A 56,370-nucleotide genomic window follows, 5' to 3' on the forward strand; every position below is an offset into this window, starting at 1 on the left:
TGCCGTATTATCGCTGTCAATCTGCCATTAGCTCCCAGACTGCGCGGTCGATTCTTTAAAGGACGGAAAAATAATTTGTCGTTTGCGTCTCCCTCAATTCGCTGTCCAACATCCAAAGTTTGAGGACAACATTATTCTGACAAGAACGGAACGGCTGATGATGTCCAACCGACCGAAGAATCCTGCCAATGCCAGAAACAAAAATGTTTTGATTATCGGAGGTTCAGGTTCAGGAAAAACAAGGTTCTGGCTGAAACCGAATCTGCTCCAGATGCACTCCAGCTATGTTGTCACAGACCCGAAAGGCAGCATTGTCATCGAGTGCGGCCATGCTTTGTTGAAGCATGGCTATAACATTAAGATTTTCAACACCATCAACTTTAAGAAGTCGATGCACTACAATCCGTTCGCCTATATCCATTCAGAAAAAGACATTCTGAAGCTGGTGACGACATTGATTGCCAATACCAAAGGCGACGGGAAAGCCGGTGACGAGTTCTGGACGAAAGCAGAAACCCTTCTGTACTGTGCCCTGATTGGCTATATCCACTATGAAGCACCGGTAGAGGAACAGAACTTCTCCACTCTGATTGAGTTCTTAAACGCAATGGAGGTGCGTGAGGACGATGAGGAGTTCCAGAATCCGGTTGATCTGATGTTTGAAGCTCTGGAAAAGAAAAAGCCAAATCATTTTGCAGTTCGCCAATATAAGAAGTACAAGCTGGCTGCCGGCAAGACAGCTAAGAGTATCTTGATTAGCTGTGGTGCGAGACTTGCTCCCTTCGATATTCAGGAAGTCCGGGACATTACAGCCTATGACGAATTGCAGTTAGATACCCTCGGAGACAAGAAAACGGCACTGTTCCTGATTATGTCGGACACGGATGCGACTTTTAATTTCCTGATCTCCATGATTTATACCCAGCTGTTCAATCTGCTTTGTGAGAAAGCAGATGATGTGTACGGCGGCAGACTGCCGGTTCATGTGCGCTGTCTGATTGATGAAGCGGCAAATATCGGTCAGATTCCCAATCTGGAAAAGTTGGTTGCGACCATCCGAAGCCGTGAAATCTCTGCCTGCCTTGTCCTTCAGGCACAGTCTCAGCTGAAAGCCATTTATAAGGACAACTCAGACACCATCATTGGCAACATGGATTCCCGTATTTTCCTCGGCGGTTCTGAACCGACCACGTTGAAAGAACTGAATCAGGCACTTGGGAAAGAGACCATCGACACCTACAACACATCAAACACCAGAGGTAACAGCCCGTCCTACGGCATGAATTATCAGAAGCTGGGAAAAGACCTTGCTACTGTGGATGAGCTGGCAGTTCTGGATGGTGGTAAGTGCATCTTGCAGCTGCGTGGTGTGAGACCGTTTCTGTCTGACAAGTACGATCTGACACAGCATCCGAACTATAAGTACACATCAGACTTCGACAAAAAGAATGAGTTCAACATCGAACAGTTTCTGAGTCGTAGATTGAAATTAAAGGCAGGTGACGAATTTGTAGTAGTCGATGCCGATTAAAGGAGGGTCTTAATGGAAAAAACTCCCCAATTCAATATTGAGGAAACATTCTGTGAATACCTGTCCAAGTATTACAGAGGTTCCAACAATCCGGTTTCAAGTAAAACGCTTGAAGCCGTTTTTCATGTAAAAGGGTCAGAAATCAGAAGAATCGTCAATTCCCTGCGGAGCAAAGGGGAACCCATTTGCAGCGATTATGATGGCTACTTCTATGCGGACAATCAGCATGAAATCAATACAACGATTGCTCAGCTGACAAGCCGCATCCAGAAGATTGCAAAAGCAAGGGATGGTCTGGTGAATCGCACCGGCAAAGATGATTGACCCTATTTCCCTTGAAAGGTGGTGGTGATAGATATGATTGCAGTTGAATAGTCTCGTTGTCTCTGCCCTCCGACCGGTTCTCCGGTATCGTGGAGGGCTTTTTTCATTTCAAAATCCAATTCAAATATCAGGAGGAAGAGTATATGGCATTTTTCAACAGCGCAGTAACCGTTCTTCAGACCCTTGTTATCGCTCTCGGCGCAGGTCTCGGCATCTGGGGTGCAATCAACCTGCTTGAAGGCTACGGTAACGACAACCGTGCGACACGTTCGTAAGTGAAAAGCTTGCGCACAAAGTCGAAGGGCAATTGTAGCCCGAAACTTTGGAGAACTGATATTCCGATGGGTGAAATGAGGGGGTAACGTCCCGAAGCGCCACCCTGATACTCCGAATGGCGGGGAGCATGCAACGGCTCTCTCCAAAAGTTTATAGAGCTCGGTGAAGTCGGCAGAGAGCAACCGTAAGACTGGTTTTCAGACCAGACACGAAAGCTGTCCAGAGGTGGATGGTGTTGCCTATATGCCGGGGGTCGGATATCCATGGTGAGAATGTATGAAAATACTGACGAAATTCCGAATGTACGAGTCTAAACGTTGATGCTGTCGAAAGGCGGTACACCTTTCATGGTGGTATCTGTGGGCGAGTAAAATTGGTTGTTATGAAAGTCCATGCATCGTTACAGGCGGTGCGGTTATGCATGACCAGATACAGGCTTAGAGGAAGAACCTAAAGATGTCCAATGATAGGAATATCGGAACGTGGAAAGCTGGGGATACGGAGGCGGTTGCAAGCCAATGATGTGGTGGATGGGAATACCTTCGCGAGAGGGCAATAACCATTCTTTATTCCAGTGAGAGTAGTGGCACAGTACCTGTGAAGCCGTGAATAAGTAAGCGGTGGAGGGATAGCCACAAGTCGAATTCAGCAAAGAAAATGAAAACACAACAAACACAGCTTCGAGTATGACAAAGAAAATCCAAACCGAAGGGAGAGGATGCCTGTGTTGACTTCGGGGCAGCAAGAAAGGAAAAGTAAACAGAGAAAAATCCGCAACTCAGAGTATTACGACATGGAAGGTACTTTTGACAGGCTGTATGCAGAAAGTAAGAAAGATAAAACCTTCAACCATCTGATGGAAATCATCGAGAGTGAAGAAAATATCAAGCTTGCATACAGAACGATAAAGAAGAATACAGGAAGTGATACTTCGGGAGTGGATAAAAGGACGATAGCCGACCTTGCAAAGTTAAGCGAGGAAGAATACGTCCGTCTCATACGGAAACAATTCAGTAATTATCATCCACGACCCGTAAGGCGAGTGGAGATACCAAAGCCCAATGGAAAGACCAGACCTCTGGGAATTCCAACTATCGTAGATCGGATCGTACAGCAATGTATTTTGCAGGTCATGGAGCCGATATGTGAAGCAAAATTCAGTGAGAACTCCAACGGGTTCCGCCCGAACCGTTCCGCTGAGACTGCTATTGCGCAATGCATGAGGCTGATACAGGTACAGCATCTGTACCATGTGGTTGACCTCGATATTAAAGGCTTCTTTGATAATATCAGCCATACAAAGCTGATTCGTCAGATATGGGCATTGGGAATCCGGGACAAAAAGCTGTTATGCATTATAAAAGAGATGCTGAAAGCACCTGTTGTTCTGCCAAATGGGGAGAAAACATATCCCACACGGGGTACCCCGCAAGGCGGTATTTTGTCGCCATTGCTGGCAAACATCGTATTGAATGAACTGGATTGGTGGATTGCTTCCCAGTGGGAGCAGATGCCAACAAAAACAAAATTCAAAACAAGGAGCAATGCGCAGGGAACAGAGATTAAGAGCCACGCCTACAGGGCTCTGCGCCGGAGCAGACTAAAAGAGATGCATGCAGTTCGGTACGCAGATGATTTTAAAATTTTCTGCGCAACACATGAGGATGCTGTAAGAGCATACAAGGCAACAGAGTTATGGCTAAAGGACAGGCTGGGGCTGGAAATCAGCCCTGACAAATCCAAAGTAGTTAATCTCAAAAGACAGTATTCTGATTTTCTCGGGTTCAAACTGAAAGTCCGTAAAAAGGGTAAGAAATATGTAGTTCGGTCTCATATGAGCGATAAAGCATACAAAAAGGCTCATGAAAAAGTCTCGGAAGAAGTAAAGAAACTGGCTCATTCGTCAGATGATAATGCTCAGTTCATGCAGCTTCAGAAATACAACTCTGTAGTTGCCGGACTTCATGAATACTATTGTATTTCTACAGAAGTATCTCATGACTTCAGCAGACTTGCCTTCAGTATCAACAAACAGCTCAGAAACAGACTGAAAGGTGACTTATCCAAAAAGGGACAACTCAGAAATGGGTTCATCAAAGAAAAATATGGAGCAAGCAGACAGATGAGGTTCCTTCATGGACGTCCGGTGGTTCCACTGGGATATGTCCAGTCAAAGAATGCCCAGCATAAAAGGAAATCCATCAATAAATATACGGTCAAAGGTCGGGAACAGATTCATAAGAATCTTGCAATCGACACAGCGACAATGTTATGGCTGATGAGAAATCCTGTAAAAGGCAGAACCATTGAATATGCGGATAACCGTATTTCTTTGTATGCGGCACAGTATGGTAAATGTGCAGTGACAGGAATTCCGATGGATTCTCACGATATTCACTGCCACCATAAAGTGCCGGTTAGCAATGGCGGTTCGGATGAATACGCAAATCTTATTCTTGTCAGCAAAGCGGTTCATATCCTTATCCATGCTTCTTCAGAACCTACGATTGAGAAGTATCTGAAATCCTTAAATCTTGACAATAAACAAATAGAAAAGCTTAACAAACTTCGTTCTATGGCAGAAATGCCACCTATTATTCTTTGAATTTAATGCTGTAACGAAGTGTGTAAGTTGTGTTTAAAAGCCCTGGACGGCTGAATTCGATGGAGCGCCGTGTGCGGTGAAAGTCGCATGCACGGTGTGGAGCGGGGGAAAATCCGGAGATAACTTCAAAGGATTACCTATCGCTATCCGGTGCAAAGTCCCAGGGCATGAAGCAGCTCATGGCAGGCGGCGGTGTCGCTCTCATCGGTACTACCCTTGTACCTCTGCTCTCCGGTCTCTTTGGCTAATCAGCCGCTGGAAACTTACGAACCAATCAATCACGGGTTGGGATAGAAGCTCCCAACCCTATTTTCTATCAAGGAGGAAACGTATATGGCATTTTTCAACAGCGCAGTAACCGTTCTTCAGACCCTCGTTATCGCCCTCGGTGCAGGTCTCGGCATCTGGGGAGCCATCAACCTTCTGGAAGGCTACGGCAACGACAACCCCGGCGCAAATGCTCATGTGCCATAAAGTAACACACAAGAATTTGATAGACAGCAGCCTACCATTCCGTACCCCAAAAGCGCCATTCTGGATTTGTATTCTATTGCATTGGCGATAAGAATTGAAGTTTTGAAAAAAATTTCTCCAATCTTAAATCCTTTTGCATAATCAGTTGTTATTATATAGTGTAAGACGTTTTATACAGGGAAGGCGGTGACACAACATCGAAGATTTTGTACTGATTAAAAAAATCCAAGCGGGCGATACGGAAGCATTTGACGTATTAGTCCGTAAATATTACGGACTAATCTATCAGTTTTGTTACCGCAGATTAAATGGAGATACAGACACCGCAGCAGATATTACACAAGACGTATTTTTGAAATTGTTAGAAAATATTCATGCTGTCCGTATGTTGGGAAAGTTTCAAAATTACTTACTAACTATCGCCGCAAATACCTGTAATAACTATTTCAAAAAGGCGAAGCCCATATACACAGACTTAAACACTTTGGATATTACAGATGATACAAGAAGTGCTTTAGAAAGAATGATAGAAAATGAAAACACAGCAGAAGTCCGTAAAGCACTCCTTTCATTGCCAGATTATCAGAAAGAAGTTATCATTTTGCGCTTTTACCACAACTTGAAAATACGGGAGATTGCAAAAATCACAAAGTCAAATATTCCCACCGTAAAATCAAGGCTAAGACAGGGATTGCAAAAAATAGAGCGATACCTTAATGATTTCAAAGGAGGCGATAATGTATGAAAAAAAATAATGATATTCAAGAATGGCTACAGCTTTATGATACACCTGCTATACCTGAAAACAAAATGAATGAATTGATTTCGGCCGGGAAAAAGTACATGGACTGTGCTGAATTTAACAATGATTCTTTGCAGAGTGTTTTACTAAGTCAATTACAGTATCTTCCTCTCTCTTTTTGGCTTGTTCAAATAGCATTGTTTGCCATAGCTATTCTACTGGTTTGTCTTTTCGGGCATTGGAATGTTTCCTTTCAATATCCTTTGATAGCACTTGTGGTCATTATTCCGTTAATCGTGTTAGTGGGAGTTCGGGAGGTTTCTAAAAGTAACATATACGATATGTGGGAAATAGAACAATCCAGCCGCTGCCAGTTGGTGAAGATTACTGCTTGTCGTATGTTAATCATTGGTTTAGCCGATTTGTTTTTGATAACATTTGTTTTAGTAATAACAAGTTTGTATTACCAACAATCCATAATCGAAGTAATTTTGTATGGTATGGTTCCATTTAATGTTTCCTGTACCTGCTATCTCTTGACAATTATGAAAAATGAAAAGGGGCAAATTTCCTACCATTTATTTGTATGTATGATTTGTATAGCAGTCATATTTTCAATTATTTTGAAACAGGATGTTCTTTTTGAAACATCAATGCTATGGGGCTGGGCTGCCTTTTATTTCTTTTCACTTGCCCTATTAGGGAAAACGGTACGGAACTATTTGAAGCATGAAAAAATGATAGGAGAATCAGCATGGAACTTACAATAAAGAATCTTTCTAAAGAGTATGGAAAAAAGAAAGCGGTACGGTGTTTCAACGCAACTTTGACGAATGGAGTGTATGGCTTATTAGGTGCGAATGGTGCAGGAAAAACCACTCTTATGCGCATGATATGTGATGTTCAAACAGAAACCAAAGGGGCTATTATGCTCAATGGAAAAAACATTCACGATTTAGGAGAACAGTATCGCAATATTTTAGGATATTTACCACAGCATTTTGGGTACTATCCAAACTTTACGGCGTATAAATTTTTGATGTATATTGCAGCAATTAAAGGACTTCCGCACCAAAAAGCTCATAAACGTTCTTTGGAGCTATTGGAAAAAGTTGGATTATCGGAACAAAAGAATGTAAAAATCAAAACTTTTTCCGGCGGGATGAAACAACGGCTGGGGATTGCGCAAGCACTTTTGAACAATCCTAAAATCTTAATTTTAGACGAGCCAACAGCAGGACTTGACCCAAAGGAACGTGTCAGATTTCGTAATCTGATTAGTACGTTGGCCGAAAACCGTATTGTAATTTTATCAACGCATATTGTCTCCGATGTTGAGTACATTGCAAAAGAAATATTGATTATGAAAAATGGAGAATTGTTGCATCAAGGTTCAGCGGAAACAATTTTGCAGCCAATTCAATCGTTTGTATGGGAATGTGACGTAACCCGGCAGGAAGTCGATAGCTTAGAAAAAAACTATGTTGTGGCAAATCTAAAACATAGTGCAGGAGCAGAGCGTTTAAGAATTATATCAGAAGTGGCACCTTGCAAAACTGCGCGGAATGTAGAGCCGACACTAGAGGATTTATATTTATACTACTTTGCGGAGGTGTCTGATAATGAATGATATGATTAAAGCAGAGCGGGGCAAGATAATTTCAAAAAAACCGACTAAAATTTTTTTTGTTATGGGAATTATCCTTATCGTAGCTTATTTTTTCCTATTCCAGTTTGGTTATACCTCTGTATTCTATAACTACGATACCGGGAAAATGGACACTGTAAGTGGATTTGCTGCGATTGAACAAAGAAAAGAAACCGCAAATATGTTTGCAGGCAAATTAACCCCGGATTTATTGACACTTATGGAGCAAAGAATAACAGAAGCACAAACAGCTACCGCTACAAAGGATGAAAATTCGGCTTTTTCTGCGCTTCATGTTTATAGGGATCAGGCAGCTATTTTGGAATACATGACAGAGCCAGACGGAGAAATGAAATCTATTGAAGAAGCCTATCCTAATCATGAATCTATTATTTTAGGATATTGTGACGGGTGGGATAAAATGCTGTCCAGTATGGGGAATGTTTTAGCTATACTTTTATGTCTGCTTGTTGTAATTACTTTATCTCCGGTTTTTTCAGAAGAATATTCCTGCCATACAGATAGCGTGATTTATGCGGCACGCTACGGAAAAACAAAACTAGTGACAGCAAAAATCATAGCTTCTTTAGAAACTGTCATAGGTATGTACATTGTTTTTATGCTGCTTAATGCTGCTCTATATATGGGAATATACGGAGTACAAGGGTGGAATGTAAATATTCAATCCTCATTACATTATGCGTCCTCTACCTATGATTTGACTTTTTTGCAAATGTTCTTAATTTCAGTAGCATTAAATATATTAGGACTTATTGCAATGACAATCATTACGCTATTTATTAGTGCAAAATTGAATGCTCCGGTTACGGCTCTCATTGCTTCATGTGTGGTATGTTTTTTGCCGGTTCTATTCGATTTTTCCGAGAGTGTACCGTTACTGCAAAAGTTACAAGAAGTTTGTCCGATTTTTATGCTTCACATGAATGGCGTATTTACTTCTGTAAAAACATATATGGGTATTCAGCAACCAGTTATTATGTTTTTGTTTAACCTATGTCTTATATGCTTGTTCTATTTTTTGATAAGGAATACGACAAAGAAACATCAAGTTATGGGATAAGTATATACTGAGAGCAAAGCCAGCCGAGCCAGTCAACGGTCAAGATGAACGGCGCGCCGCCGTTGACAGCCCCGCCCGCCTTTGCTGGTAGGCAATCAAGGGGCGACAGCAAGGAGTGCTGCCGCCCCGCACTATTATCAGAGAGGGGGAATTTCCATGACCGAAGATGAAGCCTACAAGGTGCATATCCAGTACACCTTTAACGCCTTTTGCAAGATTGTTATTCGCCATGCAGCCATAGATAAAATCTTGAAGCTGCGCCGGAGGTGGGAACGGGAAGTTTCCCTTGACTACCTGATGAATGAGAAGTTTGTCCAGTTTGCCGAGCCGGAGCAGTTTGAAGAATATCTTTTTACTGCCTGCGGCCAGACCGCCGTTCTGTACCATGCGGAACTTGCCGCCGCCCTTGCCCTTTTGCCGGAGCAGACACAGGAAGAAATCTTCCGTTACTATTTCCTGCGCCAGCCGCAGCGAGTGATCGGCGTACATATCGGCCGGACACGCAGCACAGCGGGGCGGCATATCCAGCTTGCCTTGCAGCGGCTACGGCGGCTTATGGAGGGAAAAGACTATGAGTAAACTTCTCTCCTATGAAACAATCGTCAAAGCCCATGAGGGCGACCCGGACGCAATCGACACCGTTCTTTCCCACTATGCCGGATATATCCGCTACTTTTCCAAAGTACACGGGCAGGTCAACGCCGAGGTTGAGGAATATGTGAAGCAGAAGCTAATTGCCGCGCTATTCAAGTTTCGCTTTGACCGATAAGCCCTAAAACAGAATATCAGCCGCCCACCGGCGCGGCCAGTGAAAGCAGTAAGTCTGAAAAAGATTTGCTGCTTTTTTTGTTGTCCGGCTGCATTCCCGGCCATTTTGCCCTGTTCGGATTGTAGTAGTAAGTGAAGGGGAAATTTTTCTGCCCCGGCGTTTGGCATTTTTGATTTTTGTCCGTAGTAAGAAGCAAAGAGAAAATAAGCCGTTTTGTTTGGCAAATTTCAAAACGCGGTGGTGTAGGGAGTGAAAGGGAAAATTCTCTGCCCCGCCAGTTGCCAAAACCCTGTTGCCCGGATTACAGAAGCAAAAGAAATTTTGAAAAATCCACGACCAGCGGGTAGCTGGCGGCCTTTGAAATGTATCTTTAGCGGAAAGGAAAAAAGACCGCCCACAGCGGGCCGCAAGCCCTGTTCTGTCCGTTCTATGTACGGAAAAACCCGACAGGGGCAGTCTGCGGCAGTCTTAGAGCAAGTTTCTACCACGGTGCCAAAATCCGCAATTCTGCGGTTTTGCCCCTCGCGGGAAACTTGTTGGGGAGTGCCTTCCCCAAACCCTGCTATGGCGGCTTGCGCCGCAAAAATATTTCCGTCCGGCAGGCCGTTTTTTTGCGAGAACTGCCCCGGAAATACCTAACAGACCAGCCTATTTTTTGTGATAAGTGAAAGGAGGTTTACAGCCCATGCCGAAGCGATACAACACACCTCACCGCAGCCGCGTTGTGAAAACCCGGCTGTCCGAAGATGAATACGCCGACTTCACAGCGCGGCTTGCGCCCTATGGTATCAGCCAGTCCGAATTTCTCCGGCAGGCGATACGGCGCACCGCCATACGCCCTATTATCCATGTGTCAGCGGTCAATGACGAACTGCTTTCCGCTGTCGGGAAACTCACAGCCGAGTACGGCAGGATTGGCGGCAACCTCAACCAGATTGCCCGGTATCTGAACGAGTACGGCGCACCCTATAACGCGCTGTCCGGCGAGGTACGCGCCGCCATAGCCGACCTTGCCGCCCTCAAGTATGAAGTCCTCAGGAAAGTAGGTGACGCAGTTGGCAACACTCAAGCATATCAACTCTAAAAACGCCGACTACGGAGCCGCCGAACAATACCTGCTGTTTGAGCATGACGAGTTTACCATGAAGCCCGTCCTTGATGAAACCGGCAGGCTTATCCCCCGCGAGGACTACCGGCTGTCCACGCTGAACTGCGGCGGGGAGGATTTTGCCGTTGCCTGTATGCGGGCAAATCTCCGCTATGAGAAAAACCAGCGGCGGGAAGATGTGAAAAGCCACCACTATATCATCAGCTTTGACCCACGGGACGGCCCGGACAACGGCCTGACCGTAGACCGGGCGCAGGCGTTAGGAGAGCAATTCTGTAAAGAGCATTTCCCCGGCCATCAAGCCCTTGTATGTACCCACCCGGACGGCCATAACCACAGCGGCAATATTCATGTGCATATCGTTATCAATTCGCTGCGGATAGAGGAAGTCCCGTTCCTGCCCTACATGGACAGGCCAGCCGACACGAAAGCCGGTTGCAAGCACCGCTGTACTGACGCGGCCTTGCGCTACTTCAAATCCGAAGTCATGGAGATGTGCCACCGGGAGGGGCTTTACCAAATCGACCTCTTGAACGGCAGCAAGAACCGCGTCACAGACCGGGAGTATTGGGCGCAGAAAAAGGGACAGGCCGCGCTGGACAAGCAGAACGCCCCCATGATTGCAGGCGGTATCACGCCCCGGCAGACCAAGTTTGAAACGAACAAGGAGAAGCTGCGGCAGACCATACGCGCCGCGCTGTCTGCGGCGACCTCATTCGAGGACTTTTCCTCTCTGCTGCTGCGGGAGGGCGTGGCCGTCAAGGAGAGCCGGGGGCGGCTATCCTATCTCACGCCGGACAGGACAAAGCCCATTACTGCCCGCAAGCTGGGTGACGATTTTGACCGCACCGCTGTCCTTGCCGTTTTGGAGCAGAACGCCCAGAGGGGCGTAACAGTTCATTCCGTCCCCCAGCCGCAGACCCATGCCGCCGGAGCCGCAGAAAAGACCGAAGCCCTGTCTATCAAAGACCAACTACGGGCAGACAGAGCCGCCAAGACCGCCCCGAAAGAGGACGGTGTGCAGCGGCTTGTGGACATTGAGCAGAAAATGGCCGAGGGCAAAGGCCGGGGCTATGAACGCTGGGCGGCCATGCACAACCTCAAACAGATGGCCGCGACGCTGAATGTGTATCAGGAATACGGCTTCACTTCCCCGGAGCAGTTAGAAGCTGCCGTTGATACCGCCTATCAGGAAATGCGCCAGACCAGCGGCGAACTGAAAACGCTGGAAACGAAGCTGCAAGGGAAAAAGGAGTTGCAGCAACAGGTACTTGCCTACGCCAAGACCAAGCCTGCCCGCGACGGGCTGAAAGCGCAGAAATCCCCCAAAGCCCGCGAAGCATACCGGCAGGCGCATGAGAGCGACTTTATCATAGCCGACGCAGCCGCCCGGTATTTCAAGGCGCATGGCATTACCAAGCTGCCCGCCCGGAAAGCGTTGCAGGACGAGATCGAGCAGCTTGTCTCCAAGAAATCCGGCCTTTATAACACCTACCACGAACAGAAGCAGCGGTATGCGGAGTTGCAGACGGTCAAGCGGAACATCGACCAGATTTTGCGCCGGGAGGAACCCCGCCGCAGAAAGGAGCAGAGCCATGAGCGATAAGCTGCCGAGAATGGACTACCGCCAGCACCGGCGGGCGCGGCGGCTGGTGCATGAGTGCTGTAACTACGACGAGGGAAACTGCCTGCTGTTGGACGACGGGGAGCCTTGCGTGTGCGCCCAGAGCATTTCCCTTTCCCTCATGTGCCGCTGGTTCCGTGTGGCTGTCCTGCCACTTGACGGGGAACTGGCCGCAGCCCTCTTGTACCGGGGGAGCCGGAAACGGTGTGCCGTCTGCGGGGCAGCATTTGTCCCCAAATCCAACCGGGGGAAATACTGCCCCGACTGCGCCGCCAGAGTACGCCGCCGCAAAGAAGCCGAGCGACAGCGCAAACGCTACCACCTTTCTACGCATTTAGGGGCTGTCAAACCCTTGTAAATCAAGGCTTTTTTGCCCGCCCTCAACGGGGGCTTGATACATTTATCCTTTTCCCCCGGAAACGGCGTTCTAAATGCGTACAAACGCCCTAAATCCACCCAAAGGAGGAACCATGTCAGACAACCGAAAATACTACTACCTCAAGCTGAAAGAGAATTACTTTGACGAGGATGCTATCGTGCTGCTGGAAAGTATGCAGGACGGTATCCTCTATTCCAACATTCTCTTGAAACTGTACCTGAAATCGCTGAAAAACGGCGGGAAGTTGCAGCTTGATGAAAATATTCCCTACACCGCGCAGATGATTGCCACCATTACCCGCCAGCAAGTTGGCACCGTAGAGCGAGCCTTGCAGATTTTTATGAAGCTGGGGCTTGTGGAGCCGTTACAGAACGGCGCGTTGTATATGAGCAACATTGAACTGCTTATCGGCCAATCCTCTACCGAGGGGGAGCGGAAACGGCGGGCAAGGCTGGCTTTGCAGGAGCAGAAAGCCTTGCCAAAGGCCGGGGCGGACAAATGTCCACCATATCAAGCGGACATTTGTCCACCAGAGATAGAGATAGAGAAAGAGATAGAGATAGAAAAAGAGAGAGAGCGAGAGTTAGATACGGGACAGCCTGCCCGCGCCGCCTATGGCCGATATGAAAATGTCTTTCTTTCGCAATCAGAACTGGACGGGCTGAAAGCAGACCTGCCCGACAAATGGAACTATTACATTGACCGGCTATCCTGCCATATCGCGTCCAGCGGCAAGCGATACCGCAGCCATGCCGCCACAATCTACAAATGGGCGCAGGAGGACGCAGCCAGGAAATCCCCGAAAAAGGGCATACCAGACTACTCATGCAAGGAGGGCGAGAGTTTATGAAGAACGAAATCAACGCTGTTTTGGAGAATATGACGGCTGCCACCCCGGAGCCGGAGGACTACACCGGCGAGGATGGTTTACTGTACTGCGGCAAGTGCCATAAGCCGAAAGAAGCCTATTTTGCGCCGGATAAGGCCGCTATCTTTGGCCGTGACCGCCACCCGGCAGAGTGCGACTGCCAGAGAGCCGCCCGCGAGGAACGGGAGGCCGCCGAGAAGCGGCGCAGGCACCTTGACACCGTGGAAGAACTGAAACGCCGGGGCTTTACCGACCCCACCATGCGGGACTGGACTTTTGAGAACGACAACGGCAGGAACCCGCAGGCCGGGATTGCCCGCCGGTATGTGGAACACTGGGAGGATATGCGAACCGACAATATCGGCTGCCTGTTCTGGGGCGGCGTGGGAACCGGGAAAAGCTACCTTGCGGGCTGTATCGCAAACGCCCTAATGGAGAAAGAAATCCCCGTCCACATGACAAACTTTGCCCTTATCCTCAACGACCTTGCCGCCAGCTTTGAGAACCGCAACGAGTACATTTCCCACCTTTGCCGCTATCCGCTGCTTATCCTTGACGACTTCGGCATGGAGCGCGGGACAGAATACGGGCTGGAACAGGTTTTCAATGTGATTGACAGCCGTTACCGCAGCGGCAAGCCGCTGATCGTCACGACCAACCTCACGCTGGACGACCTGCGAAACCCGGAGGACACCGCCCATTCCCGGATTTATGACCGGCTGCTTTCCATGTGCGTCCCGGTACGCTTTACCGGCGACAACTTCCGGCAGGAAGCTGCGCAGCGGAAAATGGAGAGCATGAAGAAACTGATTACCGACTGAAAGGAGTATTGCCTATGGCAGATAACAAGCAGCACGACCACCGCACCACCCGCCGCCCCGACTGCGTGACGGAAATTCGCATGGGCAACTCCGTCCTTGTCGTGTCCGGCTATTTCAAGAAAGACACCACAACCACCGCCGCCGATAAAATGGCGCGGGTACTGGAAGCGGAAGCCGCTACCATACACAAATCCCCCTTTACCGCCTAAGCGGAGCATGGAAAAGCGGTCACGCCGGGGAGCATGACCGCTGGAACGATAGCCGGATTTGAGATTATTTCTGCTTTCTTTTTCTGCTTCCAATTATTGATACTGCAAACACAAGACAGGCAATGAGCAGATAGAAAATCCAATCCTTTGTAAATATCGCCGCTATCAGTAAAACGATTGCGATAACAATAGAAATAGCTAATAAAACACTTCTTTTCATAAGTGCTACTCCTTCAAACAAGCCGAGATTTTGTAATAAAACAAGTATAGCATACGAATTTGAATTTTTCTACCACCATATTTACAACGAGAAGCCGTGAAATAAAAATCGTCATTTTTTATAGGCTATAAAGAAGCAGTTTTGACGCTTTTACCGCTATACAGCCCCCGCTGTTCCGTGGTACAATAAAGCTACGGAATAGTGGGGCTGGCTGTCGGAAACGGAGGATTTTATGTTAAGACAAGCCACCCAAAACCTAATTACCGCCCTTTATCCGAGATTGTCCCATGAGGACGAATTGCAAGGCGAGAGCAATTCCATATCGAACCAGAAAAGGATACTCGAAGCCTACGCAAAACAGAACGGCTTTACCAATCTGCGCTGGTACACCGACGACGGTTATTCCGGGGCAAATTTCCAAAGGCCGGGCTTTCAGTCTATGCTTGCAGACATTGAAGCCGGGAAAGTGGGAACCGTTATCGTCAAGGATATGTCGAGGTTGGGGCGAAATTACCTGCAAGTGGGGTTTTACACGGAAATGCTGTTCCCTCAAAAGGGTGTGCGGTTTATCGCTGTCAACGACAATGTGGACAGCGCAAACGGCGGCATGGACAACGATTTTACCCCGCTGCGAAATCTGTTCAACGAATGGCTGGTGAGAGATACGAGCAAGAAAATCAAGGCAGTTAAAAAATCAAAAGGCATGAGCGGCAAGCCTGTTACCAGCAAGCCGGTTTATGGCTATCTCATGGACGAGGACGAAAACTTCATCATTGACGAGGAAGCCGCCCCGGTGGTACAGCAGATTTACAAGCTTTGCCTTGCCGGGAACGGCCCGACCAAGATTGCCCGTATGCTGACCGAGCAGCAAATCCCCACGCCGGGGACGCTGGAATATCAGCGGACAGGAAGCACCCGCCGTTATCACCCCGGCTATGAGTGCAAATGGGCGACCAACACCGTGGTGCATATCCTTGAAAACCGGGAATACACCGGCTGTCTGGTGAACTTCAAGACGGAAAAGCCCTCTTACAAGACCAAGCACAGCGTAGAGAACCCCATTGAGAAACAGGCGATTTTCGAGAACCACCATGAGCCGATTATTGACCGTGAAACATGGGAACGGGTGCAGGAACTCCGCAAGCAGCGCAAGCGCCCCAACCGCTACGATGAAGTGGGGCTGTTCTCCGGGATTTTGTTCTGCGCAGACTGCGGCCATGTGCTGTATCAGCAGCGGTATCAGAACAAAGACCGCAAGCAGGACTGTTACATTTGCGGCAGCTACAAGAAACGCACCCGGAACTGTACGGCGCACTTTATCCGCACCGACCTGTTGACCGCTGGTGTCCTGGCAAATCTCCGGCAAGTGACCGAATACGCAGCCAAGCATGAGAGCCGGTTTGTGAAGCTGCTTATCCAGCAGAACGAGATCGGCGGCAAGAGAAAGACCGCCGCAGCCACGAAGCAGCTTGAACAGGCGCAGGAGCGCATTGCCGAAGTGAGCCGCATTATCAAGCGGCTGTATGAGGACAATGTGAACGGCAAAATCAGCGACGAGCGTTTCATGGAACTGTCGGCAGACTATGAGCAGGAACAGCGGGAACTGAAAGACCGCGCCGCCGCTTTGCAGGAGGAACTGGACAAATCGCAGGCCGCCACCGTCAACGCGGAAAAGTTTATGGGTATCGTCCGAAAGTACCTTGCCTTTGAGGAACTTACCCCCACCCTCTTGCGAGAGATGATTGAGAAAATCGTCGTGCATGAGTGCAGCTATGACGAGAACGGCACCCGCAGACAGGACATTGAGATTTATTACAGCTTTGTCGGCAAGATTGACTTGCCGGAATAACCGCCCGACCTATCCGACACAATGCGCAAGTGCCGGATAGGAACGGCAAAATTTTTTACACTTCTATTACTTCTTTATCGCACATCAGTAAAGTCCCAGGGCATGAAGCAGTTCATGGCTAATTAAAGGGAACAAAAAGAAAGGAAAAGCCAATCCAGACGGTATCAGCGGCAGGCTACAAGAATAAATTGTGATTTCACAAGATTGGTGCTATAATAAGAGAAAAGTTCCTGCCGGGGCAGCCGCTCCGGTGGTATGGATAGAAAGGCAGGAAAACAATATGCACATCAGCTATAAACCACTCTGGCACACACTGTTAGAGCGTGATATGAGAAAAGAGGATTTAAGGCTTGCCGCTGGTATGACAACAAATATGATTGCCAACATGAGCAAAGAGGGAAAGCACATCAGCATGGATACATTAGCCCGTATCTGCGAAACGCTGAATTGTGAGATTACCGATGTGATTGAGTTAGTACCAGACGAGCCTGCTTCCACAGGAGGTAAGGAACATGAGCGAATTGAAACCAAGAATAAAAGAAAACGGAATTGATTATATCCTTGTTGGAGATTACTACATCCCGGACTTGAAGTTGCCGGAGGAACACCGCCCCATCGGAAAGTACGGACGGATGCACCGGGAATATTTAAGAGAAGTCTGCCCAGCCAGATTACACACATTGACCCTGACCGGGGAATTGTGGACATATCTTGCAGACCTGAACGAACAGGCACAGAAACGGTTAGACACCATCATGGAGCAGATGAAAGCTGCCGAGGGCGTGACCGAGGAATTGAAGCGTACCCGTCAAATGGAATGGGTGCAGCGTTGCAATAACATTCACAACCGGGCAGAAGAAATTGTTTTACATGAGATGATTTATTCATAACGGTATGGTAGAATGATTATTACAAATTAGAAGTTGTAAAGGAGACTTTGTATGGGTAGAAAAGAAATAACAACAAAAGAAGATTTAATGAAAGTAATAGAATTATTCGAAAATACTGGAATTACATACTGGTTGGATGGCGGATGGGGTGTAGATATTTTAGCTGGTAAACAAACAAGAATTCATAGAGATATAGATATAAATTTTGATGCTCAACATACGGAAAAATTGTTAAATGTGCTTTTGAATCTGGGCTATAAAATTGATACAGACTGGAAACCGGTTAGAATAGAGTTATATAGTGATGAACTTGGTTACTTAGACATTCACCCGTTCGTTTTAAGTGAGGACGGAACTTCAAAACAAGCTGATTTAGAGGGTGGCTGGTATGAGTTTGAAAAAGATTACTTTGGTAGTGCTTTTTTTGAAGGAAAAACAATTCCTTGTATATCCTTAAAAGGCCAAAGAGTTTTCCATTCAGGTTATGAATTAAGAGATAAAGATAAGCATGATATTTCAATTCTTGAAAGTTTATCAAAATAACATTGCTGTAATTTCTAAGATAAATTCCACTTTATCGCTTTGAAATTTTAACTGAATAAGTATAGCACCAACCGCTGCTACATGGAAGCAAACACAACCATGCAACAGCGGTTTTTCTTTACCGTTTTTTCCTTTGACTGATAGGAGTTCCTGTTTTCTTTGATTTTTGTAGAATCCGAATGAGCCAGCGAAATTCTTCGTCTGACAGATTTTTATAGTTGATGCCGAGCTGCTTGCAGTAAAGGACAACCAGCTTTTCATCCCGACTGCCCTTGAAATTTTCAACCGCTTCCAAATTTTCTTTCAATTCATCGGCAACGGTGGTCTGGGGCGCACTCTCGCTGTCCTTTTTGTGGGCTTCCCGAATATCCCGGATAATGAGATTGAGGTCATCAAGAACCATGTGGCTGAAATATTCATCATCGCTGATATGGGCGGCTTGCAGCACTTTCAAATGCGGGTCGTCTTCGCCGGGGCGATACCGTTCAATGATTTCATGCCGGACAGTATCGACAAGGGCGTTGAGGTTTTGAATCTGCATGGTGGCAATCCCATCTACATAAATCTCAATGTCCGCAAGAAACTTGATAAAGTCCTTATGAGTGGCAAGCTCACAGAGCAGACGGTTGTTAATCCGACCGCCTTTCAGAAGTGCCACCATCTCATCATTCAAATGCAGCTCTGTTAGTGGCGTGTTGATCTGCTCCCGGTTCTCTGTCCGGCACAGCAGATAATCAACGGAAACCCCATAGAAGTCTGCCAGCGTGATAAGGTTGCCATGATTGATTTCCTTATAATCCTCTTTTTCATAACTGCCAAGAGCTGATTTGGAAATGCCCGTCAGCTCTGATAATTCTTCCAGATTTAAGCCTTTGTCCTTGCGGAGTTCCCAAAGGCGTTCCTGTATGCTTGTCGCTCCTTTCATGGGCGCACGCTCCTTTCCGGCGGTTTCATTACTGCCGCTTAACTGGATTATATCATACTTTCCGCAATCGTGGAAATTTCTGATTTTTACCCTTAATTCCTACTTTGTGGACATACGGCACAGGGCACAAAAATGTTCTATGATACAGGTAGTTCATCGATGGATTATTCCAATCGAATGACCAGCCTGTGTGGGATATGCTTCCCCGGCGATGTAGCGCCATGACTTTTGGCAGGGATATGGAGGAACCCTGACCGAAACGAGCGTACCAAAGGGAGCAATACGCCGCTGTGAGATTCAGGGGAGGAACGACACCGGGGAGAACTGGCGAACTGATACCGAAATGATACCGAAACACGACAATCTGATAGGGGGATAGTCTACCCTATTGCTGATACTTCTGGAGATTTTAGACGGCTCTATGACCGTAATTTTGCCGAAAATCGCCCCGAAACTATACACTAAAACGGGAGGAAACGCAATATGCCGAGAATGAGCAAAAAGAGGAAGCATGAGCTTTCTTTTTACCTCAATGACCGGGGGCGTGTCACTTACAACGAATTATGCCGGAAATGCAAGCATGGGTGCAAGCAGAGCTTCCGGGCGGTTGTGGTTGACTGCCCCCGTTATTTATCCAAAAGAGCAAAGAAAAAGGAGGAACACACCGAATGAATTTTGAATTTATGACGATAGGCACACCGTTGCCGCCCTGTATGCCCTTTCCCAGAGCGTTGACAGGATTTCCAGTCAGCAGCACCGCAAAGGTCATGTACTGCCGGATGTTGGACGCTATGCTATCCAACGGACAGGAGGACGAGAACGGAATCCTGTTTATCTGCTTCCCTGTCACAGCCATTGCCGCAGTCCTGTCCCGCAGCCCCATGACGGTCAAGCGTTCTCTGAATGAACTGGAAACCGCCGGACTGATCATGCGAGTGCGTCAGGGCGTTGGAGAACCAAACAGGATTTATGTGCTGATACCGGGAAAGGAGGACGCTGCCCTTGCCTGATACCTCAAAGCTGGAAAAGCTCAACCGAGAGTTGGAAAAGAGTGAAAAGAAACTGCGGAAAGCCATCAATGATGAAAAGGCATTGCAGCACCAGCTAAAGCAGCTTACCCGAAAAGAACGGACACACCGGCTCTGTACTCGTGGCGGTATGCTGGAAAGTTTTCTGCAAGAGCCGGAACGCCTGACAGATGATGATGTCATGCTGTTGTTGACACTCATTTTTCACAGGCAGGACACGCAGGAACTATTGAAGAAACTGCTGGAACGTGAGAAGCCGGAAACCCCTTAGTTTACTAAGGGCGCAATTATACACCACCCAAAGGTTGGTGCATTGCGTTCTCCGAAGGCTCCTTGCCGGAGGGCTGTGATTTTTCGCAGTCATGGTCTGCTCCAAATCATACAGGGGACGCTACGCTTCCCCTGCGCTGGCTACCGCCAGCTACCCTTTTGTGGACTTGTCATCTGGGGACACCTTGCGTTGCAAGCTGTTCCCAGCCGACAAGTTTCATAAAATATGCTATCTTTTCGATAGGCAATAAAGTATAATAAAGTCAGCAATAAATCGGAATTTTACGGTCAGTAAGGAATGCGTAAAGTTATATGATTGTATTATAAGCGATTTGTTAAATTTTTATAACCACTTGTATTTGCCTGCGATTTATGGTATAATATTTTGAAATTTAGAAAGAGGTGGGAAGATGATTAACTTTTCTTGCAAATAAAATCAAAATATGCGGTAGTGCTATACTTTGGCATTATTGTGTCTATTGCAAGAAAGTTATATGTCTATCTTACTCAATATAGTGCTGTTGCCACTTTTGCTTAGTGGTGTTATTTTATGCTATGACGAGCTGCAAGGATAAACTTTCTTGTGGCTCTTATTTTGTTTTGGAGGTGCTTTATGAATAGTGCAGAACAGATAGTTACACATGATTCACTCCGTATAGTGTCGGTTCCTTTTGGTGAAATCTATACGTAGTAAACATTCACCAAACCGACTTTGTATCGTATGACATGCAAAGGAGGATAATATTTATGTCAATGATTAAAATTGAAAACCTTACGTTTTCATATCCGACAAGTTATGATAATGTTTTTGAAAATGTCAGTTTCCAGGTTGATACCGATTGGAAGCTTGGTTTTGTGGGCAGAAACGGACGAGGTAAAACAACCTTTCTGAATCTTCTGCTTGGGAAATATGAGTATAGTGGAAAAATCCTATCATCCGTACAGTTTGATTATTTTCCTTATCCCGTTTCAGATAAGAATCGTATTACAGAGGATATATTGCAGGAGATTTGCCCACTTGCGGAAGAATGGGAACTTATGCGAGAACTTTCTTATCTTGATGTTGATGTCGATGTGCTTTGGCGACCTTTTGAAACACTTTCCAACGGAGAGCAGACAAAGGTTTTGATTGCCGCTCTTTTTCTTAATGAAGGGCATTTCCTACTGATTGATGAACCTACCAACCATTTGGATGCCAAAGCGAGAAAAAGTGTGGCGGCATATCTGAAAAAGAAAAAGGGATTCATCTTAGTTTCTCACGATCGTCGCTTTCTTGACGATTGTGTTGACTATATTCTATCGATTAACCGAGCGAATATCGAAGTGCAAAGAGGAAACTTTTCATCATGGATGTCAAATTTTGAGCGACAGCAAGAATTTGAACTGGCTCAGAACGAACGTTTGCAAAAGGACATCAGACGATTACAGCAGTCGGCAAAACGCGCTGCAGTATGGTCTGAACGTGTAGAAGCTTCCAAAATTGGGGCAGCAGATAAAGGTTATGTCGGTCATAAAGCCGCCAAAATGATGAAGCGTTCAAAATCTATAGAAGCGAGACAACAACAGACAATCGAACAAAAATCAGCATTGCTGAAAAATATGGAAACCGCAGAAGCCCTCAAGATACAACCGCTTAATTACCATACAGATTTGCTTGCATCATTATCGAATGTAGTAGTTTATTATGATGGCATTTCAGTTTGTGAACCCGTTTCGTTTGAAATAAGACAGGGAGAACGCATTGTGCTTGATGGAAAGAACGGCAGTGGCAAAAGTAGCCTGTTAAAGTTGGTAGTCGGGCAGTCCATAGATTATACGGGTACAGTAACACTTGGCTCTGGGCTTGTAATTTCTTATGTGCCACAGGATACATCGTATTTATGTGGAACCCTTTCCGAGTTTGCAGAAGAAAACAACCTTGATGAAAGTTTGTTCAAGGCAATTCTTAGGAAAATGGACTTTGAGCGTGTACAGTTTGAAAAGGATATTAAAGACTTTTCTGGCGGGCAAAAGAAGAAAGTCCTAATTGCGAAAAGCCTTTGTGAAAAGGCACACTTGTATGTATGGGATGAACCGCTCAACTTTATTGATGTGTACTCACGTATGCAGATTGAACAACTCATAACGGAGTTTGCCCCGACCATGCTCCTGGTAGAACATGACAGTGTTTTTCGAGATACTGTGGCAAGTAAAATTGTGAATATCTAAATTGGTTCTTCCGCAATTTTACGTTTTTCGCTTTAATAAAAATGGAGAATGCTGATTTACACTGGCATTCCAGTATTGAAAAATTACAAAATACGGATAATTGCGTAAGAACCTCTAAATTAAAATAATTGTATGGGTTAATTCCAGCTTTACAGAGACTCAAATTCCAGTTTGTAGAATTAAGAAAATCGTAATTTGTGGAGGTAAAATATAGATGAATCAAGGTAGAATTATTGTAATCACAGGTGCGCCGGGGACAGGAAAAACTACAACGGCATCTGCTGTTGCAAAAGAATCAGATTTGGAAAAGTCTGTGCATATGCACACAGATGACTTTTATCATTATTTGAGTAAAGGGGCAATACCACCGCATTTGCCAGAATCAAATGAGCAAAATTTGATTGTCATTGAAGCGTTTTTAGAAGCTGCGAAGCGATATGCTCGTGGTGGATATGATGTAATTGTTGACGGTATTATCGGACCGTGGTTTTTAAAGCCGTGGCAAAGTCTTGTTCGGGAACATTATGAGGTGCATTATATTATTTTAAGGGCAAGTAAGGAAGAAACCTTGAAGCGAGCTGTTGAACGCTCAAAGTTAGACCGAAAGACAAATATCGAATTGGTAGAAACCATGTGGGAGCAATTTTGCAATCTGGGAATATATGAATCGAATGTTATAGATACGACCACTTATTCCATTCAAGAAACTGTTTCCGCAGTACAAGAAAAAATCGCAAGTAGGGCAGCGTTGTTGTCTTAGATTGTTTTGGTGCAATTCCAGTTTGTTAGCTTTACATCGGGTCAACTTGTCCCGAACTTTTACAACTAAATACCCGCCGCTCACACAGTGGCACACCGAGCAGGAAATCTGAAAAAGGTCTCCTGCTTTTTTTCTGCCCAAAATGAGGTGGTAAAACGCCACCCCATCCACCAATTAGCGAAAGGAGGGACACGAAATGCCTTGTCCACACAACGAAATCACGATTGTTCAGCGCAGCCAGCGGCAGTCTGCGGTTGCCGCCGCTGCTTACCAAAGCGGCGAAAAGCTGTTCTGTGAATACGACCAGCAAGTAAAGCACTACCCGGAAAAGCGTGGTATCGTCCACAATGAAATCCTGCTCCCGGCAAATGCTCCACAGGAATATGCAGACCGCAATACTTTATGGAATGCCGCCGAAGCGGTGGAAAAGCAATGGAACTCCCAGCTTGCAAGGCGGTGGGTGCTTACCATTCCCAGAGAGATACCGCCCGACCAGTACGCTGTCCTTGTACGGGAGTTTTGTGAACAGCAGTTTGTTTCCAAAGGCATGATTGCTGATTTTGCCATCCATGACCCCCATCCGCCGGGACACAATCCCCACGCCCATGTCCTGCTGACCATGCGGGCAATGGATGAACATGGAAAATGGCTTCCCAAGAGCCGCAAGGTTTATGACCTTGACGAGAATGGGGAACGGATAAAGCTGCCGTCCGGCAGGTGGAAAAGCCACAAGGAGGATACGGTGGACTGGAACGACCAGAAGTATTGTGAAATCTGGCGGCATGAATGGGAGGTTATCCAGAACCGCTATCTGGACGCCAATGACCGCCCGGAGCGTGTGGACTTGCGTTCCTATGCCAGACAGGGGCTTGATATAGTCCCCACTGTCCATGAGGGGACTGCTGTCCGGCAGATGGAAAAGCGAGGTATCCAGACGAATATCGGCAACCTGAACCGGGAAATCAGAGCCGCCAACCGCCTGATGAAGTCCATCCGGCAGCTTATCCAAAACCTCAAAGGCTGGATTACCGAGCTGGGAGAAAAACGGAAGGAGCTGCTTGCACAAAAGGCGGCGGAGGAAGCGACACTTCTTCCCAATCTGCTGATGAAGTATATGGAGATACGAAAGGAAGAACGGAAGGACTGGACAAGGGCTGGACAGAACCGGGGAACTTCACAGGACTTAAAGGCAGTCAGCGAAGCCCTGTCCTATCTCCGGCAAAAGGGGCTTTCCACTGTGGAGGACTTAGAAGCGTTTCTGGAATCTTCCGGGAAATCAGCCGCAGATTACCGCAATCAGATGAAGCCAAAGGAAGCCCGGAGCAAAGTGATTGACGGGATTCTTGCCAGCCGGACAGACTGCAAGGAATGTAAGGCTGTCTATGAGAAGTACCAGAAGATATTTTTTAAGAAAATAAAGGGGAAATTCAAACAGGAACACCCGGAGGTTGCCCGGTATGAGAAAGCCGCTGACTACCTTGCCAAGCACCCGGACGATAAGGATAAAACGAAAAATGAGTTGCAACAGGAGCAGGAAACGCTTCTCAGCGAAATCGCAGAGCTGAAAGTACCACTGACCGAGGTACAGGAGGATTTGAAGAAGCTGCGGGACATCCGCTACTGGGTACGGAAAGCCACACCCGGCACAGAGGAAAGCAAAGAGCCGCCCAAGAAGCAGCCCATCAAAGAAGTCTTGCAGGATAAGACTGACGAGAAAAAAGCACAAAGAACCGCCCCGGCACAGGAGAAACACAGACAACAGGATATGGAACTTTAACAGGCACTTGCCATTTTCAATTAGAGAATGTCAGGTGCTTTTCTTATTTTCAAGGAGGGATAGATTTGAATGTATTCGAAGCTGTGAAGCAGTCCGTCACAACAAGACAGGCTGCGGAGTATTATGGAATCCATGTAGGTCGGAACGGGATGGCTTGCTGCCCGTTCCATAACGATAAAACCCCAAGCATGAAGCTGGATCGGCGTTACCATTGCTTCGGCTGCGGTGCGGATGGGGATGTGATTGATTTTGCCGCCGCCCTGTATGGGCTGGGAAAGAAAGAAGCCGCCGTACAGCTGGCACAGGACTTCGGGCTTTCCTATGAGGACTGGAAACCGCCGGGAAAGGTAAAAAAGCCCAAGACCCGGCAGAAATCCCCGGAGGAACAGTTTCAGGAAGCAAAGAATCGCTGCTTCCGTATTCTTGCCGATTATCTCCATCTGCTGATGGCATGGAGAACGGACTACGCCCCGCACTCCCCGGAGGAAGCCTTTCATCCCCGGTTTGTGGAAGCCTTACAGAAGCAAGCCCAAGTGGAATATCTGCTGGATGTGCTGCTGTTCGGGGAAACAGAGGAAAAAGCGGATTTGATTACGGACTACGGAAAGGATGTGATACAGCTTGAACAGCGAATGGCAGAACTTGCAGCCGCAGACGCAGCAAGAACTAAAAAACACTATGAACGCCATGCAGCCGCCCCAGAGCGTTGAGGAAATCAAGGCGGGGCTGGAAACCACCGAGAAAGGCGGTGTCCGTCAGAGCATACGGAACTGCCTGACCGTATTCCAACGTGACCCTCTGCTTTCAGGGGCTATCGCATACAACATCCTGACTGACCGCAAGGACATCATAAAGCCCATCGGTTTTCACAGAGAAAGCACCGCCCTGAACGATACGGACATGAAGTATCTGCTTCTTTATCTGGAAGAAACCTACGGGCTTACCAATGAGAAAAAGATTGATAACGCCATCGGGATTGTGGCGAATGAAAACAAGTACCATCCCATCCGGGACTATCTCAATACCCTTGTGTGGGACGGGACAGAGCGAATCCGCTTCTGCCTGCGGCACTTTCTGGGGGCTGACGCAGACGATTACACCTATGAAGCGTTGAAGCTGTTCCTGCTGGGTGCAATCTCACGAGCCTTTCAGCCGGGGTGCAAGTTTGAAATCATGCTCTGTCTGGTAGGCGGTCAGGGGGCTGGAAAGTCCACCTTCTTCCGGCTGCTGGCAGTCCGGGACGAGTGGTTCTCCGATGATTTGCGGAAGCTGGACGATGACAATGTGTACCGCAAGCTGCAAGGTCACTGGATTATTGAAATGTCGGAAATGATGGCAACCGCCAACGCCAAGAGCATTGAGGAAATCAAGTCATTTTTAAGCCGGCAGAAAGAGGTCTACAAGATACCTTATGAAACCCACCCGGCAGACCGCCCCCGTCAGTGCGTGTTTGGCGGCACTTCCAATGCCCTTGACTTCCTGCCCCTTGACCGTTCCGGCAACCGCCGCTTTATCCCGGTCATGGTGTACCCGGAGCAGGCGGAAGTTCACATTTTGGAGGATGAAGCCGCTTCCAGAGCCTATATCGGGCAGATGTGGGCGGAAGCGATGGAGATTTATAAAAGCGGCAGGTTCAAGCTGGCTTTCAGCCCCGCCATGCAGCGGTATCTCAAAGAACACCAGCGGGATTTTATGCCGGAGGACACCAAAGCCGGGATGATACAGGCGTATCTTGATAAATACACCGGGAGCATGGTCTGCTCCAAGCAGCTCTATAAGGAAGCCTTGAACCATGCTTTTGACGAGCCGAAGCAATGGGAAATCCGGGAAATCAACGAGATTATGAACCAGTGCATTTCCAGCTGGCGGTACTTCCCAAACCCAAGAATGTTTTCCGAATATGGCAGACAAAAGGGCTGGGAGCGTGAAAACCCGGCAACGGACTCCGGCAACCCGTCTGAAAAAACGATGGACGGTTTTGTGGAGGTCACAGAACAGATGGAGCTTCCATTCTGAAAAGGACAGCCCGTTGCACCCCCTGTTGTTATCCCGTTGCCGAGCCGGTTGCCGGGAAAAACCCCTTATTTCCGGGCTTTTCTCCCTTATAACAACCAAAACAACAAAAAAATAAAAGAAAAGTATAAATAGTAACCATCGCCAGATTGAGATTGTTTGCAAGGTCTTTTGAAGTCCGTTGCCGGACTTCGTTGCCGACACCCTCTGTCTGGCTATTTTCATGTATGGAGGATAACTGCCTATGGCAAAAAACAAAACAGAGATTCATGTGACCACTGTATTTGACGGGGAGCTTGACGCCACTGATGTGTTCGTCAGCCTGATTTCCCAGAAATACGGAAAGACAAATGCAAAAGAATATCTTGCTAAAAAGAAAGATATAGGCTATAATGAAGATGAGGTTCAAAAGAGCCAGATACCGTCTGGATTGTGTGGGTAAATGGCTATGATGAACGAAATGGAATACAGAACAATCGGTTCGGCACTTGCCGGGGGTTATCGTGCGGCGGTCTATTGCAGGCTGTCAAAGGACGATGACCTGCAAGGCGAAAGTGCCAGTATCGCAAACCAGCGTGATATGCTGGAAAAATACTGCGAAAAGCAGGGATGGGAGGTTGTGGCAGTCTATCAGGACGATGGCTTCACAGGTCTTAACATGGAGCGTCCTGACCTACAGAGAATGTTGAGAGCCATTGAGCGCAGGCAGATCAACCTTGTCATCACGAAAGACCTCAGCCGACTGGGGCGTAATTATCTGCAAACCGGGCATTTGATTGAGGACTTTTTCCCAAGAAACGGTGTCCGCTATATCGCCATGAATGACGGCATCGACACCCTGCGGGATAACAACGACATTGCCCCGTTCAAGAATATCCTGAACGAGATGTACAGCAAGGATATTTCCAAGAAAGTCCATTCCTCTTATCTTCTGAAAGCGCAGAAAGGACAGTTTACCGGGTGTCTTGCCCCGTTTGGGTATCGGAAAGACCCGGAGGACAAAAACCATCTGCTCATTGACGAGGAAACCGCCCCGATTGTGCGGCTGATTTTCGGATATGCCCTGAACGGTCATGGTCCGAACTATATCCGCAGACGGCTGGAGAAAGAAAAAATCCCCTGCCCTACATGGTGGAACCGGGAACGGGGGCTTCGCAATACCCGCACCAAATGGGAAAAGAAAGACCCAGAAAACGGGCGGTATATGTGGGACTTCTCCGTTATCAAAGACCTTTTGATGAATCCCGTCTACACCGGGGCGATTGCTTCCCAGAAAAAGGACTACCGCTTCAAAATCGGCACGATTGGGGAAAAGAAGCCGGAGGACTGGATTGTGGTGGAGGGACAGCATGAACCGCTGATTGACAGCATGAGCTTTGACATTGTGCAGAACAAGCTGAAATCCCGCCAGCGTCCGGGGCAGACCAATGAAATCAGCCTGTTTGCCGGACTGTTAAAATGCGGCGAGTGTGGGAAGTCGCTGACGGTACGCTACACAAACGCTAAACATCCCCAGCGGATTTACTCCTGCAAGACCTACAATGCCTTTGGAAAGAACCACTGCACCCAGCACCGGATTGATTATGACACCCTTTACAGCCATGTGCTGCGGAAAATCCGGGAATGTGCCAGAGCTGCCCTGATGGACGGGGAAGCGGTTGCCGACCGCCTGACCAATACCTGTGAAGCCGAGCAGCGGGAACAGCGGGAAGCAATGGAACGCTCCCTTACAAGGGACGAGGAACGGATTGAGGTTCTGGACAAAATGGTCATGCGGCTTTATGAGGATATGATTGCAGGGCGTATCAGTGAGCAGAATTTCAACACCATGCTGGAAAAGACACAGACCGAGCAGACGGAGCTTAAAACAAAAGTGTCCGAGGGCAGAAAGCGGCTGTCCGATGAAGTCCAGCTTGCCAATGATGCAAAACAATGGGTGGAAGCCATTCAGGAATACGCCAACATCACAGAGCTGGACGCAGCCACCCTCAACCGCTTAATCAAAGAAATCGTTGTGCATGAGCGCATTGACGAAGATAAAACAAGACACATTTCTATCGAAATTCATTTTAATCTCAAACCCATCCCGGAGGTGGAACAGGTCACTGCCTGACCTGTCCCGCCGGGACGGTTCTCTTAACAACACCATATAGATTTTTTGTACGCCGCCGCCCGCCATCGAGCAGAGTTTTTACACCTAATTGGGGATGAAGCAGCTCATGGCAGGCGGCGGTGTCGCCCTCATCGGAACTACTCTTGTACCCTTGCTTTCCGGTCTCTTTGGTTAATCCGTAAAAAAGGAGGTAATCGCCTTTGGACAGCATACTCCAACAGATAACAGACTGGCTGAAAGAAATGCTCGTTTCAGGCATCATGGGAAATCTGTCGGGGATGTTTGAGTCCGTCAACAACCAGGTTGGCGAGATAGCAACCTCCGTTGGCATGACCCCGGCGAATTTCTCGCCGGGTGTCTTTGCCATGGTACGCAACATCTCCGAGTCAGTGATTATCCCGATAGCAGGCTTGATACTGACATTTATCGCCTGTTACGAGCTGATTCAAATGATTATTGACCACAACAATCTGGCGAATTTTGAGACATGGATTTTTTTCAAGTGGGTGTTCAAGACCTTCGTTGCGGTCATGTTAATCACAAACACATTCAATATCACAATGGCTGTGTTCGATGTGGCACAGCACGTTATCAATGCCAGCGCCGGTATCATTGCGGGAGACACAGCCATAGATGCGGCAGCGCTGGAAACGATGGAAGATACGCTGATGGCAATGGATCTCGGTCCGCTATTAGGGCTGTTCCTGCAATCCCTGATTGTTCAGGTCACAATGTCGGCATTGGCAATCGTGATCTTCGTTATTGTTTACGGACGAATGATTGAGATTTATCTCATGGTCAGCCTTGCTCCGATTCCTTTTGCTACCTTCGGGAACAGAGAACAGAGCAGCGTTGGACAGAACTATCTGAGGTCACTTTTTGCAATCGGGTTCCAGGGGTTCCTGATTATGATCTGTGTCGGCATCTATGCGGTGCTGGTGCAGTCGGTCGCTTTCAGCGAGGACATTATCGCTTCTATCTGGGGTGTCATGGGATACACGGTTCTTCTGTGCTTCACCCTCTTTAAGACCGGTTCTCTTGCAAAGGGCGTGTTCTCTGCCCACTAAGGAAGGAGGTTTTTCGTGGCAGCATATATCCCCGTACCCCGTGACCTGACGAGGGTAAAAACAAAGGTGTTCTTCAATCTGACAAAACGACAGCTGATCTGTTTCGGCTCTGCGGCACTCATTGGGGTGCCGATTTTCTTTTTGGTCAAAGGAACAGGAAATGTAAGCCTTGCGGCACTGACCATGATGATTGTCATGCTTCCCCTGTTCTTTCTGGCTATGTACGAAAAGGACGGTCAGCCGCTGGAAGTCATTGCAGGACATTTCATTCAGGCAAAATTTATTCGTCCCAAGGTTCGACCTTATCAGACGAACAACTATTACGACGCTCTGGTGCGTCAATATCAACTTGAAAAGGAGGTTGAGCGAATTGTTTTTCAAGAAGAAACCGCAGGCAAGGGAAATAAAAATGCCTGCAAATCTGAATCGAAAGCAGCAGAGAGAAATTAAGGCTGTTGTAGAACGGGCAAAGAAAGACAATGGGATTCCCCAGACCGCCCAGCAGTCCATTCCCTTTCAGAGGATGTTCCCGGACGGTATCTGCCGGGTCACAGACAGCTACTACACCAAGACCATTCAGTTTCAGGACATCAACTATCAGCTGGCACAGCAGGAGGATAAAACCGCCATTTTCGATGAGTGGTGCAGTTTCCTGAATTTCTTCGACAGCTCTGTTCAGTTTGAGCTGTCCTTTATGAACATGAGTACCGATGCGGAGAGCTTTGAAAAGAGCATCCGTATCCCGTTCCGAAAGGACAGCTTCAATGCTTCCCGTGCCGAGTACAGTCAGATCCTGAAAAAGCAGCTTTCTCAGGGCAATAACGGTCTGACCAAGACCAAATACCTGACCTTCGGCATCGAAGCAGAGTCCATGCGTCAGGCAAAACCGAGACTGAACCATATCGAAAATGACCTGCTCAACAACTTCCGCCGTTTGGGTGTGATGGCATCCACGATGAATGGCAAGGAACGGCTTCGTCTGATGCACTCCATGTTCCACATGGGTGACAATGATAAGTTCTTCTTTGACTGGAAGTATCTTGTGGAGTCCGGGCTGTCCGTAAAGGACTTTATTGCGCCGACAGCGTTTGCCTTTAAGAACAGCCGTACCTTCCAGATGGGCAGCATCTACGGTTCAATGTCCTATCTGCAAATTATCGCTTCTGACCTTTCCGACCGGATGCTGGCTGATTTTCTGGATATGGAGTCCAGCCAGATCGTGACCATGCACATCCAGTCGGTAGACCAGACGGCGGCCATCAAGACCATCAAGCGAACCATCACGGAGCTTGACCGTTCCAAGATCGAGGAGCAGAAAAAAGCAGTCCGTTCCGGTTATGACATGGACATTATTCCTTCTGACCTTGCCACCTACGGCAAAGATGCAAAAGCACTTCTGAAAGAATTGCAGAGCCAGAACGAGCGAATGTTCATGGTGACATTTCTTGTGATGAACACCGGCCGCACCGAACAGGAGCTGGAAAACAATGTGTTCCAGGCACAGAGTATCGCCCAGAAGCACAACTGCAACCTGCGCCGACTGGATTTTCAGCAGGAACAGGGATTGATGAGCAGTCTGCCGCTGGCACAGAATCTGATCGAGATTCGTCGTGGCCTGACGACCAGTTCCACGGCTATTTTTGTGCCGTTCACCACACAGGAACTGTTCCAGAATGGTGCCGAAAGTCTGTATTACGGTCTGAATGCCTTGTCCAACAACCTGATTATGGTGGACAGAAAGAAGCTGAAGAATCCCAATGGGCTTATCCTTGGTACGCCTGGTTCCGGTAAGTCCTTTTCCGCAAAGCGTGAGATCACCAATGCGTTCCTCGTGACGGATGATGACATTATCATCTGCGACCCGGAAGCAGAATATGCGGCGCTGGTTCACAAGTTTGAAGGTCAGGTAATCAAGATCAGTTCTTCCAGTACCAACTATATCAATCCCATGGACATCAATATCAACTACTCTGAGGATGATAACCCTGTTGCCCTGAAAGCAGACTTCATTCTTTCCCTCTGCGAGTTGATCATGGGAAGTAAGGACGGCTTGCAGCCCATTGAAAAGACAGTTATTGACCGTTGTGTGCATCAGATTTACCAGAGATATTTTGACAATCCGGTTCCTGAAAATATGCCTGTCCTTGAGGACTTGTATAACGCACTTCTCAAACAGGACGAGAAAGAAGCCCATCATGTGGCGACTGCACTGGAAATCTATGTGAAGGGTTCTTTGAAGCTGTTCAACAATCGAACCAATGTGGACATCAATAACCGTCTGGTCTGCTATGACATCAAGGAGCTGGGCAATCAGCTGAAGAAAATCGGTATGCTGATTGTTCAGGATCAGGTTTGGGGGCGTGTGACAGCCAACCGAAGTGCCGGTAAATCCACCAGATACTACATTGACGAGTTCCATCTGCTTCTGAAGGAGGAGCAGACAGCAACCTATTCCGTAGAAATCTGGAAGCGATTCCGTAAATGGGGCGGCCTGCCCACCGGCATCACGCAGAATGTCAAAGACCTGCTTCGTTCCCCTGAGATTGCCAATATCCTCGAAAACTCTGACTTCATTTATATGCTGAATCAGGCAAGCGAGGACAGAGGGATTCTGGCGAAGCGTCTGAATATCTCTCCCCACCAGCTGTCCTATGTGACCAATTCCGGTGAGGGCGAAGGACTCCTGTTCTATGGCAATGTAATCCTGCCGTTTATTGACCGGTTCCCGACCGATACGGAACTCTACCGCATTATGACCACGAAGCTGAATGAGGTGGTGGCAACAAAGGAGGCGTAAGGCATGGCGAAGAAACCGACACGACTCCGTTTCACCGAAGATGACCTTGCGGATTCTAAAGTGAAGAAGGCTGCTGACCGTGCGGATAAGGCGGCTGATAAAGCAGAAAAAGCGGTAGATAAGCTGGCTTCCAAAAAGAAGGCAACCAAACTACGTCAGGAAACGGATGCTGCCGGTTCCCGGAAGGCAAAGCTCCGTTTCGGCAAGGCGGACAACAGCGTGGCTACGGATCGCCCATCTTCGGCAAAACAGCTTGCTACCCGTGGTACGGCTGTGACCCTCACATCCAAGGTGCATCGGGCGGTATCGGAGTATGAAGATGATAATGTCGGTGTTCAGTCCGCACAGGAAACGACAAAGGCAGTGGAATCCACTGCCTACACCGTCGATCACGCCATCTACAGCCACAAACTGAAAGCCCATGATAAGGCCGATAAGTTGGTGCAAAAGTCAGACAAAGCCAATGTGGATGCCCTTTATGAAAAGTTCAAGAAGGATAATCCCAATGCAGGTTCCAACCCGTTTTCCCGCTGGCAGCAGAAACAGGCAATCAAGAAAGAATATGCAGCTGCCAAAGCCGGTAACAGTACGGCAAAGACAACAGCTGCCAAGGGTGCGGAAAAAGCAGCCCAGGGAGCCAAGACAATCACAGAAAGAGCCACGGAGTTTTGCACCACGCACTCCAAAGTCATTCTGCTTGTTCTGGCGGCGGGACTGCTTTTTATGCTTATTTGCAGTATGTTCTCGTCCTGCACTGCCATGTTTCAGGGAGGGACGCAGGTGATTCTGGGGACTTCCTTTACTGCCGAGGACGAGGACATCATCGGGGCAGACAATGATTATAAGGCGATGGAAGCTGCCCTGAGAAATCAGATCAACAACATCGAGCGCACTCACAGCGGTTACGATGAATACCGTTATGACCTTGATGAGATCAACCACAATCCCTATGAGCTGGCGGCATATCTGACTGTGAAGTTTGAGGATTACGCCCGTGAAGAAGTGCAAAGCACTCTGCGGTGGCTGTTCGATCAGCAGTATGAGTTAATTTTGACAGAAGAAGTGGAAATCCGAACCCGTACAGAGACCCGTACCGGCACCTCGACATCCACAGACCCGGAAACCGGCGAGACCACGACGGAGGAATACGAGTACGAAGTTGAGGTTGAGTATGAGTATTATATCCTGAATGTGAAGCTGGTAAACAAGGGATTGAACCGTGTGATCGGAAGCTCCGGTCTGACAGAGGATGAATTGGAGCGATACCGTGTACTCCTCCAGACAAGCGGGAACCGCCCGGACATCTTCGGGGACGACATTTATGCAGTCACCGGCGAATACACCGACTATGATATTCCGGGCGAAGCTCTGACGGATACCCGCTTTGCCAACATGATCCGGGAAGCTGAGAAGTATCTGGGATACCCGTATGTCTGGGGTGGAAGCAGTCCCTCCACTTCCTTTGACTGCTCCGGTTTTGTTTCGTGGGTCATCAATAACTGCGGCAATGGCTGGAGCGTTGGCAGATTGACCGCAAACGGTTTGATGGGTGTATGTGATATTATCCCTCGAAGCTCTGCAAGGCCGGGAGACCTCATCTTCTTCCAAGACACCTATGATACCTCCGGTGCATCGCATGTTGGTATTTATGTCGGCAATGGGATGATGATTCACTGTGGAAACCCGATCTCTTATGCTTCGATTGAAACAAGTTACTGGCAACAGCATTTTTACTGCTTCGGCAGAATCCAAAATTAAGGAGGACATTCTATTGGGTGCCAAATTAGACAGAATCGGTGCAGACCTTGAGAAAGCCCGCAGGAAACGGGCTGAATGGGATGCCAGAGTAAAAGACCTGGAACGCAGATACCGTGAGGAGGAAAACTCCGAAATCCATGAAATGGTTCATGCTGCGAACCTGACCCCTGACCAGCTTTCTGAGCTTCTCCGTATGTTTGCTGCGGATATGGCTCCGAAGCCTGAGACAATCAACGCTATGAATGAGGAGGAGATGCAGAATGAAGATTAAAAGACTGTGTGCCGCTTTTCTGGCGGCTGTGCTTTGCATGAGCGTGTTTTCGACAACCGCTCTCGCCTATACGGATGAGACAGCGGCTTCCAGTGCCGAAACCGTGGAAACTGCCCCTGCGGAAACCACGGAGCAGGAAACGGAAGAAGTACCGTACAGCGTATCTGTGGATGAAGATGGTACGGTGGTGTTCTCCTTCAATGGCGAGGACTGGAAGTATGATGCCGAGAAAACCGAGGACGATGGCATGGGAACCGGCAAGGTGGTCACGAACGGTTCCCAGCTGAATGTGCGTACCGGTGCAGGCATGAATTATGAGATCATCGACCAGCTTCGCCCCGGCGAGGAAGTAAAGGTGATCGGAGTTGATGGCGACTGGTATCAGATCACAGTTCCTGAAAAGAATGGCTATGTCCACAGCGACTATCTGGAGCTGATTGAGGAAGCCGAGCAGAACAGCGAAATGGATATGGCGCTGCTTATGATGTTCATGAATATGTTCATGCAGAATATGGACACCGGCGCAGATGCCAGTGAATCTGCCCTCACTCCCGATGGCAATCTGACACTGGTTGATGATGTCGGCTCTTCTGACAAAACCGGTAAACAGTTCATTACTGCGGTCACAAAGAACGGCAATTACTTTTATATCATCATCGACCGTGACGATGAAGGAAACGAGACCGTTCACTTCTTGAATCAGGTGGACGAGGCCGACCTTCTGATGCTGATGAGCGAGGAAGAAGCTGCCAAGTATACCGAACCTGTGGTTGAGACCACTCCAGAACCGACCGAGACGGAAACGGAGCCTGAGGTCACAGAGCCTGCGCCTGAGGAGAAGCCTAAGACCAATATGATTCCGGCTATCCTTGCTCTGCTTGCCCTTGCTGGCGGCGGTGGTTTCTTCGCCTTTAAGAAGTTGCAGGAAAAGAAGAAGGAAAACAAAGCTGCAAAGCCTGATCCTGATGCTGATTATGTAGGCGATGACGAGGATTACGGCTACAGCGAGGAATTTGAGGACGATGATGATGTTGATTTCTCTGCTGATGAGGAGGACAACGAGCCGATCTAATCCGTAACAGGCACGATGCCTGGGGCAGCCTTCAGGTTGCCTTTACATAGAACAATGAAAGCAATCGCAACACAAAAGGATTGTATATGTGGGACATTCCTTGTATTATTATAGTCAGAAACATAAACTTTGAAGATAGAGGGTCGATAGTATGGATAATATGTTTATATGTATAGATACAACAGTCAACAAATCTGCAATTCATCAATTTAAGAATTTCCTTCAAAAGTATCCTGAAGTTACAAAATGGTTTATGTGTAGCGACTATTGTATAGCGGACACAAAAAAACCAAACGATGTCGTTTCGTTTGTCTTATATCCATACATCTTAGATTTTAATGAGTGGAATGAAGTAGTCAGTTCTATGCAAAAAACAGATTTAAAACATTGCAGGCAGGTATCACCTTCTTTTTGTGATTTTACTAAGGAGGGATATTTTTTTAGTTTTAACTTTATTCTCAGAGAAAATAATATACTGCGTAAATTAGATGAAAAAGCCAGTTTAGATTATTTGTTGAAGGTATATATTGAGATGACAGAAAACTGGTAAGTTACAACTCCTAACAATGCAGAAGCCTACGAAAAAATAAATAAAAAATTGAAAAAACTTCAAAATGCAACGAAGCAAAAATCATTTAATTACAAGATGTTTGGGCGAGTAATAAAGATATGCTTTTTAGCAGGATATTTGAGATACTTGTTAGGTCAGTTTACAAGGAACTACACGCAGACCGTGAAACGGGCTGCTGACAACAAACGGCGCTATGCTCCCGGCTGGGTGCATAGCACCTGTTTGTTGCGGGGGTTTCCAAAGGGGGCAGCGCCCCATTTGGCACACGACTTTGCGGAGCAAAGTGTAGTGTGTTATACGCTCTGTCGGCGTTGCCCTGAAAATACCGTTGCCGCCGGGGAGGGCAAGGGCATTTGACGCGGCAGGAAAGCAGGGCTTTGTTTGGGGCTGGTAAGCCGGAAACAAAGGGCTGATTTCAGCAGCAGACAGGGCGTATTATGAAAGCCCCCGTCCCTCGTCCTCCGCCCCCGGCCTATGGGACAAAAAGTCCCAAAGCTCTGGACACCGTGACCAGATGTGTGGCCACACTCCGGGAAAAGTAGCAGGACGGCAGGAAACCGTCAAGGCTGAAATGAATGGGCTGACGCCCGGCCTTGACCGTTCCCCGCCGCCCCGCTGGATGGGTGGACAAGGTGGCCAATCCCTAAAAGTGTTTGGCCGCACTCGTTCATTTTGGGGCCTTTCTTCTCCCAAAATTGAAATGGGCGGGAAAGCCCTAAAATGGCTTTCCCGCCTTGATTACCCATTAGCAAAGACGGGCGAGACTGTCAACGGCGGCGCTGAAAGCGCCGTTCATCTTGACCGTTGACTGGCTCGCCTGGCTTTGCTACTGCCCGTAAGAGATGGAAAAACAAGATGGAAAACAAGGTTAAAAATGGTTGACAAGTCTATCGGATGTGTGTTATACTGTGCGACAGTTTGAGATTGGAAGGAGGCTTACGTGTGTTAATTTGTGTACGCTAATAAGCAATAAAAAGTAGAAGTACCTTTCCACATGATGGTGGGCTTTTTTTGCGTGCGTATGCAAAGGAACACGTAGGTTTGACACGAGCAGTCTTTGAACTGTATCGTGGTGTTTTTTCGTGCTTTGTTGTTATGCAGGCGTCTGCCCTCTCTGTGGGACAACGCCTGCTTTTTATTGCAGAAACAAAGGAACAATGCAATAAAAAAGGAGGTTCGCATTATGACCCAAAACAACAATTCATGGAGAAAAACTTATTTTACACTTCTTGCCGGACAAGCAATATCCTTTATTAGCAGCGGTATTTTGCAAATGGCCATTATCTTTTATTTGGTTGCGAAAACTAATTCTGCAATCATATTGACGGCGGCAACACTGATTGGATTTTTGCCGCAAGCCTGTTTAGGCCCGTTTGCAGGTGCTTTTGTTGACCGGCACAGCCGTAAAAGCGTAATGATTGGTGCGGATTTGATAATTGCCGCCGCTGGCGGTATTCTGGCGCTGGTGGCGTTTTACATGGAATTGCCCGTATGGTCTATTATGGTTGTCCTGTTAATCCGAAGTGCGGGAACTGCTTTTCATTCTCCAGCATTCAGCGCAGCAACACCTATGATTGTGCCAAAAGAGGAACTTACAAAATGCGCTGGTTACACGCAGACCATGCAAGCAGTAAGTGCGATTATCAGTCCAGCTGCCGCAGCGTTTTTATATGCTGTTTGGCCTCTTAATGCAATTATATTGTTAGATATTGTGGGTGCAATCCTTGCCTGTGTGACTGTTGCGATTTCGTCCATACCAACGCCTGAACTATGTCCAGAAACGAAAAGACAACAGTTTTTACAGGATATGAAAGAGGGGTATGTGGTATTAAAGCAAAACAGGGGCCTCTTTGCTCTGCTCTGGATTGGTGTAATTTATATGTTCTTTTATATGCCAATCAGTACGCTTTTTCCTCTCATCTGTATGTCATACTTCAAAGGAACACCGGCCCATGCCTCTGCCGCTGAAATTGCTTTTGCGGTTGGTATGCTGCTTGGCGGAGTCATTCTGAGCATTTGGGGCGGTTTTAAGAAACGGCGGTACACCATCGGTCTTTCCGTTCTCCTGATGGGCGTTAGCATTATGCTCTCCGGGCTTTTGCCGCCAGACGCATTTCTTGTCTTTGTTGTGTGCTGTACTGTTATGGGAATTTCCGCTCCATTTTACGGTGTGCAAAATGCGATTTTTCAAGAAACGGTCAAACCAGAATATCTGGGGAGAGTTTTTTCTCTACTGACAAGCGCCGCTTCCCTCGCCATGCCGTTTGGCCTTGTCATTTCCGGGCCTCTGGCGGAGCGGCTGGGAGTTGAGAAATGGTTTGTCATTTGCGGAATTGGCATTATCATCGTTGCGCTTGCCGTATTTTTACTACCCGGTTTGAGAGAGATTGACAATACGCAATAATCAACTGCACCTTTTTCTATTACTAAACAAAATGCCTGGATGGTGGTTCTGAAAAACCAGAACCGCCGTTCAGGCATTTTTTATCTTCGTCCTCTCTGCGGTTTTGGATTCTTCAGCAAGTCGGATTTTTCCGCAATCTTTTTCAGCCACTTCCGTTCTTCTACTGACAGCTTCCTAAAATTCAGCTTGAGCCGTTTGCAGATAAACGCCAAGTACGCTTGTTCCGTGTCGCTGTCCTGGCTGACGATTTCACCAGCAGTTTCCAGCATTTCTTTTAGCGGGTTATCCTCTGGGACGCTGAAAAAATCGTCCTTGTGTGTTTCCCGCAGAGCAAGGGCAATCCCGTTTATGTCCCGTTGTATCACATAGCGGCAAAACTCGTCCTCATCAATATGGGCGGTGATAAGCTGTCTTAACTGCGTATCACTCATGCCAGGATTATGCTTTTTTATAACAGTTGCGCTCATCGTGTCCACTATGGCGTTTGCACCCTGCGCCTGTTTCAGTGCCGTTCCGTTCACATAGATTTCAAGGTCAGCCATCAGCCGGGGGAAATCCGGGTGCGCCGCCAGCTCACACAGCAGGGTATTGTCTATCCTCCCGCTTTTCAGCAGGTCAATTGTTTCTGAACTTGGGATAAGGCTCAATGCGCTCTCGAAAGAAAACGGACAGATCAATCTGACAGCCACAATACCCCAAAGTAGAACATTGACCCACTTGGGAGCTTTCTTCAGAACGAATCTGAGAATCAACACAGCCAGGACAAGCCAGCTTGCCGATATGCTCATATTGATAATTTTCAAAAAGAGTTCGTTCATTGCGAACCTCCTTTCCTGATGCGGTCGATCATACGCTGCACCTCATCAAGGTCATCTTCAGACATATCCTGATGCTTTGTAAAAGCAGCGATAAAGGCAGGCAGAGATCCTTCAAATTTCTTCTCAACCAGTTCGTCGATTTCACACGCTTGGGCTTCATCCTTGGAGACGAGAGAAGTGACTGTGCCGTTGTCATTCTTCAGCACACCACGCTCACCAAGACGCTTGATAACGGTATAGGTCGTAGTTCTTTTCCATCCGAGCTGATCCTGGCACAGCTTTACAAGCTCAACAGCAGTGACCGGTTCACGCTCCCACATAATCAAACAAAAACGATATTCACTTTCGTGGATCTTCGGAATTTCCATATTCATAACCTCCTTGTCTACACGGTTAGACTTTGATTATAGTCTACACCATTAGACAGCAAAAGTCAATGCGTCAGGTAAGAGTTCATAAAGAATTAAGAAACTCAGGAAAGCAGAACTGGCGTACCGTATTGACAAAGTTACTCTACGGTTGTAGAATAAAATTAACACTACAAATGTAGAGGAGTGATGAGATGAAGGATATGATTCGCCGTTTGCCCGATGCCGAACAAGAAGTAATGCAGGCGATCTGGGCTTGTACGGCTCCCGTTGCAAGAACGGATATTGAGGAAATCTTGTTTAAGACGCATCCTATGGCTATGACAACTTTGCTGACTTTGCTTACCAGATTAAGTGAAAAGGGCTTTATTTCGATTGAAAAGAATGGACGCAGGAGTTACTATACCCCGTGCATTTCCCAGGAAGATTATCTTGCATCTCAAAGCAAGAATTTCTTTGAAAAGCTCTGTGGTGGAAGTCTATCGGTCTTTGCAAACGCTCTTTGTGATAGCGGTCTGACCAAAGACGAGATTGCGGAACTGCGTACCCTTCTGGAAAGGGGCGAACTATGAGTACAGACCTCTTAATTAAAGGATTATTTGCAGGCGCTTTTAGCCTTGCGTTTGCTTGGGTAGTGTTCACCAGATACGACGGAGAAATCGGCTCTGAATCATCAACTGAAGGAGGACAGAAGTATCTTCCCCTTATTCATGGTGCTTTACTTCCAGCGTTCATTTTGGCATTGGTTCTCCTTGGCTTGAAATTTTACGGCACAGCACCAACAATGAAAATGGCATTGACCATGTGCTTCGATATTTTCTTGCACATAAGCCTTTACTATGTTGTTCTTATCATGGTATTGCCGTTTTTAAGGAAGCATATCAGCGCTCGTGCCTGTGCGATGCTATGGTTATTGCCAAACTATCTGTATATAACGCAGCAAAGCTATATGGAGATCCCAAAGCCACTGTTCACACTTCATGTATCAAGCAGCCTGATTAAAGTTCTTGCCTTAATTTGGCTGACTGGTTTCATAGCGGTCTTCGGATGGAATATCATAAGACATTTGGCATTTCGTAGGAAGATACTGAAGAATGCTGTGCCGGTGACAGATTCAGAGGTATTGGCGCTTTTCCAAAACGAGCTTGAGGAAACAGCAGTACACAAACCAAAGTTCCAACTTGTAATGTCGGATAATGTATCAACGCCATTGACAATCGGATTGTATAGACGTAGCACAAGAATTATTTTGCCAAAGAAAAGCTATTCTTTGGATGAGCTGCGCTTGATCTTCAGACATGAGCTGATTCACATTTGCAGAGAGGACAGCTGGGCAAAATTCTTTATGATGTTTTGCACCGCAATGTGTTGGTTCAATCCTCTTATGTGGGTAGCCATGAAAAAGAGCGCAGAAGATATGGAGTTAAGTTGTGACGAAACAGTTCTTCTGGAAGCGGATGAAAGCACCAGAAATCAGTATGCAAATCTGATTCTTAGTGCTGCCGGGAACGATACTGGTTTTTCTACTTGCCTTTCAGCATCGGCTTCCTCCATGCGATACAGACTGAAAGCCATAGTCAAACCTAAAAAGCGTCGCACGGGTGCGTTAATTGTTGGATTGACCTTCTTCATTCTCTGCATGACCTGCGGATATGTTTCTTTGGCTTATGGAGAGGATACAGGAGTAACGACCATTTTCCGCAACCACAATCTGACCGAGTTTGTAGCTGATGATATTACAGTGACTGGAGGACAATATACGAATGGTATCGACAATGTGGACGCTGAAGCGTTGACTGAATATATTGCGGGACTTCGCACCCAAGAGATGACCGGTAATTACTCTTACTCAGAAGATGATAAGGATCTTTCTATTTGGTATAACAGCCCACACGGAATCGTACTGGTTGATCTTCATACCGAATATATCCAAGTCATATATCTAAGTGATGAGAATGATGCATGGTACACTTACCATTTACCTGAACCGACAGATACTTCGCCGTATTCTAAAAGATAGCGGCACCCCATACTTAGCAGAGTCAATACCAAATTTAGAGGAATAATATGATATATTTTTGCGTTTGGAAAAAGCGCTATTTCAGTGACACCGAGCATACCGCTATAACCGATGGCCGACACTAAGATCGAGAGAGTAAGGGTGATTGACCACTCCTTAGTCAAGTTGTATATCGGAAATGCTGCGCCGCCAAGAAGTACAAAAAATATAAGTGTCATTGCCGTAAACAGCTTTTTGTGTCTTTTCACAAAGTGAGTAATCTTACTCATATCAATCACCTCCATGTCTTTCAGAAACAATCAGAAGTTGTATCGTGGGTATCTTTGATATTCCTCAGGTATCTCGTAATCATAGCAGCCAAGACCTCTGACGAGCTTAGATTTATAATCAGGAAATGCCCACTTGTTCAGATAATCAATGAAGTCAGGTGCGCCAAAAAATGCACCAAGTTGATTGTCACCAAAGTGCTTCAAAAATTTACCATTCTCAGGACCATGCCATACCCAATTAGCGGCAAAGTCCCAACAGTATTTATCAAGATCGGCAGCAACTTCCGCAGGAACCAAGTAGATCGTTGCTTCACTGTCATGGCTGAGAATGACTTCTTTCATGCCGGTATATTCGGTTTCATCAACGAAAACCATGTCTCCTTTGTGGTAGATCTCAATAGTACATTCACCCATCGTTCCACCTTTTGAAAGGAAACCAGTGTAGCAAACACGGTTGTAGCCGTAGTTTTCATCCATGATTGAAAAACCTGCGTTTTCAAAATTGTTTATGAAGTCTTTCAGGAACATCTTTTCTCCGGAGAATGTTCCTACATTCCCATAGAATCCATTGTAAATGTAAGCATAGCAGAAGTCGAAGTCTACGTCGTGAAATTCTACATAACCATCAACCTGAGATGACAAATTTGCGGTTTTTATCATGCCAGACTGCGTTCTCATGGTAATGGTATTTCCATCAATTTCAAATGCGATTACATTCATGTCGTGTAAGCTGTAGGGTGGATTTATTTTATCAAATATGGTTCTAATCATGGCTACCTCCAGTCTATTCCTTTTCCTCTAACACCCAGGGAAGCGTTACCCAAAACTCCAGATCGAAATGAGGTGTCGGGAACCCCGGCGCTCCATACGGATATGGTTCATGGCAGCACCGTATTTCGCCCCAATCCGTAACCGTACTTTTTGCGGTATCTTCATTCAGAATTCGACCGGCAATACGATAGCTGAACTGGTATAAGTGTCCATCGTTTTGGGGTATGATCTCACATACATAGGTGGCTTTCTCCGTTGAGATATTCAGTTCGCTCAGTATTGCATGAACTGCTTCGGGAAGATTATTGCGGTTGCATAACTCTATGAAATTTCGGCAGTCACCACAATCGCAGCTCCAGGGTTCGCTTGTCAAATACCATTCTGCTGTTGCAGATTCATCTATTTCTACTTCAAAATTCCAAAGGCCTCTTTTTAGCATTTCATGCACCACCATTCATGTGAGTTTGATTATTCGTATTTCTTATTCAACTTCTTTCAGTAGTTCTTCGACAGAAACACCGAATAGTTTTGCCAAAGCGAATAGGTTAGAAGTGCTGGGATCTGAAATACCTTGCTCCCATTTGGATACAGACTGTCTGCTGACGCCAACAGCTTCAGCAACAAATTCCTGTGTCATCTTATTCTTAGTGCGATGATTTTTCAAAACTTCTCCCAGGGACTTTTTAATGATTGCCGATTCCTTGCGGGAGTCAGAGGATGAGATGTATTTTTTTAATGCTCTGCAAAGCAATATAAAAAGATAAACAACTCCTCCAATGGTTAAGAAAAAGAGTGGTAGCGCAATCAAGGCCATAAACAATGTAGTTTTCATAATGCTTCTCCTTTCGTGGTTTGTTGTGCTTATATCGTAGCAAAAACCACTCGTTGCTACCACCAACTATCACGCACTTATAGGGTGCATTTCAGGTGCGACACTGCACTTGCAATTATTTGTACTTTTTCTTCAATGCTGCAATATCTTCTTTGTCGATCCATTCCTCAGAATAGCCACAATCACAGCAGACATATCTATTCACCAGAACAGCGGAGAAGTTGCTCCAGCCTACCTGAATATTGTTTCCTACACCGTATGCTCCGGCTTTTCCCGGAACCATGAGAATATCTGTGCTGTTGCACTTTGGGCAGATTCGTTTTGTTTTCATATCAATACCTCCTGCGACATAATCAGTTTCCACTCAGCTTTTCAGCAACAATAGACATTTGTGCTTCGGTAGGCTCCCAATCAAAGCTGATCTCGATGATTCTATCATCGTAACACAAAAGATAGCTATTCAAAGAGCCGCTGTCCTGGTATGCCAGACGATATACTTCGTTAGCTTTCCATGGCGTTGGGTCTTGTTCCAAGTACACACGCTTAAAACCTTCAGGAATATCAGTATTGTCGGTTTCATCCTTTTTGTCTATCGTCTGTTTTTTGCACATTTCATACAGCGACGGAACATTTATAATGGTCATGGTGTATTCAAGCTGAGGAATATCCCTGTAGTTTTCAGCATCGTAGCGAGGGTGCTGACGCATAACAAGCTGACCGAGTAGTAGCGACACATTACCACGGCGTTCTTTGATATAACCATCAAAATCAATATCCACGAGATCTTCAACCACAAGAGGAAGTTCATCTTGATGAATGACCCAAGTCATCCCCCTATGCTCATAGGTTTCTTCGTTTTTGTCTGCAAAGAATCCGTGGTTAGAAGCATAGAGCGTTCCAAAGGTAATTGCACCCATCATGGCAAACGCAACAACGAAACTGGTGAGCATGGTCACTGTTCGGTTAACACCTCTGGATGCCTTCCTGCGTTTCAGGAACTCCTTTGTGGCATTGACGATCACAAAGAGGGATGGCATATAAATACACATCAGAATTGCAATCCATCTCTGCAAGGTATCGCCGCAAATGATGTAATTCACGCCCCAGAAGATTGCTCCACCAATTATAAGAATCAACACAACCTTTTGGAATTTTGATGTGCTTGGCACCTTCAGAAATTCACCATGTTCAGCTGCAACCTTTGCTTTGGAGTGCCATCGGAAATAGCAAACCAATTCTACGATACAAAGAATAGCTAAGAGTAACCACGCAAAACCGGTGAACAACTTTGTCGGAGTTGAAAGTAAGTCAATCGGATCGCCAAGCAAATTACTGATCCACATAGCTCCGTTCAATAGAGCAATAGCAAGCAGAGCAATATATTGAGGAATAAATCCTTTCTTTGCGGAAGCATGGATTGCCTGCAACTCTAATTCAGGGTCTGTTTCAATCGGAATAGGATTTTCACGCTCATTGTAAAAAATCTGTAACTGTGCAGAGGTGCAGGCAAGCTGCCATCCGGTATGAGCGCAGAAGTCATGGAACATTTTCTGTTCTTCGGAAGGTTCCGGGTCGAATTCAGATGCCTTTGGAAAATAGGAAACTGCAAAATGAATATTCTTTGGCTCAATGCGACGATAGACCCAGCCCGTATTTATGATTTTTTCAATCATCCATCCTTTTGCTGCCATCCTTTCAAGATGTCCACTAATCCCGGTATGGTCAAAAAAGGATAATGGCTCAATTCTGCGTTTCGTGTTTTTCATTAGACTTCCTCCTTCCCAAAAATCAAATGATAATCAGCCAGCTGCGCTGTCAGTCTGGCACATTCTTTTTCTAACATTTCTCTGCCCTTATCCGTGAGGATATAGCTGCGACGGCGGCCTTCAACTTTTGTTTCCCGAATCATCTCGGCTTCCAGAAATTGTTCAAGCAGAGTATATAGTGTACCGGAGCCAACATTGACTCGTTGGTTTGTCATGGCAGGAACTCTATCCAGAATATCCATGCCGTAACATTCTTCTTTCAGACAAAGCAAGGTGTAGAACATCTGCTCTGTCAGCGTTTGAAATTTTGCTCTTGCCACACGGTTCACCTCCAATTCTCGAATATCGAGTATTATCTACCTTTATTATATCTCGATAATCGAGAATGTCAATATGTGTGGGTGTAGTTCATAAAATATTAAGAAAGCCACGGCAAATACTCGCTCCAGAGCATAGCCGTGGCTGTTACTTATTCGTCCTCTATAGGTGCTGCACTTTCAGCCATTTTAATAATTTCGGAGTCAGGCATTTTGCTCGGAGTGTATTCCAGAACATAACTGACTTCGGGATCAACCGTCCAACACAGAAAAGCAGTGTCATCCTTTTTATAGAGTGCGCCGTGCCAGTCCTGAATCATCATTTCTTCGCAACTGTCCATCATATCAACCGGGAAAAGTACATTCAGGGCATCGGTGTTCAGTCCGGTAACAGAGGATGGATCACCGGCTTCACCGTATGTAGTTTTCAAAATTCTATAATAGATGTTATTGTCCTTGTCGGTTTCGTGACCGTAGGTAAGAGTAGCGACAAGCTCTGTTTTGGAAACCTGCTTAATATCTTCGCCCAGGACTTCTTCTGCGGCTTGCTCAAAGCGTTCCAGAAATTCTTCCGGGTCTATTTCTTTCTCTTTCTGTGAAACTACGGCAGCGACAATGCCAACCGCAACGATAATTACAGCAAAGACAATAAGTAAGATTTTCTTTTTGTTCATGTTCATCCTTCTTTGAAAAAGAGTGTGAGGGTCAACGGGTTACATCTGGCAAGTTGATGATATTGGCATTTGCTTTCTTTGCGTATTGCAAGGTTTGGTAAGCTCCGCCTGAGTTGTGTTCCACACAAAAAACAACCAAGTCTGAACGGTCAACCATAGAGCGATTTCTGGTTTGATGGGCTGACTTGAAATGCTTTTCTGCGGATTCAGCGCAGATCTCAATCTCATCATAATACTCATGGAACGATTGCTCGTTGTAGCGATATTCTGCTGTTGCATAGGGCAGAACCAAAACAAGTGCGCTGTTGTCATCACGGACGGTTCGTTTGCATCTGCGGACAGTCGATGAAACAAGTTGGTCAAGCCATAACATTTCCACTGCAGACAATAGAATTATCAGAGATGTCAATTTTTTTACCTATTAAGCGCAAAAAATCAATCATATCATAGACATCCGTTTTTAAATATGGATTTTTTATGATAAATTTTTGTTTGTTAACAGATAAAAGTAATGCCGTTTTAGTGGCCCCTCCTACAAGCGGTCCACTCAAATCTTCGCTAGAGTATGAAAAATTTTTTATATCTAACTCGGTTATATCGCTATTGTCACCAAAATTACCTATTATTCTATTAGATTCTATACTTATTTTGTGATTAAAACATTCAATCACTGAAGCAATATGAGAAAATGGTCTATTATGTGAATCTATCGAATCACCAATTTGACAACCTCCAGAACCATAATATTCAAATTTTCCTAATGCAATTAATAGCGCCGGGCACAAATACATAGAACCATGAATACACTTTCCTAAAAAGAAAGGAATGTTGGCATTACATATGGTACTTGCGTCAATAAACAAAGTCTCTGTCCGAGATAAGTGTTGGTATGCATAACTGACCTGTTTATTCATTTTCTATGAATGCCCTGGGTAAACGAAAAGGAACAAGGTATATTTCATCCTTGTTCCTATCGGTCAGTATGTGCTATTCAGTTCAACAAATTGGAATTTGTTGCTCCGTCAAACTGAAAGTTTCAAGCGTTATAGACTTCCCACAAATATCTCTGCATCAATCGTCAAAGTTTTTAGCTTTTTGAAATCAATCTCAGTTTTATCTACATGGAAGAGCAGTGGGGTCATGTCTGCAAAAATTTTAATATCCTCTAACGGCATTTCATATGATTCTGAAACTCTTTTTTGGTAAATAACAGAATACTGCTTCTTGAATAAGTTAATCACATTCTCATTGGAATACTCTTGATTTTTCAAATGTTCTTTTGCAATGTTTCTGAACTCCATCAGATGTTTATTCCCAGGAATAACCTTTACAATATAGCCGCTATCCGTCAGAACTCTATTGAACTCCAAATAATTAGCTGGTGTAAATATGTCCAGTATACAGTCTACTGAGTGGTCTCTAATTGGCATATTTTCCAAATCACCCACAAACCACTTTATAGACTTACTACCGTCTCTTTTTGAAGCAAGGGAAATGGCATCTTTTGAAATATCAAAAGCAACTATATCTGCTTGAAATAGTTCTTTGATTTTTCTAGAATAATATCCTTCACCACATCCGACATCAAGAATAGTTGTTATGTTTTCAAGCTTGCTCAATATATGTGTTATCTCCGTAAGAATATGTGAATAGTATCCCTTTTCTAAAATATCCATTCTGCTTTCAAAAGAAGTTCTGCTATAATGCTTAGATTGCTTTTGATTTAATGCAAAATTCACATATCCTAATTTAGAAATATCGAAACAATGCTTATTACTACACAGCAAACTATTGCCTACCATCTTTAACTTTCGTTTACATATTGGACAACGAAAAAGCTTTTCGCTGTCATTAAATCTAATAATTTTATTCATGACATCCTCCATTATTACATTCTTGCCCGAAAGCGAGTTATGTAATACGGATGTACCGCAACACAACTCGCGGTATTATCTTAATCTCATATATGCTGTCATCTTATCACCTCCTCAAATTCAAGTTTGTATAACTATTTTATTGCATTATAGCATACTTTGGTCTGCTTTTCCCACTCCAGAGAAAATTTCTTTGTCGATAATTATCCTACCTATAGGAATATTTTTATTCACCAATACTTATCTCGGACAGAGATTAAACAAAAAATCGGATAAACATTTATATTCCATAATAGATTCCTTGTAACTCTAATTGTTGATAGACAAAAAAACAGATCGCCTATGCATCACAAACAAAATACGGTTAATTTAGTGTTTTGTTTTGTAATTAATTTTAGAAAATGTATTTTTGTGCTTGCTTTTAGGATTCTCTTTCTTGCTTTTTGAACGATTGTGAAAACCTAAATCCTTCCCCATTGAATTGTGTTGCTTATTCTTCTCGTTTGTGTTACTAACCAACTGACCGCAGGCAGCTTTGATGTTATTACCTCGTGATTCTCTCATTTTTACTTCTAAACCAGCCGCTTCAAGTCGCAATTTAAATGCAACTAATTGTTGTTTGTTTGGCCTGTTAATATTGCAATTTGCGGTATCATTATATTGCAAAAGATTTATCAAAACATTTTTCTCACGAAACCATCTTCCTAATTGACGTACATCAGTTGCTTTATCATTTAGACCAGGAATCAATAAATAAGCAATTGTTACTTTTCTGTTATGTCTTTCCGAATATGATAAAACAGATTCAACAATCTTATTTATGTCATAACCTTTCATGTGAGGTATAATTATATCTCTTGTTCTTTGATTTGTTGCATGAAGAGAGAGGGTGAGTTGTATCTTCAGATGTTCTTCTCTTATTTTTTTTAATTGTTCTAAAGGACCTACTGTCGAAATATTAATTCCATCTGTGGGGAAATTAAGCCCATTTCTATCTCTTAGTATATGAATTGACTTAATTACATTATCATAATTAAAAAATGGTTCACCCATTCCCATATATACAATTCTGTTGACTTTTTCCTTCAGTAATGTTACTTGTTGCACAATTTCGGAAGGAGTTAAATTTCTTATAAATCCATTACTTCCAGATGCACAAAAAATACAACCGACAGGACATCCTACCATTGTACTAACACATACAGTTACACCTGTTTTTCTCTTTATGCAAACAGTTTCAACGCAGTAACCATCCTTTAATTTGAAAGAGTATTTTCTTGTGTCACCGCCATTATAAATATCATTAATGCTCATTGTTTGATATTTCTTTTGGGGCTTTTCCTTATAAAGGGCATGCATAAGCGATCGAGCTTTTTTTTCTCCAACGCAATCACAAATTTCTTTATATGTATAACCGTATGGGTCCGAATTTATCATTTCTTCAGTGATAATTATTGTGTTTTTATTTTTCATATCATCAATACCTTTCGAGAAATATAATTACAAAATACGATAAACTACCATTATTATAATAACATTTCTAAAACAAAAAATCAATAATCTACATATCTATTTTACTTAAAATACTAAAAATACTCTAAAAATATATGTATCGAATTTTTATGTAAAATATTTGTCAGAAAGAAATTTAATAATGCTGTCTAAAACTTGTGTAGAAAGATAACTGAATTATTATTTTCTGTTTAAATCACATACTCTAAATTGTTGATTTTTTTAGGTGGTATCGAAAAAAACGACACCATCTTTTCTTTTTCGGGAAGGTTATTGACAAATAAACAAATGTTCTTTATAATAGTAAATTGGTAAATAATGTATTTGCCTTACAACTGAATACAAACTGAAACACATATTTTTTACTTATTGGCTGCATGCCAACACATATTATCTGACCGAAAAAGTATAGTCCGATACTCGGTTAGTAACATACGGGCAATCAGAGCTTAAAGTTTAAGCCGTTACATAGTTTCAGTGCAAACTGTGCGAGAGGATGAAATGTCCTCCCGCTATTTGTGCTGTCTATGTGACGGCTTTTTTTGTTGTGCAATTTAAACGAAAATAAAAAAGTTTCAAAAAAAGTCGTTTTTTCAGGCTTTCAAAATGCCTACCAAGTGAAGGGCGTTTTTGTGCAACGCTACAAACTTTCAACTTTTTGAAAAAAGTTTTGAAAAAACGTACAAAAATCGGTGTTTTAAAAGTCACCCCTTGGTCAGGCAAGTATCTTCGTTGAGAAAGAATTGCAACGAGTAAATCGTGAAGCGATGGCAGATCTTAACGGCAAAGATATTCTGTTCAAATTCCCACCCACCTTTGCAAGCACCCACACCGCACTGGTACTCAAAACACCTAAAACCAAAACCAGTGTCCGCAAGGTATTTCTCCCGAAGACTGTGGCAGAAATGCTGGTTCAACGTAAGGCTGACATCGAAGAGCTGAAAGACCTTTTCGGTGACGAGTTTACAGACTTCAATTTAGTATTCTGTTCTTCCAACGGCAAGCCGATTGAGGGTCAGGTTATCAACCGTGCTTTCAATAAGTTGATCGAGGAGAATGGACTTCCAAAAGTAGTTTTCCATAGTCTTCGCCACTCCAGTATCACCTACAAGCTGAAGCTGAATGGCGGCGATATGAAATCCGTTCAGGGCGATTCAGGTCACGCACAAGTCAAGATGGTAGCAGATGTTTATTCCCACATCATCGACGATGACCGCAGACTGAATGCAGAACGTCTGGAAGCAGCTTTCTATTCTGGTAGGACTGCAACCCCTGAACCGGTACAAAAGGTGCCAGAAGTCACACAGGACGATGATACGGCACTTCTGATGAGACTCTTACAGAACCCGGAAATGAGCGCACTCCTGAAAACGCTGGCAAAGAATCTATAACGAAACAAGGACAGACCCTTTTACATAGCTGATAAAGCTGTAAGAGGGTCTGTCCTTGTTTTTTTGTTTTAAGAGGTGAATTAGATGAACATGGAGTTCATGGATGAATACTATGAGCGCATGAGAGCTGATGACATTGAGAAATTATCATCACAGCGTAATGACGAATACGAAGAACGGGCTAAGGAGTATTCAGCTGCAAAGAATGCTCTTATTGAAGGGCTTGGATTAAATCATCTGTTTGACAGAAGCCACCAGCTGACACCAGAAGAAAAGCGGTTATGGAGATTATTTGACAGAGTTGAGGTTGCGGAGATTATGGCAAGAGATGCTCTCGCTAAAGGTGCTTACATGGTTGGTGCCGAAGATCGTGAACGAATGCTTCGGTAAAAATTAGACCTGCTTCGGCAGGTCTGCATTACATACAATCATAAAGTCTGAAAAAACCTTTGAAATTCTCAATAATTCTGGTTGAAAAATTCGGTTTGAAATGATATATTAAACAGACTTAAATTGGTGTCGTGTGACACCAGCGGTCCCACACGAGAATGAACTGGATTTCCTATCATTCCGCATAACGAGCAGATACATAGTGACATTTTCTTGTATTCAAAACGTCCGCCAAAAATCGAACGGCTTGCTAATTTAGAGCCAGTTGGACGTTGTAAAATCCCTCTGAATCAGCTATCACAGCATGGTATCAGATGGGATTGGAAATACTGAAAAAGCCTGTATTTCCAAGCATTTTTTAGTATCAGGTGTCACTTGCCGATGTCGAATCGGGTCTACTCCTAAGCACTAGTTGTGGGTTCGATTCCCGCAGGGAACGGTTTGAAAGAAAAAAGCGTCCATGATCTTAGCAGAGAATGCTAGAGGAGGGGGTGCTTTTTTGTTGGGGAAAGTAGATTCTAAAATAATTCGGATGATATAAAATGCAAAAACATTACAAATGAATTGAAATAGTAATGATCAGGTATTATAATAATAGATAATCGAAAAGAAATGGAGGAATAATGAATGGCTAGTACAATTCAAGTACGTGTTGATGATGAGTTAAAGAGTAAGTCAGACCAGTTGTTTAAAGATCTTGGCACAGATACTACTTCTGCAATTCGGATGTTTTTGACACAAGCTGTTGCAAATAACGGTTTCCCATTTGAGATAAAACGGGTGGAGCATAATCCATATGCTGACATGTCTGAAGAAATGATGTTGGAGAAACTGGAGAAATCAAGAGTATCTGCATCAAAGGGTAATTATCGATCTGCGGATGCGGTTATTGCTGATATGAGGGAAAAGTATGGAATATAAAGTAGTAATAACAGCAGATGCAGAAGAAGATTTAAATCAATACATCAGATATTTGCTTACTGTGAAAAAAAGTGATCAGGCGGCGAAAAATGTTTTGGATGATTTTGAGACTACTATTCGGAGCCTTAAAAGTGTTGCAGGAAGTTTGAAGCCGTGTGATAATCCTCGATTAAAAGAACTGGGGTATCGAAGGATAAATTTTCTTTCACATAGGTATTTTATGCTGTATCGAATTGTTGAGGATATTGTGTTTGTAGATAATATTTTTCATGAATTTCAGGATTATGAAAACAAAATGATTTAATTGAAAATGGGATTCTTAGGAAAGGTCATTTACCGTAAAGACGATAGATGGCCTTTTTCTTATGTCTTTTTCGATGGAAAGGAGGAAAGATGGCAGGAAAAGAATATACAGCGAAAGACAAGATCTTTTCTAAAATGACAAGAGAAGGTCTGACAGAAGAAACACTCCGGGATGGTTCTGTGAAGAAAATCGGCCAGAAAAGCCGGGATGAACCTGAACTTGACAGTAAGGAGCGGGATGAGAAAAATGCAGCTCCCGGCAAAAGGCTGTCGGACAGTTCCGGAAGAACTGATAACCGACGCATGAGAAGGTATGTGCAGGAATTAAGAATGTCTTCGGATATTGCATCTGAAGAAAGACCTGCAAGAACTTTTTTAAAAGCAAATAGTGAAAGAATCATAGAAAAAAGGACAGCCGGTATCAGGGAAAGCTTCGTTCTCAGGAACAGATTCCGGAAGTATCCGGTATCTCGGATCAGAAAGATCAAGTAAAGAAGAAACGTGCTCGAAAGAGACTGACAGAAGAACAGGAAAAATCGGGGAGGCTTCCAGATTGAAGTTTGATGCTGCGAAGGAAGCAGCAGACCGAACTGCCAGGGATTCAGTGCAAAATGCAGAAAAGAAGCGTTTCTTAAACCGCTTCTTCCAGAGAAAAAATATAAAGATGCCTACCGGGCTGCCAGAGCTGGAAAAACAGCAGGAAGTCTCGGGGGAGAAACAACGATTGCCGGTGTCGAGAACATGACGGTAAAAGCCAAGATTGCTTTAAAAGAAATCGTAAGGCGAAACCGTACCGTGTTTCTTGGTATCGGCATTTTTTCGCTCATTTTTATGCTGATTGCAGTTTCTTTGGGAAGCTGCAGTGCTTCGATTCAGGGTGGAGCTTCCGTGATCGGTATGACAACCTATCCCAGCACAGATGCAGATATCTATGCGGCAGAAAATGCTTATGCTGCCATGGAGGAGGCATTAAACCGGCAGATTAACAATATGGAATCCATTTATCCGGATTACGATTCCTATCAGTACAACGTCAGTGAAATCGGGCATAATCCGTATCATCTGACTTCATACCTGACTGCAAAGTATGGCGGATAAACCTATGAGGATATAAGGGATGAGCTGCAGGATCTTTTCCAGGCACAATACCATCTGTCTACCCATGGAAGAACGGAAACAGTCACAGAAACAATAACTGTCCGTGTGGGAGAATCACTGGGAAATGTAGTCACCAGCGGATATTGCAACTGTTCTATCTGCTGTGGCAGGTGGTCCGGCGGGCCGACAGCCAGCGGTGCATATCCGACTGCAAACCATACCATTGCTGTTGATGCAAACAATCCAATCGTACCCATGGGGACAAAAGTGATCATGAACGGTGTGGAATATACGGTAGAGGATACCGGAAATTTTGCCAGATATGGAGTTGCTTTTGATGTGTATTACGACAGCCATTCTGCGGCCAGTGCACATGGACATCAGACCTGGGAAGCATTTCTGGCGGATGATAATGGCAGCCGGGAGGTGGAGGTTACTACCACGACTACACAGAGAGTCCTCTATGTCACTCTCACGAATACGAATTTTGATGCAGTGGCAAGGGCAAATCTGACAGAGGAACAGGAAATTCTGTATGATGCATTAAATACCACACTGGGCAACCGGGATTATTTGTGGGATGTAAACCGGATTACCGGAGCCGGAGGCGGTATGAGTTATGAGATCCCGCCGGAAGCACTGTCAGATGAACGGTTTGCAAGAATAATCCGGGAAGCAGAAAAATATCTGGGATATCCCTATGTATGGGGCGGATCTTCACCGAGCACCAGCTTCGACTGTTCCGGATTTGTATCCTGGGTAGTCAATCATTGTGGAAATGGATGGAATTATGGACGACGGACTGCAGATGGGCTTCGTGGCCTTTGTACTTATGTTCCGCCGTCACAGGCAAAGCCAGGAGATCTGATCTTTTTCTAGGGAACCTATAATACAAGCGGTGCCAGCCATGTGGGAATTTACGTTGGTGATGGAATGATGATCCACTGCGGGGATCCGATCCAGTATGCGAATATCAATACATCCTACTGGCAGCAGCATTTTATGTGCTTTGGAAGACTGCCTTAAAAATAAAAAAGAAGGAAGGTGAAAATTTGAATCGGAAGATTAAAAAGTATCTGGATGAGATTGAAAAGACCGAAAAAAAGATCGCTGATCTGGAAATGTACCTGAAAGGTGTCCGGTCAGCTCTGAAAGAGGAAGAAAATAACGAAATGATCAAAAGTATCCGTGGAATGAAATTAAATGGAAGAAACTGAATAAAAAACTGGTGATGCTTTTGACAGCAGCAATGATGCTTTTTGGAAGTCAGGCTACTGCGTTTGCCTATGTGGATCAGGGTACAGAAGCTGCTCAGGAGAAATCAACAACAGAAACGGAGGAACCGGTGGTTGAGGATACTCATACCGAGGAAAATGGCGATCCGTTCTCTGTTCCTGGTAACGGAGAGATAAGGGATGACATTACCGATGATTCCAGTAAGGAATTCTTGACGATTAAAACAAAGAATAACAATACGTTTTATATCGTAATCGACCGGGCAGCTACTACGAATAACGTGTACATGCTGTCTCAGATTGATGAAAATGACCTGAAAGAATTTCTGGATGAGGATCAGCAGCAGACTTTAGAGACTGCCCCTTCGGTAGTCCTGGAGGATGAGCATACAGACGATACGGAAAGCAGCATGGTTGTTGAAGAAGAAACACAGGCAGATAAACCGGATAAAACAGCAACAAATTCTGGTCTGTTTGTGATCCTGCTTCTGGCTGTAGCAGGGATTGCAGGCTATTACTACTTCAAGATCTACAAACCGAAGCAGGAAGATGATGATTCTGAAAACGAAGGTCTGGAAATGGATGACGGGCTGGAGACCATCAATGAGGATGAGGAATCAGACAATCCGGAAGAGAAAGTCGAATCACAGGAATAAATCCAAAAAGGTGGAAGCTGATGTTGTATAAGGGCAACGCAGCTCCCATATAAGTGAAAGGAGTTGTAAGAATATGTATTTAGTGATTACAGAAAAACCAAGCGTAGCCAGATCCATTGCGGATGTGATCGGCGCACAGAAACGTGAAGACGGATATCTG

Annotated in this window: 61 protein-coding genes and 9 pseudogenes (1 of these 70 only partly in view); 54 read left to right on the forward strand and 16 right to left on the reverse strand. The window is 45.4% G+C overall.

Annotated features, from left to right (window positions below):
• Positions 1-112: 112 nt before the first annotated feature.
• The 19 genes and pseudogenes from ACTNB3_RS11670 to ACTNB3_RS11760 form a co-directional block, all read left to right on the forward strand.
• A pseudogene (locus ACTNB3_RS11670) lies at positions 113-1,531 on the forward strand (VirD4-like conjugal transfer protein, CD1115 family); the annotation flags it as partial.
• A 12-nt stretch (positions 1,532-1,543) separates the two neighbouring features.
• Complete coding sequence (locus ACTNB3_RS11675) at positions 1,544-1,855, forward strand: hypothetical protein (RefSeq protein ID WP_173876987.1); 312 nt, start codon at positions 1,544-1,546, stop codon at positions 1,853-1,855.
• 143 nt (positions 1,856-1,998) lie between these two features.
• Positions 1,999-2,127: pseudogene (locus ACTNB3_RS11680) on the forward strand (Maff2 family mobile element protein); the annotation flags it as partial.
• Between the two features lie 722 nt (positions 2,128-2,849).
• On the forward strand, positions 2,850-4,736 hold the full coding sequence (gene ltrA, locus ACTNB3_RS11685; RefSeq protein ID WP_101695384.1) for a group II intron reverse transcriptase/maturase: 1,887 nt from the start codon (positions 2,850-2,852) through the stop codon (positions 4,734-4,736).
• Between the two features lie 149 nt (positions 4,737-4,885).
• Positions 4,886-4,984: pseudogene (locus ACTNB3_RS11690) on the forward strand (Maff2 family mobile element protein); the annotation flags it as partial.
• Positions 4,985-5,069: 85 nt separating this feature from the next.
• Positions 5,070-5,210 carry a Maff2 family mobile element protein gene (locus tag ACTNB3_RS11695; RefSeq protein WP_002578913.1) on the forward strand — a complete coding sequence of 47 codons (141 nt, stop codon included), beginning with the start codon at positions 5,070-5,072 and terminating at the stop codon, positions 5,208-5,210.
• Between the two features lie 223 nt (positions 5,211-5,433).
• Positions 5,434-5,955 carry an RNA polymerase sigma factor gene (locus tag ACTNB3_RS11700; protein WP_441025899.1) on the forward strand — a complete coding sequence of 174 codons (522 nt, stop codon included), beginning with the start codon at positions 5,434-5,436 and terminating at the stop codon, positions 5,953-5,955.
• Positions 5,952-6,722, forward strand: a complete 771-nt coding sequence (locus ACTNB3_RS11705) for a hypothetical protein (RefSeq protein ID WP_441016328.1) — start codon at positions 5,952-5,954, stop codon at positions 6,720-6,722. The genes ACTNB3_RS11700 and ACTNB3_RS11705 overlap by 4 nt, the downstream gene beginning before the upstream one ends.
• Positions 6,707-7,582: an ABC transporter ATP-binding protein gene (locus tag ACTNB3_RS11710; protein ID WP_407879140.1), complete on the forward strand. Its 876-nt coding sequence runs from the start codon at positions 6,707-6,709 to the stop codon at positions 7,580-7,582. Before ACTNB3_RS11705 ends, ACTNB3_RS11710 begins: the two co-directional genes overlap by 16 nt.
• Positions 7,575-8,681 carry an ABC transporter permease gene (locus tag ACTNB3_RS11715; RefSeq protein ID WP_441016325.1) on the forward strand — a complete coding sequence of 369 codons (1,107 nt, stop codon included), beginning with the start codon at positions 7,575-7,577 and terminating at the stop codon, positions 8,679-8,681. Before ACTNB3_RS11710 ends, ACTNB3_RS11715 begins: the two co-directional genes overlap by 8 nt.
• 156 nt (positions 8,682-8,837) lie before the next feature.
• Entirely contained in the window at positions 8,838-9,260 is a 423-nt protein-coding gene (locus tag ACTNB3_RS11720; protein ID WP_441016322.1) for a sigma-70 family RNA polymerase sigma factor, read from the forward strand.
• A complete protein-coding gene (locus tag ACTNB3_RS11725) occupies positions 9,253-9,450 on the forward strand; it encodes a helix-turn-helix domain-containing protein (protein WP_249279599.1) in 198 nt (65 codons plus the stop codon). The genes ACTNB3_RS11720 and ACTNB3_RS11725 overlap by 8 nt, the downstream gene beginning before the upstream one ends.
• A gap of 685 nt (positions 9,451-10,135) precedes the next feature.
• On the forward strand, positions 10,136-10,534 hold the full coding sequence (locus ACTNB3_RS11730; RefSeq protein ID WP_441016316.1) for a plasmid mobilization protein: 399 nt from the start codon (positions 10,136-10,138) through the stop codon (positions 10,532-10,534).
• Positions 10,506-11,445, forward strand: a pseudogene (locus ACTNB3_RS11735) (relaxase/mobilization nuclease domain-containing protein); the annotation flags it as partial. The gene ACTNB3_RS11730 and the pseudogene ACTNB3_RS11735, both read left to right, overlap by 29 nt.
• A 71-nt stretch (positions 11,446-11,516) precedes the next feature.
• A pseudogene (locus ACTNB3_RS11740) lies at positions 11,517-12,164 on the forward strand (relaxase/mobilization nuclease domain-containing protein); the annotation flags it as partial.
• Positions 12,154-12,540 (forward strand): cysteine-rich VLP domain-containing protein, encoded by a 387-nt coding sequence (locus tag ACTNB3_RS11745; RefSeq protein ID WP_441025849.1) that lies wholly within the window; start codon positions 12,154-12,156, stop codon positions 12,538-12,540. The pseudogene ACTNB3_RS11740 and the gene ACTNB3_RS11745, both read left to right, overlap by 11 nt.
• A gap of 112 nt (positions 12,541-12,652) precedes the next feature.
• The gene (locus ACTNB3_RS11750) at positions 12,653-13,411 is read left to right on the forward strand and encodes a phage replisome organizer N-terminal domain-containing protein (protein WP_087284433.1); all 759 of its coding nucleotides are present in this window, start codon (positions 12,653-12,655) and stop codon (positions 13,409-13,411) included.
• On the forward strand, positions 13,408-14,250 hold the full coding sequence (locus tag ACTNB3_RS11755; RefSeq protein WP_441016310.1) for an ATP-binding protein: 843 nt from the start codon (positions 13,408-13,410) through the stop codon (positions 14,248-14,250). The genes ACTNB3_RS11750 and ACTNB3_RS11755 overlap by 4 nt, the downstream gene beginning before the upstream one ends.
• 14 nt (positions 14,251-14,264) lie before the next feature.
• Positions 14,265-14,459: a transposon-encoded TnpW family protein gene (locus ACTNB3_RS11760; protein ID WP_441016307.1), complete on the forward strand. Its 195-nt coding sequence runs from the start codon at positions 14,265-14,267 to the stop codon at positions 14,457-14,459.
• Between the two features lie 64 nt (positions 14,460-14,523).
• On the opposite strand, the gene ACTNB3_RS11765 is transcribed toward ACTNB3_RS11760, so the two are convergent.
• Positions 14,524-14,679 carry a hypothetical protein gene (locus tag ACTNB3_RS11765; protein WP_441016304.1) on the reverse strand — a complete coding sequence of 52 codons (156 nt, stop codon included), beginning with the start codon at positions 14,677-14,679 and terminating at the stop codon, positions 14,524-14,526.
• A gap of 232 nt (positions 14,680-14,911) precedes the next feature.
• Here ACTNB3_RS11765 and ACTNB3_RS11770 point away from each other — a divergent pair, with 232 nt between their 5' ends.
• The 5 genes and pseudogenes from ACTNB3_RS11770 to ACTNB3_RS11790 all read left to right on the forward strand — a co-directional run bounded on the left by ACTNB3_RS11770 (position 14,912) and on the right by ACTNB3_RS11790 (position 17,961).
• The gene (locus tag ACTNB3_RS11770) at positions 14,912-16,528 is read left to right on the forward strand and encodes a recombinase family protein (protein WP_441016301.1); all 1,617 of its coding nucleotides are present in this window, start codon (positions 14,912-14,914) and stop codon (positions 16,526-16,528) included.
• A 21-nt stretch (positions 16,529-16,549) separates the two neighbouring features.
• Positions 16,550-16,648: pseudogene (locus tag ACTNB3_RS11775) on the forward strand (Maff2 family mobile element protein); the annotation flags it as partial.
• Positions 16,649-16,808: 160 nt separating this feature from the next.
• Positions 16,809-17,081 carry a helix-turn-helix domain-containing protein gene (locus ACTNB3_RS11780; protein ID WP_002584334.1) on the forward strand — a complete coding sequence of 91 codons (273 nt, stop codon included), beginning with the start codon at positions 16,809-16,811 and terminating at the stop codon, positions 17,079-17,081.
• Complete coding sequence (locus ACTNB3_RS11785) at positions 17,041-17,418, forward strand: TnpV protein (protein WP_002584333.1); 378 nt, start codon at positions 17,041-17,043, stop codon at positions 17,416-17,418. The genes ACTNB3_RS11780 and ACTNB3_RS11785 overlap by 41 nt, the downstream gene beginning before the upstream one ends.
• Positions 17,419-17,469: 51 nt before the next feature.
• Positions 17,470-17,961, forward strand: a complete 492-nt coding sequence (locus tag ACTNB3_RS11790) for a nucleotidyltransferase domain-containing protein (protein ID WP_002584332.1) — start codon at positions 17,470-17,472, stop codon at positions 17,959-17,961.
• Positions 17,962-18,079: 118 nt separating this feature from the next.
• Here ACTNB3_RS11790 and ACTNB3_RS11795 read toward each other — a convergent pair whose 3' ends face one another.
• On the reverse strand, positions 18,080-18,886 hold the full coding sequence (locus ACTNB3_RS11795; RefSeq protein ID WP_002584331.1) for a helix-turn-helix domain-containing protein: 807 nt from the start codon (positions 18,884-18,886) through the stop codon (positions 18,080-18,082).
• 483 nt (positions 18,887-19,369) lie between these two features.
• On the opposite strand from ACTNB3_RS11795, the gene ACTNB3_RS11800 reads away from it, so the two are divergent.
• From ACTNB3_RS11800 to ACTNB3_RS11890, 19 genes and pseudogenes are all read left to right on the forward strand, one after another.
• Positions 19,370-19,558, forward strand: a complete 189-nt coding sequence (locus ACTNB3_RS11800) for a hypothetical protein (RefSeq protein ID WP_002584330.1) — start codon at positions 19,370-19,372, stop codon at positions 19,556-19,558.
• Positions 19,555-19,896: a DeoR family transcriptional regulator gene (locus ACTNB3_RS11805; RefSeq protein WP_002584329.1), complete on the forward strand. Its 342-nt coding sequence runs from the start codon at positions 19,555-19,557 to the stop codon at positions 19,894-19,896. The genes ACTNB3_RS11800 and ACTNB3_RS11805 overlap by 4 nt, the downstream gene beginning before the upstream one ends.
• Positions 19,889-20,185, forward strand: coding sequence for a DUF3847 domain-containing protein (locus ACTNB3_RS11810; RefSeq protein WP_002584328.1), 297 nt, complete (start codon positions 19,889-19,891; stop codon positions 20,183-20,185). The genes ACTNB3_RS11805 and ACTNB3_RS11810 overlap by 8 nt, the downstream gene beginning before the upstream one ends.
• Before the next feature lie 746 nt (positions 20,186-20,931).
• Positions 20,932-22,392: an Lsa family ABC-F type ribosomal protection protein gene (locus tag ACTNB3_RS11815; RefSeq protein WP_002584327.1), complete on the forward strand. Its 1,461-nt coding sequence runs from the start codon at positions 20,932-20,934 to the stop codon at positions 22,390-22,392.
• Between the two features lie 214 nt (positions 22,393-22,606).
• Positions 22,607-23,152, forward strand: coding sequence for an AAA family ATPase (locus tag ACTNB3_RS11820; RefSeq protein WP_002584326.1), 546 nt, complete (start codon positions 22,607-22,609; stop codon positions 23,150-23,152).
• Between the two features lie 196 nt (positions 23,153-23,348).
• Entirely contained in the window at positions 23,349-24,929 is a 1,581-nt protein-coding gene (gene mobQ / locus ACTNB3_RS11825) for a MobQ family relaxase (protein WP_002584325.1), read from the forward strand.
• A 65-nt stretch (positions 24,930-24,994) separates the two neighbouring features.
• Positions 24,995-25,639, forward strand: coding sequence for a CHC2 zinc finger domain-containing protein (locus tag ACTNB3_RS11830; protein ID WP_002584324.1), 645 nt, complete (start codon positions 24,995-24,997; stop codon positions 25,637-25,639).
• On the forward strand, positions 25,608-26,945 hold the full coding sequence (locus tag ACTNB3_RS11835; RefSeq protein ID WP_002584323.1) for a virulence-associated E family protein: 1,338 nt from the start codon (positions 25,608-25,610) through the stop codon (positions 26,943-26,945). The genes ACTNB3_RS11830 and ACTNB3_RS11835 overlap by 32 nt, the downstream gene beginning before the upstream one ends.
• Before the next feature lie 241 nt (positions 26,946-27,186).
• The gene (locus ACTNB3_RS11840) at positions 27,187-27,384 is read left to right on the forward strand and encodes a hypothetical protein (protein WP_002592708.1); all 198 of its coding nucleotides are present in this window, start codon (positions 27,187-27,189) and stop codon (positions 27,382-27,384) included.
• Entirely contained in the window at positions 27,385-29,055 is a 1,671-nt protein-coding gene (locus tag ACTNB3_RS11845) for a recombinase family protein (RefSeq protein WP_002584321.1), read from the forward strand.
• Between the two features lie 91 nt (positions 29,056-29,146).
• A pseudogene (locus ACTNB3_RS11850) lies at positions 29,147-29,230 on the forward strand (Maff2 family mobile element protein); the annotation flags it as partial.
• A gap of 25 nt (positions 29,231-29,255) precedes the next feature.
• Positions 29,256-30,122: a VirB6/TrbL-like conjugal transfer protein, CD1112 family gene (locus ACTNB3_RS11855; protein WP_168934193.1), complete on the forward strand. Its 867-nt coding sequence runs from the start codon at positions 29,256-29,258 to the stop codon at positions 30,120-30,122.
• Positions 30,123-30,137: 15 nt separating this feature from the next.
• A complete protein-coding gene (locus ACTNB3_RS11860; protein ID WP_168934192.1) occupies positions 30,138-30,572 on the forward strand; it encodes a PrgI family protein in 435 nt (144 codons plus the stop codon).
• Entirely contained in the window at positions 30,532-32,919 is a 2,388-nt protein-coding gene (locus tag ACTNB3_RS11865) for a VirB4-like conjugal transfer ATPase, CD1110 family (protein WP_168934194.1), read from the forward strand. Before ACTNB3_RS11860 ends, ACTNB3_RS11865 begins: the two co-directional genes overlap by 41 nt.
• 3 nt (positions 32,920-32,922) lie before the next feature.
• A complete protein-coding gene (locus ACTNB3_RS11870) occupies positions 32,923-34,677 on the forward strand; it encodes a C40 family peptidase (protein ID WP_441025852.1) in 1,755 nt (584 codons plus the stop codon).
• Between the two features lie 13 nt (positions 34,678-34,690).
• A complete protein-coding gene (locus ACTNB3_RS11875) occupies positions 34,691-34,948 on the forward strand; it encodes a DUF4315 family protein (protein WP_168934190.1) in 258 nt (85 codons plus the stop codon).
• Complete coding sequence (locus ACTNB3_RS11880; protein ID WP_173876990.1) at positions 34,938-36,020, forward strand: CD1107 family mobile element protein; 1,083 nt, start codon at positions 34,938-34,940, stop codon at positions 36,018-36,020. Before ACTNB3_RS11875 ends, ACTNB3_RS11880 begins: the two co-directional genes overlap by 11 nt.
• Before the next feature lie 151 nt (positions 36,021-36,171).
• Positions 36,172-36,570: a hypothetical protein gene (locus tag ACTNB3_RS11885; protein ID WP_441025855.1), complete on the forward strand. Its 399-nt coding sequence runs from the start codon at positions 36,172-36,174 to the stop codon at positions 36,568-36,570.
• A 1,204-nt stretch (positions 36,571-37,774) separates the two neighbouring features.
• Positions 37,775-38,995 carry an MFS transporter gene (locus ACTNB3_RS11890; RefSeq protein WP_075680193.1) on the forward strand — a complete coding sequence of 407 codons (1,221 nt, stop codon included), beginning with the start codon at positions 37,775-37,777 and terminating at the stop codon, positions 38,993-38,995.
• 80 nt (positions 38,996-39,075) lie between these two features.
• On the opposite strand, the gene ACTNB3_RS11895 is transcribed toward ACTNB3_RS11890, so the two are convergent.
• A complete protein-coding gene (locus ACTNB3_RS11895; RefSeq protein WP_441025857.1) occupies positions 39,076-39,813 on the reverse strand; it encodes a M56 family metallopeptidase in 738 nt (245 codons plus the stop codon).
• Positions 39,810-40,181 (reverse strand): BlaI/MecI/CopY family transcriptional regulator, encoded by a 372-nt coding sequence (locus ACTNB3_RS11900; RefSeq protein ID WP_441025859.1) that lies wholly within the window; start codon positions 40,179-40,181, stop codon positions 39,810-39,812. The genes ACTNB3_RS11895 and ACTNB3_RS11900 overlap by 4 nt, the downstream gene beginning before the upstream one ends.
• 194 nt (positions 40,182-40,375) lie before the next feature.
• Between ACTNB3_RS11900 and ACTNB3_RS11905 the strand changes: the two genes are divergently transcribed.
• Positions 40,376-40,753 carry a BlaI/MecI/CopY family transcriptional regulator gene (locus ACTNB3_RS11905; RefSeq protein WP_441025861.1) on the forward strand — a complete coding sequence of 126 codons (378 nt, stop codon included), beginning with the start codon at positions 40,376-40,378 and terminating at the stop codon, positions 40,751-40,753.
• Positions 40,750-42,201 carry a M56 family metallopeptidase gene (locus tag ACTNB3_RS11910; RefSeq protein ID WP_441025863.1) on the forward strand — a complete coding sequence of 484 codons (1,452 nt, stop codon included), beginning with the start codon at positions 40,750-40,752 and terminating at the stop codon, positions 42,199-42,201. The genes ACTNB3_RS11905 and ACTNB3_RS11910 overlap by 4 nt, the downstream gene beginning before the upstream one ends.
• Here ACTNB3_RS11910 and ACTNB3_RS11915 read toward each other — a convergent pair.
• The 12 genes from ACTNB3_RS11915 to ACTNB3_RS11970 all read right to left on the reverse strand — a co-directional run bounded on the left by ACTNB3_RS11915 (position 42,153) and on the right by ACTNB3_RS11970 (position 50,177).
• Positions 42,153-42,470, reverse strand: a complete 318-nt coding sequence (locus ACTNB3_RS11915) for a hypothetical protein (protein ID WP_441025865.1) — start codon at positions 42,468-42,470, stop codon at positions 42,153-42,155. The two genes, ACTNB3_RS11910 and ACTNB3_RS11915, sit on opposite strands and share 49 nt — an antisense overlap.
• 30 nt (positions 42,471-42,500) lie before the next feature.
• Positions 42,501-43,241, reverse strand: a complete 741-nt coding sequence (locus ACTNB3_RS11920; RefSeq protein WP_441025867.1) for a hypothetical protein — start codon at positions 43,239-43,241, stop codon at positions 42,501-42,503.
• A 13-nt stretch (positions 43,242-43,254) separates the two neighbouring features.
• Entirely contained in the window at positions 43,255-43,680 is a 426-nt protein-coding gene (locus tag ACTNB3_RS11925; protein ID WP_441025869.1) for a hypothetical protein, read from the reverse strand.
• 42 nt (positions 43,681-43,722) lie between these two features.
• A complete protein-coding gene (locus ACTNB3_RS11930) occupies positions 43,723-44,073 on the reverse strand; it encodes a helix-turn-helix domain-containing protein (protein WP_441025871.1) in 351 nt (116 codons plus the stop codon).
• A gap of 115 nt (positions 44,074-44,188) precedes the next feature.
• The gene (locus ACTNB3_RS11935) at positions 44,189-44,404 is read right to left on the reverse strand and encodes a hypothetical protein (RefSeq protein ID WP_441025873.1); all 216 of its coding nucleotides are present in this window, start codon (positions 44,402-44,404) and stop codon (positions 44,189-44,191) included.
• Between the two features lie 22 nt (positions 44,405-44,426).
• Positions 44,427-45,839 carry a DUF2812 domain-containing protein gene (locus tag ACTNB3_RS11940; RefSeq protein ID WP_441025875.1) on the reverse strand — a complete coding sequence of 471 codons (1,413 nt, stop codon included), beginning with the start codon at positions 45,837-45,839 and terminating at the stop codon, positions 44,427-44,429.
• Positions 45,839-46,159 (reverse strand): PadR family transcriptional regulator, encoded by a 321-nt coding sequence (locus ACTNB3_RS11945; RefSeq protein ID WP_441025877.1) that lies wholly within the window; start codon positions 46,157-46,159, stop codon positions 45,839-45,841. The genes ACTNB3_RS11940 and ACTNB3_RS11945 overlap by 1 nt, the downstream gene beginning before the upstream one ends.
• Positions 46,160-46,308: 149 nt before the next feature.
• The gene (locus tag ACTNB3_RS11950) at positions 46,309-46,830 is read right to left on the reverse strand and encodes a DUF4367 domain-containing protein (RefSeq protein ID WP_441025879.1); all 522 of its coding nucleotides are present in this window, start codon (positions 46,828-46,830) and stop codon (positions 46,309-46,311) included.
• Positions 46,831-46,861: 31 nt separating this feature from the next.
• Positions 46,862-47,203: a hypothetical protein gene (locus ACTNB3_RS11955; protein ID WP_441025880.1), complete on the reverse strand. Its 342-nt coding sequence runs from the start codon at positions 47,201-47,203 to the stop codon at positions 46,862-46,864.
• Entirely contained in the window at positions 47,190-47,744 is a 555-nt protein-coding gene (locus ACTNB3_RS11960; RefSeq protein WP_441025882.1) for a hypothetical protein, read from the reverse strand. The genes ACTNB3_RS11955 and ACTNB3_RS11960 overlap by 14 nt, the downstream gene beginning before the upstream one ends.
• A gap of 129 nt (positions 47,745-47,873) precedes the next feature.
• Positions 47,874-48,704: a methyltransferase domain-containing protein gene (locus ACTNB3_RS11965; protein ID WP_083655179.1), complete on the reverse strand. Its 831-nt coding sequence runs from the start codon at positions 48,702-48,704 to the stop codon at positions 47,874-47,876.
• Positions 48,705-49,073: 369 nt separating this feature from the next.
• Positions 49,074-50,177, reverse strand: coding sequence for a 23S rRNA (adenine(2503)-C(2))-methyltransferase RlmN (locus ACTNB3_RS11970; RefSeq protein ID WP_118408992.1), 1,104 nt, complete (start codon positions 50,175-50,177; stop codon positions 49,074-49,076).
• Between the two features lie 749 nt (positions 50,178-50,926).
• On the opposite strand from ACTNB3_RS11970, the pseudogene ACTNB3_RS11975 reads away from it, so the two are divergent.
• The 9 genes and pseudogenes from ACTNB3_RS11975 to ACTNB3_RS12015 form a co-directional block, all read left to right on the forward strand.
• Positions 50,927-51,607: pseudogene (locus ACTNB3_RS11975) on the forward strand (site-specific integrase); the annotation flags it as partial.
• Positions 51,608-51,691: 84 nt separating this feature from the next.
• The gene (locus tag ACTNB3_RS11980) at positions 51,692-51,997 is read left to right on the forward strand and encodes a hypothetical protein (protein WP_171332334.1); all 306 of its coding nucleotides are present in this window, start codon (positions 51,692-51,694) and stop codon (positions 51,995-51,997) included.
• Positions 51,998-52,624: 627 nt separating this feature from the next.
• On the forward strand, positions 52,625-52,918 hold the full coding sequence (locus tag ACTNB3_RS11985) for a type II toxin-antitoxin system RelB/DinJ family antitoxin (RefSeq protein ID WP_441025885.1): 294 nt from the start codon (positions 52,625-52,627) through the stop codon (positions 52,916-52,918).
• A complete protein-coding gene (locus tag ACTNB3_RS11990) occupies positions 52,908-53,222 on the forward strand; it encodes a type II toxin-antitoxin system RelE/ParE family toxin (protein ID WP_441025887.1) in 315 nt (104 codons plus the stop codon). The genes ACTNB3_RS11985 and ACTNB3_RS11990 overlap by 11 nt, the downstream gene beginning before the upstream one ends.
• An 89-nt stretch (positions 53,223-53,311) precedes the next feature.
• Positions 53,312-53,713: a hypothetical protein gene (locus tag ACTNB3_RS11995; RefSeq protein ID WP_441025889.1), complete on the forward strand. Its 402-nt coding sequence runs from the start codon at positions 53,312-53,314 to the stop codon at positions 53,711-53,713.
• A 13-nt stretch (positions 53,714-53,726) separates the two neighbouring features.
• A pseudogene (locus ACTNB3_RS12000) lies at positions 53,727-55,345 on the forward strand (C40 family peptidase); the annotation flags it as partial.
• A 26-nt stretch (positions 55,346-55,371) separates the two neighbouring features.
• On the forward strand, positions 55,372-55,536 hold the full coding sequence (locus tag ACTNB3_RS12005; RefSeq protein ID WP_427808670.1) for a DUF4315 family protein: 165 nt from the start codon (positions 55,372-55,374) through the stop codon (positions 55,534-55,536).
• A 14-nt stretch (positions 55,537-55,550) separates the two neighbouring features.
• Positions 55,551-56,210 carry a CD1107 family mobile element protein gene (locus ACTNB3_RS12010; protein WP_427808677.1) on the forward strand — a complete coding sequence of 220 codons (660 nt, stop codon included), beginning with the start codon at positions 55,551-55,553 and terminating at the stop codon, positions 56,208-56,210.
• Between the two features lie 73 nt (positions 56,211-56,283).
• Positions 56,284-56,370, forward strand: partial view of a DNA topoisomerase 3 gene (locus ACTNB3_RS12015; protein WP_441025891.1) — the beginning only. It continues 2,022 nt past the right edge of the window; the window shows 87 of its 2,109 coding nt (coding positions 1-87); the start codon lies at positions 56,284-56,286; its stop codon lies beyond the right edge, outside the window.

Origin of the sequence: Bariatricus sp. HCP28S3_D3, assembly GCF_052065755.1 — a bacterium.
Classification (GTDB): Bacteria; Bacillota; Clostridia; order Lachnospirales; family Lachnospiraceae; genus Allocoprococcus.

Bases quoted from the DNA above. Each gene is read 5' to 3' on its own strand.
- ACTNB3_RS11675 (WP_173876987.1), top strand. From the start codon at position 1,544: ATGGAAAAAACTCCCCAATTCAATATTGAGGAAACATTCTGTGAATAC.
- ltrA (WP_101695384.1), top strand. From the start codon at position 2,850: ATGCCTGTGTTGACTTCGGGGCAGCAAGAAAGGAAAAGTAAACAGAGA.
- ACTNB3_RS11695 (WP_002578913.1), top strand. From the start codon at position 5,070: ATGGCATTTTTCAACAGCGCAGTAACCGTTCTTCAGACCCTCGTTATC.
- ACTNB3_RS11705 (WP_441016328.1), top strand. From the start codon at position 5,952: ATGAAAAAAAATAATGATATTCAAGAATGGCTACAGCTTTATGATACA.
- ACTNB3_RS11710 (WP_407879140.1), top strand. From the start codon at position 6,707: ATGGAACTTACAATAAAGAATCTTTCTAAAGAGTATGGAAAAAAGAAA.
- ACTNB3_RS11715 (WP_441016325.1), top strand. From the start codon at position 7,575: ATGAATGATATGATTAAAGCAGAGCGGGGCAAGATAATTTCAAAAAAA.
- ACTNB3_RS11720 (WP_441016322.1), top strand. From the start codon at position 8,838: ATGACCGAAGATGAAGCCTACAAGGTGCATATCCAGTACACCTTTAAC.
- ACTNB3_RS11725 (WP_249279599.1), top strand. From the start codon at position 9,253: ATGAGTAAACTTCTCTCCTATGAAACAATCGTCAAAGCCCATGAGGGC.
- ACTNB3_RS11730 (WP_441016316.1), top strand. From the start codon at position 10,136: ATGCCGAAGCGATACAACACACCTCACCGCAGCCGCGTTGTGAAAACC.
- ACTNB3_RS11745 (WP_441025849.1), top strand. From the start codon at position 12,154: ATGAGCGATAAGCTGCCGAGAATGGACTACCGCCAGCACCGGCGGGCG.
- ACTNB3_RS11750 (WP_087284433.1), top strand. From the start codon at position 12,653: ATGTCAGACAACCGAAAATACTACTACCTCAAGCTGAAAGAGAATTAC.
- ACTNB3_RS11755 (WP_441016310.1), top strand. From the start codon at position 13,408: ATGAAGAACGAAATCAACGCTGTTTTGGAGAATATGACGGCTGCCACC.
- ACTNB3_RS11760 (WP_441016307.1), top strand. From the start codon at position 14,265: ATGGCAGATAACAAGCAGCACGACCACCGCACCACCCGCCGCCCCGAC.
- ACTNB3_RS11765 (WP_441016304.1), bottom strand. From the start codon at position 14,679: ATGAAAAGAAGTGTTTTATTAGCTATTTCTATTGTTATCGCAATCGTT.
- ACTNB3_RS11770 (WP_441016301.1), top strand. From the start codon at position 14,912: ATGTTAAGACAAGCCACCCAAAACCTAATTACCGCCCTTTATCCGAGA.
- ACTNB3_RS11780 (WP_002584334.1), top strand. From the start codon at position 16,809: ATGCACATCAGCTATAAACCACTCTGGCACACACTGTTAGAGCGTGAT.
- ACTNB3_RS11785 (WP_002584333.1), top strand. From the start codon at position 17,041: ATGAGCGAATTGAAACCAAGAATAAAAGAAAACGGAATTGATTATATC.
- ACTNB3_RS11790 (WP_002584332.1), top strand. From the start codon at position 17,470: ATGGGTAGAAAAGAAATAACAACAAAAGAAGATTTAATGAAAGTAATA.
- ACTNB3_RS11795 (WP_002584331.1), bottom strand. From the start codon at position 18,886: ATGAAAGGAGCGACAAGCATACAGGAACGCCTTTGGGAACTCCGCAAG.
- ACTNB3_RS11800 (WP_002584330.1), top strand. From the start codon at position 19,370: ATGCCGAGAATGAGCAAAAAGAGGAAGCATGAGCTTTCTTTTTACCTC.
- ACTNB3_RS11805 (WP_002584329.1), top strand. From the start codon at position 19,555: ATGAATTTTGAATTTATGACGATAGGCACACCGTTGCCGCCCTGTATG.
- ACTNB3_RS11815 (WP_002584327.1), top strand. From the start codon at position 20,932: ATGTCAATGATTAAAATTGAAAACCTTACGTTTTCATATCCGACAAGT.
- ACTNB3_RS11820 (WP_002584326.1), top strand. From the start codon at position 22,607: ATGAATCAAGGTAGAATTATTGTAATCACAGGTGCGCCGGGGACAGGA.
- mobQ (WP_002584325.1), top strand. From the start codon at position 23,349: ATGCCTTGTCCACACAACGAAATCACGATTGTTCAGCGCAGCCAGCGG.
- ACTNB3_RS11835 (WP_002584323.1), top strand. From the start codon at position 25,608: ATGAACGCCATGCAGCCGCCCCAGAGCGTTGAGGAAATCAAGGCGGGG.
- ACTNB3_RS11840 (WP_002592708.1), top strand. From the start codon at position 27,187: ATGGCAAAAAACAAAACAGAGATTCATGTGACCACTGTATTTGACGGG.
- ACTNB3_RS11845 (WP_002584321.1), top strand. From the start codon at position 27,385: ATGGCTATGATGAACGAAATGGAATACAGAACAATCGGTTCGGCACTT.
- ACTNB3_RS11865 (WP_168934194.1), top strand. From the start codon at position 30,532: ATGCCTGCAAATCTGAATCGAAAGCAGCAGAGAGAAATTAAGGCTGTT.
- ACTNB3_RS11870 (WP_441025852.1), top strand. From the start codon at position 32,923: ATGGCGAAGAAACCGACACGACTCCGTTTCACCGAAGATGACCTTGCG.
- ACTNB3_RS11880 (WP_173876990.1), top strand. From the start codon at position 34,938: ATGAAGATTAAAAGACTGTGTGCCGCTTTTCTGGCGGCTGTGCTTTGC.
- ACTNB3_RS11885 (WP_441025855.1), top strand. From the start codon at position 36,172: ATGGATAATATGTTTATATGTATAGATACAACAGTCAACAAATCTGCA.
- ACTNB3_RS11890 (WP_075680193.1), top strand. From the start codon at position 37,775: ATGACCCAAAACAACAATTCATGGAGAAAAACTTATTTTACACTTCTT.
- ACTNB3_RS11895 (WP_441025857.1), bottom strand. From the start codon at position 39,813: ATGAACGAACTCTTTTTGAAAATTATCAATATGAGCATATCGGCAAGC.
- ACTNB3_RS11900 (WP_441025859.1), bottom strand. From the start codon at position 40,181: ATGGAAATTCCGAAGATCCACGAAAGTGAATATCGTTTTTGTTTGATT.
- ACTNB3_RS11905 (WP_441025861.1), top strand. From the start codon at position 40,376: ATGAAGGATATGATTCGCCGTTTGCCCGATGCCGAACAAGAAGTAATG.
- ACTNB3_RS11910 (WP_441025863.1), top strand. From the start codon at position 40,750: ATGAGTACAGACCTCTTAATTAAAGGATTATTTGCAGGCGCTTTTAGC.
- ACTNB3_RS11915 (WP_441025865.1), bottom strand. From the start codon at position 42,470: ATGAGTAAGATTACTCACTTTGTGAAAAGACACAAAAAGCTGTTTACG.
- ACTNB3_RS11920 (WP_441025867.1), bottom strand. From the start codon at position 43,241: ATGATTAGAACCATATTTGATAAAATAAATCCACCCTACAGCTTACAC.
- ACTNB3_RS11925 (WP_441025869.1), bottom strand. From the start codon at position 43,680: ATGCTAAAAAGAGGCCTTTGGAATTTTGAAGTAGAAATAGATGAATCT.
- ACTNB3_RS11930 (WP_441025871.1), bottom strand. From the start codon at position 44,073: ATGAAAACTACATTGTTTATGGCCTTGATTGCGCTACCACTCTTTTTC.
- ACTNB3_RS11935 (WP_441025873.1), bottom strand. From the start codon at position 44,404: ATGAAAACAAAACGAATCTGCCCAAAGTGCAACAGCACAGATATTCTC.
- ACTNB3_RS11940 (WP_441025875.1), bottom strand. From the start codon at position 45,839: ATGAAAAACACGAAACGCAGAATTGAGCCATTATCCTTTTTTGACCAT.
- ACTNB3_RS11950 (WP_441025879.1), bottom strand. From the start codon at position 46,830: ATGAACAAAAAGAAAATCTTACTTATTGTCTTTGCTGTAATTATCGTT.
- ACTNB3_RS11955 (WP_441025880.1), bottom strand. From the start codon at position 47,203: ATGTTATGGCTTGACCAACTTGTTTCATCGACTGTCCGCAGATGCAAA.
- ACTNB3_RS11960 (WP_441025882.1), bottom strand. From the start codon at position 47,744: ATGAATAAACAGGTCAGTTATGCATACCAACACTTATCTCGGACAGAG.
- ACTNB3_RS11965 (WP_083655179.1), bottom strand. From the start codon at position 48,704: ATGAATAAAATTATTAGATTTAATGACAGCGAAAAGCTTTTTCGTTGT.
- ACTNB3_RS11970 (WP_118408992.1), bottom strand. From the start codon at position 50,177: ATGAAAAATAAAAACACAATAATTATCACTGAAGAAATGATAAATTCG.
- ACTNB3_RS11980 (WP_171332334.1), top strand. From the start codon at position 51,692: ATGAACATGGAGTTCATGGATGAATACTATGAGCGCATGAGAGCTGAT.
- ACTNB3_RS11985 (WP_441025885.1), top strand. From the start codon at position 52,625: ATGGCTAGTACAATTCAAGTACGTGTTGATGATGAGTTAAAGAGTAAG.
- ACTNB3_RS11990 (WP_441025887.1), top strand. From the start codon at position 52,908: ATGGAATATAAAGTAGTAATAACAGCAGATGCAGAAGAAGATTTAAAT.
- ACTNB3_RS11995 (WP_441025889.1), top strand. From the start codon at position 53,312: ATGGCAGGAAAAGAATATACAGCGAAAGACAAGATCTTTTCTAAAATG.
- ACTNB3_RS12010 (WP_427808677.1), top strand. From the start codon at position 55,551: ATGCTTTTGACAGCAGCAATGATGCTTTTTGGAAGTCAGGCTACTGCG.